The 57,671-nt window shown below is 45.0% G+C and carries 51 protein-coding genes and 1 riboswitch (2 of these 52 cut by a window edge); of the genes, 29 read left to right on the top strand and 22 right to left on the bottom strand.

What is annotated here, in order from left to right; all coding sequences use genetic code 11:
• Both nadC and nadA read left to right on the top strand, forming a co-directional pair.
• Positions 1-371, top strand: the 3' end of a protein-coding gene (gene nadC, locus BM095_RS06050) for a carboxylating nicotinate-nucleotide diphosphorylase (protein ID WP_091658912.1). It extends 490 nt beyond the left edge of the window; only the last 371 of its 861 coding nucleotides appear in the window; its start codon lies off the left edge, out of view; it ends in the stop codon at positions 369-371.
• 15 nt (positions 372-386) lie between these two features.
• Positions 387-1,484 (top strand): quinolinate synthase NadA, encoded by a 1,098-nt coding sequence (nadA, locus tag BM095_RS06045; RefSeq protein ID WP_091658910.1) that lies wholly within the window; start codon positions 387-389, stop codon positions 1,482-1,484.
• A gap of 149 nt (positions 1,485-1,633) precedes the next feature.
• Here nadA and gvpU read toward each other — a convergent pair whose 3' ends face one another.
• Entirely contained in the window at positions 1,634-2,059 is a 426-nt protein-coding gene (gvpU, locus tag BM095_RS06040; RefSeq protein ID WP_091658908.1) for a gas vesicle accessory protein GvpU, read from the bottom strand.
• A gap of 175 nt (positions 2,060-2,234) precedes the next feature.
• Between gvpU and BM095_RS06035 the strand changes: the two genes are divergently transcribed.
• On the top strand, positions 2,235-2,615 hold the full coding sequence (locus BM095_RS06035; protein ID WP_245757828.1) for an ArsR/SmtB family transcription factor: 381 nt from the start codon (positions 2,235-2,237) through the stop codon (positions 2,613-2,615).
• A gap of 18 nt (positions 2,616-2,633) precedes the next feature.
• Positions 2,634-3,512, top strand: coding sequence for a cation diffusion facilitator family transporter (locus BM095_RS06030; RefSeq protein ID WP_091658903.1), 879 nt, complete (start codon positions 2,634-2,636; stop codon positions 3,510-3,512).
• Between the two features lie 144 nt (positions 3,513-3,656).
• Here the strand turns inward: BM095_RS06030 and BM095_RS16335 are convergent, their stop codons facing one another.
• Positions 3,657-3,911, bottom strand: coding sequence for a hypothetical protein (locus tag BM095_RS16335; protein WP_143083188.1), 255 nt, complete (start codon positions 3,909-3,911; stop codon positions 3,657-3,659).
• Between the two features lie 315 nt (positions 3,912-4,226).
• Between BM095_RS16335 and BM095_RS06025 the strand changes: the two genes are divergently transcribed.
• The 6 genes from BM095_RS06025 to BM095_RS06005 all read left to right on the top strand — a co-directional run bounded on the left by BM095_RS06025 (position 4,227) and on the right by BM095_RS06005 (position 9,149).
• Positions 4,227-4,415 carry a hypothetical protein gene (locus tag BM095_RS06025; protein ID WP_091658900.1) on the top strand — a complete coding sequence of 63 codons (189 nt, stop codon included), beginning with the start codon at positions 4,227-4,229 and terminating at the stop codon, positions 4,413-4,415.
• A gap of 245 nt (positions 4,416-4,660) precedes the next feature.
• Positions 4,661-4,807, top strand: coding sequence for a hypothetical protein (locus tag BM095_RS16510; protein WP_177194715.1), 147 nt, complete (start codon positions 4,661-4,663; stop codon positions 4,805-4,807).
• Positions 4,808-6,373, top strand: coding sequence for a sodium/proline symporter (locus BM095_RS06020; protein ID WP_091658897.1), 1,566 nt, complete (start codon positions 4,808-4,810; stop codon positions 6,371-6,373).
• A 5-nt stretch (positions 6,374-6,378) separates the two neighbouring features.
• Positions 6,379-6,879 carry a hypothetical protein gene (locus BM095_RS06015; protein WP_091658894.1) on the top strand — a complete coding sequence of 167 codons (501 nt, stop codon included), beginning with the start codon at positions 6,379-6,381 and terminating at the stop codon, positions 6,877-6,879.
• 739 nt (positions 6,880-7,618) lie between these two features.
• Positions 7,619-8,572, top strand: coding sequence for a 2-hydroxyacid dehydrogenase (locus BM095_RS06010; protein ID WP_091658892.1), 954 nt, complete (start codon positions 7,619-7,621; stop codon positions 8,570-8,572).
• A gap of 130 nt (positions 8,573-8,702) precedes the next feature.
• Positions 8,703-9,149 carry a MarR family winged helix-turn-helix transcriptional regulator gene (locus BM095_RS06005; RefSeq protein ID WP_091658889.1) on the top strand — a complete coding sequence of 149 codons (447 nt, stop codon included), beginning with the start codon at positions 8,703-8,705 and terminating at the stop codon, positions 9,147-9,149.
• 129 nt (positions 9,150-9,278) lie between these two features.
• Here BM095_RS06005 and BM095_RS06000 read toward each other — a convergent pair whose 3' ends face one another.
• The 4 genes from BM095_RS06000 to tenA all read right to left on the bottom strand — a co-directional run bounded on the left by BM095_RS06000 (position 9,279) and on the right by tenA (position 13,297).
• On the bottom strand, positions 9,279-10,049 hold the full coding sequence (locus tag BM095_RS06000; RefSeq protein ID WP_091658886.1) for an energy-coupling factor transporter transmembrane component T family protein: 771 nt from the start codon (positions 10,047-10,049) through the stop codon (positions 9,279-9,281).
• 283 nt (positions 10,050-10,332) lie between these two features.
• The gene (locus tag BM095_RS05995; protein ID WP_091658883.1) at positions 10,333-12,021 is read right to left on the bottom strand and encodes an ABC transporter ATP-binding protein; all 1,689 of its coding nucleotides are present in this window, start codon (positions 12,019-12,021) and stop codon (positions 10,333-10,335) included.
• Positions 12,018-12,608 carry an ECF transporter S component gene (locus BM095_RS05990; RefSeq protein WP_091658881.1) on the bottom strand — a complete coding sequence of 197 codons (591 nt, stop codon included), beginning with the start codon at positions 12,606-12,608 and terminating at the stop codon, positions 12,018-12,020. Before BM095_RS05990 ends, BM095_RS05995 begins: the two co-directional genes overlap by 4 nt.
• Positions 12,605-13,297 carry a thiaminase II gene (gene tenA, locus BM095_RS05985; protein ID WP_091658878.1) on the bottom strand — a complete coding sequence of 231 codons (693 nt, stop codon included), beginning with the start codon at positions 13,295-13,297 and terminating at the stop codon, positions 12,605-12,607. The genes BM095_RS05990 and tenA overlap by 4 nt, the downstream gene beginning before the upstream one ends.
• A 140-nt stretch (positions 13,298-13,437) precedes the next feature.
• Here tenA and BM095_RS16705 point away from each other — a divergent pair, with 140 nt between their 5' ends.
• Both BM095_RS16705 and BM095_RS05980 read left to right on the top strand, forming a co-directional pair.
• Complete coding sequence (locus BM095_RS16705) at positions 13,438-13,629, top strand: hypothetical protein (RefSeq protein ID WP_218151611.1); 192 nt, start codon at positions 13,438-13,440, stop codon at positions 13,627-13,629.
• A riboswitch (TPP riboswitch) is annotated at positions 13,595-13,704 on the bottom strand. Its footprint overlaps the gene before it by 35 nt.
• Before the next feature lie 638 nt (positions 13,705-14,342).
• Positions 14,343-16,295 (top strand): sigma-54-dependent Fis family transcriptional regulator, encoded by a 1,953-nt coding sequence (locus BM095_RS05980; protein ID WP_091658875.1) that lies wholly within the window; start codon positions 14,343-14,345, stop codon positions 16,293-16,295.
• 70 nt (positions 16,296-16,365) lie between these two features.
• On the opposite strand, the gene BM095_RS05975 is transcribed toward BM095_RS05980, so the two are convergent.
• The 6 genes from BM095_RS05975 to BM095_RS05950 form a co-directional block, all read right to left on the bottom strand.
• Positions 16,366-16,560 carry a hypothetical protein gene (locus tag BM095_RS05975; RefSeq protein WP_091658872.1) on the bottom strand — a complete coding sequence of 65 codons (195 nt, stop codon included), beginning with the start codon at positions 16,558-16,560 and terminating at the stop codon, positions 16,366-16,368.
• 113 nt (positions 16,561-16,673) lie between these two features.
• Positions 16,674-17,186: an acetone carboxylase subunit gamma gene (locus BM095_RS05970; RefSeq protein ID WP_091658870.1), complete on the bottom strand. Its 513-nt coding sequence runs from the start codon at positions 17,184-17,186 to the stop codon at positions 16,674-16,676.
• A 12-nt stretch (positions 17,187-17,198) separates the two neighbouring features.
• A complete protein-coding gene (locus BM095_RS05965; RefSeq protein ID WP_245757827.1) occupies positions 17,199-19,475 on the bottom strand; it encodes a hydantoinase B/oxoprolinase family protein in 2,277 nt (758 codons plus the stop codon).
• 17 nt (positions 19,476-19,492) lie between these two features.
• Positions 19,493-21,631 (bottom strand): hydantoinase/oxoprolinase family protein, encoded by a 2,139-nt coding sequence (locus BM095_RS05960; protein WP_281243869.1) that lies wholly within the window; start codon positions 21,629-21,631, stop codon positions 19,493-19,495.
• 347 nt (positions 21,632-21,978) lie between these two features.
• Entirely contained in the window at positions 21,979-22,311 is a 333-nt protein-coding gene (locus BM095_RS16330; protein ID WP_143083187.1) for a hypothetical protein, read from the bottom strand.
• Positions 22,312-22,753: 442 nt separating this feature from the next.
• A complete protein-coding gene (locus BM095_RS05950; RefSeq protein ID WP_091659794.1) occupies positions 22,754-23,836 on the bottom strand; it encodes a YecA family protein in 1,083 nt (360 codons plus the stop codon).
• A 123-nt stretch (positions 23,837-23,959) separates the two neighbouring features.
• On the opposite strand from BM095_RS05950, the gene BM095_RS05945 reads away from it, so the two are divergent.
• The 6 genes from BM095_RS05945 to BM095_RS05920 all read left to right on the top strand — a co-directional run bounded on the left by BM095_RS05945 (position 23,960) and on the right by BM095_RS05920 (position 29,267).
• Entirely contained in the window at positions 23,960-24,469 is a 510-nt protein-coding gene (locus BM095_RS05945; protein ID WP_091658865.1) for a shikimate kinase, read from the top strand.
• A 67-nt stretch (positions 24,470-24,536) separates the two neighbouring features.
• The gene (nagB, locus tag BM095_RS05940) at positions 24,537-25,286 is read left to right on the top strand and encodes a glucosamine-6-phosphate deaminase (RefSeq protein ID WP_091658862.1); all 750 of its coding nucleotides are present in this window, start codon (positions 24,537-24,539) and stop codon (positions 25,284-25,286) included.
• A 209-nt stretch (positions 25,287-25,495) separates the two neighbouring features.
• On the top strand, positions 25,496-26,107 hold the full coding sequence (locus BM095_RS05935) for a hypothetical protein (protein ID WP_091658860.1): 612 nt from the start codon (positions 25,496-25,498) through the stop codon (positions 26,105-26,107).
• Positions 26,108-26,329: 222 nt separating this feature from the next.
• On the top strand, positions 26,330-27,088 hold the full coding sequence (locus tag BM095_RS05930; protein ID WP_091658857.1) for a YveK family protein: 759 nt from the start codon (positions 26,330-26,332) through the stop codon (positions 27,086-27,088).
• On the top strand, positions 27,078-27,779 hold the full coding sequence (locus tag BM095_RS05925) for a CpsD/CapB family tyrosine-protein kinase (RefSeq protein ID WP_245757826.1): 702 nt from the start codon (positions 27,078-27,080) through the stop codon (positions 27,777-27,779). Before BM095_RS05930 ends, BM095_RS05925 begins: the two co-directional genes overlap by 11 nt.
• Before the next feature lie 315 nt (positions 27,780-28,094).
• Complete coding sequence (locus tag BM095_RS05920; protein WP_091659791.1) at positions 28,095-29,267, top strand: pyridoxal phosphate-dependent aminotransferase; 1,173 nt, start codon at positions 28,095-28,097, stop codon at positions 29,265-29,267.
• A gap of 1,084 nt (positions 29,268-30,351) precedes the next feature.
• Here the strand turns inward: BM095_RS05920 and BM095_RS05905 are convergent.
• From BM095_RS05905 to BM095_RS05865, 7 genes are all read right to left on the bottom strand, one after another.
• Complete coding sequence (locus BM095_RS05905) at positions 30,352-32,352, bottom strand: acyltransferase family protein (RefSeq protein WP_091658847.1); 2,001 nt, start codon at positions 32,350-32,352, stop codon at positions 30,352-30,354.
• A 744-nt stretch (positions 32,353-33,096) separates the two neighbouring features.
• Positions 33,097-34,377, bottom strand: a complete 1,281-nt coding sequence (locus BM095_RS05890; protein WP_091658839.1) for a TRAP transporter large permease — start codon at positions 34,375-34,377, stop codon at positions 33,097-33,099.
• Positions 34,378-34,863 carry a TRAP transporter small permease gene (locus tag BM095_RS05885; protein WP_091658836.1) on the bottom strand — a complete coding sequence of 162 codons (486 nt, stop codon included), beginning with the start codon at positions 34,861-34,863 and terminating at the stop codon, positions 34,378-34,380.
• 238 nt (positions 34,864-35,101) lie between these two features.
• Positions 35,102-36,151, bottom strand: coding sequence for a DctP family TRAP transporter solute-binding subunit (locus BM095_RS05880; protein WP_091658834.1), 1,050 nt, complete (start codon positions 36,149-36,151; stop codon positions 35,102-35,104).
• Between the two features lie 628 nt (positions 36,152-36,779).
• Positions 36,780-38,213 (bottom strand): NAD-dependent succinate-semialdehyde dehydrogenase, encoded by a 1,434-nt coding sequence (locus BM095_RS05875; RefSeq protein ID WP_091658831.1) that lies wholly within the window; start codon positions 38,211-38,213, stop codon positions 36,780-36,782.
• A gap of 36 nt (positions 38,214-38,249) precedes the next feature.
• Positions 38,250-39,515, bottom strand: coding sequence for a peptidase (locus tag BM095_RS05870; protein WP_091658828.1), 1,266 nt, complete (start codon positions 39,513-39,515; stop codon positions 38,250-38,252).
• An 80-nt stretch (positions 39,516-39,595) separates the two neighbouring features.
• The gene (locus BM095_RS05865) at positions 39,596-40,276 is read right to left on the bottom strand and encodes a GntR family transcriptional regulator (RefSeq protein ID WP_091658825.1); all 681 of its coding nucleotides are present in this window, start codon (positions 40,274-40,276) and stop codon (positions 39,596-39,598) included.
• A gap of 340 nt (positions 40,277-40,616) precedes the next feature.
• On the opposite strand from BM095_RS05865, the gene BM095_RS05860 reads away from it, so the two are divergent.
• The 3 genes from BM095_RS05860 to BM095_RS05850 all read left to right on the top strand — a co-directional run bounded on the left by BM095_RS05860 (position 40,617) and on the right by BM095_RS05850 (position 44,470).
• Complete coding sequence (locus BM095_RS05860; protein WP_245757825.1) at positions 40,617-41,633, top strand: 2-hydroxyacid dehydrogenase; 1,017 nt, start codon at positions 40,617-40,619, stop codon at positions 41,631-41,633.
• Between the two features lie 160 nt (positions 41,634-41,793).
• Positions 41,794-43,161 (top strand): aspartate aminotransferase family protein, encoded by a 1,368-nt coding sequence (locus tag BM095_RS05855; RefSeq protein ID WP_407639136.1) that lies wholly within the window; start codon positions 41,794-41,796, stop codon positions 43,159-43,161.
• Between the two features lie 241 nt (positions 43,162-43,402).
• Positions 43,403-44,470: a tartrate dehydrogenase gene (locus BM095_RS05850; protein ID WP_091658818.1), complete on the top strand. Its 1,068-nt coding sequence runs from the start codon at positions 43,403-43,405 to the stop codon at positions 44,468-44,470.
• Between the two features lie 743 nt (positions 44,471-45,213).
• Here BM095_RS05850 and BM095_RS05840 read toward each other — a convergent pair.
• Positions 45,214-46,122: an NERD domain-containing protein gene (locus BM095_RS05840; RefSeq protein ID WP_091658813.1), complete on the bottom strand. Its 909-nt coding sequence runs from the start codon at positions 46,120-46,122 to the stop codon at positions 45,214-45,216.
• Positions 46,123-47,063: 941 nt separating this feature from the next.
• On the opposite strand from BM095_RS05840, the gene BM095_RS05835 reads away from it, so the two are divergent.
• The 7 genes from BM095_RS05835 (at position 47,064) to BM095_RS05805 (ending at position 53,262) form a co-directional block, all read left to right on the top strand.
• A complete protein-coding gene (locus BM095_RS05835) occupies positions 47,064-47,273 on the top strand; it encodes a helix-turn-helix transcriptional regulator (protein ID WP_091658812.1) in 210 nt (69 codons plus the stop codon).
• A complete protein-coding gene (locus tag BM095_RS05830; protein WP_091658809.1) occupies positions 47,273-47,701 on the top strand; it encodes a hypothetical protein in 429 nt (142 codons plus the stop codon). Before BM095_RS05835 ends, BM095_RS05830 begins: the two co-directional genes overlap by 1 nt.
• 17 nt (positions 47,702-47,718) lie before the next feature.
• The gene (locus BM095_RS05825) at positions 47,719-48,252 is read left to right on the top strand and encodes a small multi-drug export protein (protein ID WP_091658807.1); all 534 of its coding nucleotides are present in this window, start codon (positions 47,719-47,721) and stop codon (positions 48,250-48,252) included.
• A gap of 334 nt (positions 48,253-48,586) precedes the next feature.
• Complete coding sequence (locus BM095_RS05820; RefSeq protein ID WP_218151610.1) at positions 48,587-49,258, top strand: aspartate/glutamate racemase family protein; 672 nt, start codon at positions 48,587-48,589, stop codon at positions 49,256-49,258.
• Positions 49,259-49,348: 90 nt separating this feature from the next.
• Positions 49,349-50,701: a hypothetical protein gene (locus tag BM095_RS05815; RefSeq protein ID WP_091658804.1), complete on the top strand. Its 1,353-nt coding sequence runs from the start codon at positions 49,349-49,351 to the stop codon at positions 50,699-50,701.
• Positions 50,702-51,410: 709 nt separating this feature from the next.
• Positions 51,411-52,751 carry a hypothetical protein gene (locus BM095_RS05810; protein WP_091658802.1) on the top strand — a complete coding sequence of 447 codons (1,341 nt, stop codon included), beginning with the start codon at positions 51,411-51,413 and terminating at the stop codon, positions 52,749-52,751.
• Positions 52,752-52,998: 247 nt separating this feature from the next.
• Positions 52,999-53,262 (top strand): hypothetical protein, encoded by a 264-nt coding sequence (locus BM095_RS05805; RefSeq protein WP_091658800.1) that lies wholly within the window; start codon positions 52,999-53,001, stop codon positions 53,260-53,262.
• Between the two features lie 277 nt (positions 53,263-53,539).
• Here the strand turns inward: BM095_RS05805 and BM095_RS05800 are convergent, their stop codons facing one another.
• On the bottom strand, positions 53,540-55,252 hold the full coding sequence (locus BM095_RS05800; RefSeq protein ID WP_091658798.1) for a GMC family oxidoreductase: 1,713 nt from the start codon (positions 55,250-55,252) through the stop codon (positions 53,540-53,542).
• Positions 55,253-55,339: 87 nt separating this feature from the next.
• Positions 55,340-56,092: a gluconate 2-dehydrogenase subunit 3 family protein gene (locus BM095_RS05795; protein WP_091658795.1), complete on the bottom strand. Its 753-nt coding sequence runs from the start codon at positions 56,090-56,092 to the stop codon at positions 55,340-55,342.
• Positions 56,093-56,587: 495 nt separating this feature from the next.
• Here BM095_RS05795 and BM095_RS05790 point away from each other — a divergent pair, with 495 nt between their 5' ends.
• Positions 56,588-57,671, top strand: the 5' portion of a protein-coding gene (locus BM095_RS05790) for an NAD(P)/FAD-dependent oxidoreductase (RefSeq protein ID WP_091658791.1). The gene runs 131 nt beyond the window's last position; only the first 1,084 of its 1,215 coding nucleotides appear in the window; it begins with the start codon at positions 56,588-56,590; its stop codon lies beyond the right edge, outside the window.

The raw sequence follows: 57,671 nt of genomic DNA, 5'->3' as shown, positions 1-57,671 counted from the left end.
AAGATAATCATATTGCGGCCGCAGGGGGAATTAAGAAAGCGGTGGAGAAAGTCCGGGAAAAGGCAGGACACATGGTGAAAGTAGAGGTTGAAACGACGAAGGAACAAGAAGTGAGAGAAGCAGTCGCTGCCGGAGCGGATGTCATCATGCTCGACAATCAAGGACCAGAGGCAGTCCAGTCACTGACGGCGCTCATCCCTTCCGTCATTCAAACCGAAATATCGGGAAATGTCACGTTAGATAATATCGCCGATTACCAAGGCTGCGGGGTGGATTTTATTTCGCTCGGTGCATTAACCCATTCTGTGACAGCTTGCGATATTAGCTTTCTGTTAGAAACAAAAACAACAGCAGTACCACACTTTTCATAGAAAGGAAGAAAGGCAATGACAGTGCTAGATCAATTTCAACGGAACACGATACCGGCATCCATCCGTCGTCTCCGTCAAGACGAAATGGAGCAGCGGGTGTGGGACATCAAAGAACAACTGGGCTCCCGTTTATTTATCCCTGGCCATTATTATCAAAAAGATGAAGTCATTCAGTTTGCGGATGCTACAGGGGATTCGTTACAGCTTGCAAAAGTAGCTGCAGAAAATAAAGAAGCAGAGTATATCGTATTTTGCGGGGTTCATTTTATGGCAGAAACAGCGGATATATTATCCGAACCGGAACAAACGGTTCTTCTCCCTGACAGAAGAGCCGGCTGTTCCATGGCGGATATGGCAGACATCAAGCAAGTACGAACAGCTTGGAATATCCTTCAAGACCTATTCGGAGACACGATGATCCCATTGACATATGTAAACAGCACCGCAGCCATTAAGTCGTTTTGCGGGGAACAGGAAGGAGCTACGTTAACGTCCTCCAATGCTCATCGCATGCTCACATGGGCTTTTTCGAAAAAAGAAAGAATTTTATTTTTGCCGGACCAGCATTTAGGCCGTAACACAGCTTATGATCTGGGCGTACCGCTCGAAAACATGGCAGTCTGGGATCCGATTCAAGAAAAGCTCGAATGGGACGGCGACTTGGAGCAAGTGCAAATGATTCTTTGGAAAGGACATTGTTCCGTTCATGAAAAATTTACGATCGACAACGTAGAAGAAGTGCGTGCTCAGCACCCGGATGCCCACATTATCGTTCATCCAGAATGCAGCTTTGACGTTGTTCAGGCAGCCGATGAGAATGGATCGACGAATAAAATTATCGAAACGATTCGACAGGCTCCGGCTGGAAGTAAATGGGCAGTCGGTACAGAAATGAACCTCGTCAACCGACTAACGAAGGAAGAAACCGAGAAGGCCGTCTTTTCCTTAAATCCAAATATGTGCCCGTGCCTTACGATGAATCGAATTGACTTACCTCATCTTTTATGGTCGCTCGAAAGCATCTTAGAAGGCGAGCCTCACCATATCATACAAGTGGATGAAGAGACGAAACAATGGTCTCTCACAGCATTGGATCGAATGCTAACCCGGTAATCAGGAAGGGGCATCCTAGCGTCCTTTGACACATTTTTGTTTTTGTAGAGAATCCTGTAAACACAAAGAAAAAAACGCCGGCTTCTTCTTAACGAGGGCCGGCGTCTTTGCATAAGAAAAAGGATATGAATGGACATGTCCGGTGCATTCTATTTAAATCGATCTTGTTCTTCTTGTTTGACTTCAATGGAGCCGAAGCTGAAGCCATTTACATCCGATGCTTTTCCTCTCCATAGATTTCCACGGATCGGAACTACTCGTTTGGAGTCCACAATCTTGGCGTTACGAAGATGAATATAGCCAGTTTCATACTCATCCGCATCGGTGTGCTTCGCAAACTTATGCATCATTTTATCCAAGAAATTCTCCATTTTTTCCTCAAGCGCACTATCTTCACTTTTCAACCGGCGTTTTACTTCTTCCATGTATGTGACATTTCCGATGAGACGGCCGGATATCGTGGTGCCGCTCACATTCAGCGTCACATCCATTTCCGCTCCGTTGTCCGCAAGACGAATTAAATACCTCAGCATAAAGTCGGTGTAGTGGTTTTCATGAAAATCTTCTTCAGGCATCCTTTTCCCTCCTCTTCTGCTTCTATTTTACCCCCAAGTCCCGCCAACTTAATCATCTTTCTTTTAAGTCAAATTAGAGAGTATATTAATTATGCTGTAAATTGATATTCAAATATTCACTTGAATGTATTATACTAGAAGTAACAAAAGGAATGATGAGACGGGGGAATGCGGCGTGGCCAATGAACGACCAGATGACGTTTGTGAAATTACCTGTGTGGAACAGGAGAAAGTAGATCGCGTTCGGGGAAAATTAGTCGAAGAAGAAACAGAACGTATGGTGAATATGTTCAAAGGGCTTGCTGATAAAAGCCGGATGAAAATCGTGCAAGCTCTGGCGATGGAAGGAGAGCTGTGCGTGTGCGATGCCGCCAATATTTTAGGAGCATCGATTGCATCCACTTCCCATCATTTGCGCTATCTTCGTAAGCTGGGACTTGCGAAGTATAGAAAAGAAGGGAAGCTCGTATACTACTCTCTCGATGACGAGCACGTCCAGCAAATTGTGGAGCTGGCTTCTGATCACCAGCACGAAATTGGAGCCCGGGAAGAATAGAGAAACGGGGGCAGAGCCATGGGGCACCATCATCATCACAGTCATCAAAATATAAAAACAGCATTTTTTCTCAACCTTGGATTTACGATTATCGAATTAATTGGCGGGATTTTAACTAACAGTGTAGCTATTATTTCGGATGCCATTCATGACCTCGGAGATTCCATATCTCTCGGGATGTCCTGGTTTCTTCAAAAAAAGTCCAACCAGGGAAGCGATGAACAATTTACGTACGGTTACCGGCGTTTTTCTCTGCTCGGAGCGCTGATAAACAGTATTATTTTGATCGTTGGTTCTCTTTTTGTCTTGTCCGAAGCGATTCCGAGGCTGTGGGATCCAGAAGTTCCACATGCGGGCGGGATGTTTTTCTTAGCACTTCTCGGAATGGCAGTCAACGGGGCAGCTGTTCTAAAATTAAAATCAGGCACCTCCATGAATGAAAAAGTGGTTTCCTGGCATTTAATGGAGGATGTGCTAGGTTGGGCGGCTGTGTTTGTTGTCAGTATTGTTATGTTTTTCTGGGAGTTTCCTATTTTAGATCCGTTGCTTGCCACATTGATTACGCTCTATATTTTATATAATGTGATCAAAAACGTGAAAAAAACATTGTTTATATTTCTCGACGGGGTCCCGGAGGAAATCAACCCGACTGAAGTAGAAAAGCTCATTAAGGCCATTCCTCACGTGAAAAATACCCATCATACCCATATATGGTCACTAGACGGAGAATCCCACGTCTTAACTGTTCACGTCGTACTTGAAGGGAATTGTTCTCTTTCCGAAGCGAAAGCAGTAAAACGAAAAGTGAAACAAGCACTGCAAAGGTACCACTTCAGCCACATGACAGTGGAGGTTGAATTTTCACCGGATGATTGCAGTCAGGAAACGTTAGAATGAGAAAAGGAGCTGGGGACGTAATGATCCCGAGCTCCTTTTTTATAGGTTGGAGAATACATGATTTGGATATTTGCGAGATCTAGCTTCAGGGCCATTGGTTCACGATCGCTTCAACACTCGAGACGAGGGCAAGATGGTTTTTCCTTAGGGCACAAAAACAAAGCGAACCTGCTCCTCACTGGCAGCGGGGACAGGAGTGAACGTGACACTCTCATCTGGAGGTGCCGAAAAAATGTGGTTCAATTGCATAATCGGACAAGTAGCACATGTATCTTCAATCCCCGTACAGGTGGTCGAACATTCTAATGTCCCATTTGTATAATGCAAGGAAACTTCATAATTCACGTGGCGATCAACGTGATTACAGTACGTGGAGATCCTTGACATGAACTGACTCATTAGGCATGCTCCTTTTACATCTTCATGATGAAATATATTTCACGAAACTGTAATCTAACTGTAACATGATATTAATAGATACCCCGAGGGAAGAAGTTTTAAACTACAAAATTGTTGGAAGTAGAGATAGATAAAATGATGTTTTGACCTTGAGAAAAACAGGTATACAACCACTGCACACGCCGTTATACCAAAAACAAGCCATATTTATACGAATCCGGGCTGTCTTTACGGGAAAGGCACACGCTTCGTTCGGATGACACTGGAAATGATAAAAGGAACACATATGAAAAAAGAGAGAAAGAAGGGGATAATATGAAAAAGAAATATATGATCATTGCAGTGGACCAAGAGGGAAATGAAGTCGGACTCGAACCATACATGGAAGATGAACACCGAACAGGCGTCTACTTCGAATCAAAAGAGCAAGCATGTGCTTTTTATGACGTCATGAAAACAGACTTATCGCCATGCTCTGTAAAAATGCTTACCGTGAATCCTTAAAATACCAAGGGACACCTCCCTTGATAAAATAGAAAAAAGATACTGTAAAAGAAAGCAGCGTTCCAGGGAAAGGGACGCTGTTTTTTTACTGGGTGGCATACCTATGTATGAGAAACGGAGTAAAAGACTACTAGCATCCCATTCGATATTTTTTGTATAGAATCCTTCTGGCAAAATTTTTAGAATACAGATATAATTTATTCAATGGCTAATATTAAAATTATCAAAAGGAGGAGGTGGAAATTATGTTTCAACTGCCGGTAGAAACGTTTTGGCTGATTGTGCCTTGGCCGTTTATTTGGCTCGCGTTTGGAATCGTGATGTATGTAGTCAATAAGCGTGACGACAAGCGGGAAGAAGCATATGAAAATAACGCAAAGAAGGTGAATTAGATGAATCAGGATGCTATTATTTTTATCATTTACTTGCTCATTTTGTTAACGATAGGTTTATATTTTTCAAGAAAAGCTTCCAAGTCGGCAGATAGTTATTTATTAGGAGATCGAAATGTCGGTCCTGCCGTAACTGCATTTACAATGCAAAGTACATCGATGAGTGGTTTCATGTTTATGGGTGGTCCTGCGATGGCTTTCCAGCAAGGGTGGTACGCCATTTGGTATGCGATCGGGGATGCCGGGGGCGGGATTGTCAACTTGTCCGTCCTCGGAAAACGAATGAGAAGGATGTCTGAAATTCTTCAAGCTCTTTCTCCCATTGAATACTTAGAAAAGCGTTATGAAAGTCCAGCGGTTCGTATTGTTGGCGGTATTATTTCCATCATTTTTTTATTTGCCTATGTATTTGCTCAATTTATTGCTTCCGGAAAAGCGCTCGAGTCGCTCACAGGGCTTCCGTTTAGCTGGGCGCTCATTATTGGCGTTAGCGTAATCATCGCTTATACCGTAGTCGGCGGGTATCTTGCCGTTGTCTGGACGGACTTCTTTCAAGCAATTGTCATGCTTCTCGGCGTCGGCGGCATTCTCATTATGGGACTCATTCATGTCGGCGGTTTGTCTGGGTTAAACGCGGCTCTCGCCGATATCGATCCGACCTATCTAAGCATTTGGGGACAGGGTCTTGAGTTTTATGGTCAATGGGGAGTCGTTCTCGGAGCAGTTCTCATTTACTCGATCGGTTATATGGGGCTGCCTCACGTGGTCGTACGCCATATGTCCATTCGGAGTACGAAAAGTGTAAAAAGCGCGATTTTGTGGACGTCGATTTACAATCAATTGTTTGCCTATTCTCCGTATCTCGTCGGGTTTATCGGCATTATTATGCTGCCGACGCTCGGAGATCCAGAAATGGTCATCCCGACTTTGGCATACACGTTTTTCCCTGGTTTGTTTGCAGCGATTTTGCTGTCCGCGATTATGGCAGCGATTATGTCTACCTCGGACTCTATTTTAATGCAAGCCGGCACCATCCTGTCTCGGGATGTGTATCACCGCTTTATTAACAAGAAAGCCGGCCACGGTCAACTCGTCTTAGTGTCGCGTCTCTGTATTTTACTCGCGGGAACCATTGGTGTCATCGTTGCAATTAACGAGCCGCCAAGTGTCTTCACGCTCGTTGTATTTGCGTTCGGGACCCTCGGAAACAGCTTTCTCGTTCCTTACGTGTGTTCCGTGTATTGGAAAAATGCTAATAAGATCGGTGTCCTGTCCGCCATGATCGCAGGTGGAGCTTCACACATACTATGGACCGCGCTCGATTGGCAGTCGGCCACCGCCATCCATCCGTTTTTAGGTGGTTTGATTGTATCCATCGCAGCCATGATTCTCGGAAACTTTTTTGGCAGCCCGCCTTCGGATGAAATTCAAGAAGCTTTCTACAAAGCAAGAGGAACACATAAGTTGCCGAAGAACATTGATAAAAATGTAGCCCGCGATCTCGCGCCAGAAGCAAGCTCTATCGCAGACTTCACAGGCTACAACCGTCATCCGGTGAAAGGATGAAGTCGATGACAACAACAACGCTTGTTAAAACAGAAACGATTCACTACGATCAAGATGAAGTGAAAAAAGTATTGGAGACACTCGATGAATCACAGCTTTTTGAAGTCAACCAGCTCGTCTTTTATCCCTACTACTTTTTTGAATGCCAGCTGGAACGAAAAAGCTTGCTGCAGCCCAAAGGAGGAGGCAAGGCAGGGTGCGCGGTAGACGGAGTAAATAAAGTCGGCTCCCTCGTCGATCAATCACCCGTCTTTTTAGAAAAAGAATTACCAGCGAGTGACATGATCCCAGTCACCTATGATTGGGAAGAAGCAAAAAAAGCGGCGATTGATTTCGTTCGTCACTCTATCACGTACCGGATGAAAGTGCTCGCCCCTCCTAAAATGACGATCACGCGGGCAGAACTCTTTTATCGCCCGTATTGGATCGCAGAAGGCCAGTCTGTTCCTCCTGACCGCTACACTCTCACGGTCGATGCGGTGTCAGGAAAATATCATCCATTATAAAAAAGAAATCACCACCCCGCAGCTTTGAATGAGAGTTGCGGGGTGTGTGTTTGCCGGTTCACGGACGGGCTGAAAGATGCTTGGAATTCGAGATGTCTCTAGGATAGGCACGAAACTTCAAGAAACGAGAGTAACGAAGGCAGAAGCTGATACAGAAAAGTAGAAAGGTTACCATAGAGGAAAGAAAGGGAATTTGAGGCCACGGAAGCAAGGGGAAGTTGCCCTGAGAAGTAGAATGGAAGCTTGGGAGGTCATGCAAAGCATCGAAACGTACCCAAAATAGGAGAAGGGGAAGCAGAGAGGGAACGCAAGGGGTGGAAAGGTTACCGTAGAGAATAGAAAAAGAAGCCTAAGGTCACGGAAGCAAGGGGATGTTACCCTTAAAAGTTGAACGAAAACCTGTGAGGTAACGCAAAACGGAGAAAGGTTACCTGACAGTTGATCGAAAACTTGTCAGGTCAGGCAAACCAATGAAACTTGCCCGAAATGTAGAGCGTAATCCTACAAGGTGACGCAAGCTATCGGAACTTATTTAAATTAAACAGAATTACTAAAGCAGTGGAACGTAAAGGGGAGGAAGACACCGAGAACCCGGAATGATAGGCGGCGCAGCAAACACGAGACATCGACCTCCAATGCGTGAACGAAAGCAAGGCGCAACCTTCCGCATTCTCTGCTTCCGTGGTCACCTATGTTAAAATAAAACCAGACATTTCAAGGAGAAGGAGAGGAACAAGGGATGGCAATGATTTTGTCCTATGTAGAACCGCCGGAGGACGTCCTTGCATACATGAAAGAGCATTGTGACGTTCGTCTCGCGCGGCCACGAAAAGAAAAAGAATTGTTTTACAATTATTTAAAGGAAGCGGATGGATTATATGGCGCGATGCTGAAAATAGATGATGATTTGCTTGACCATGCGCCACATTTAAAAGTAGTAAGTAACGTATCGGTCGGTTACGACAACTTTGATATGGAAGCAATCACGAATCGCGGGATTATGGCGACACATACGCCGACTGTTCTAATCGATGCGATGGCAGATTCAATGATCGGTATGATGATCGCGACGGCTAAACGGATGTCTGAACTCGATCGGTATGTAAAAGAAGGACATTGGAAAAAGCCGCTCACCTCTGACATGTTCGGAATGGATGTGACCGGAAAAACACTTGGTATCATTGGAATGGGACGGATTGGAGAGGAAGTTGCTCGACGGGCATCCGTTGGTTTTCGTATGAATGTGCTTTATCATAACCGGCATCGAAAGCCGGAAGCTGAGAAAACGACAGGTGCTGTATATGCGGACCGGGACGAGCTCTTAGAGACATCTGATGTGGTCATGGTGTTAACCCCTCTTACTGAATCAACCCGAGGCATGATTGGAGCCGAGGAGTTTAAACAAATGAAAGAACGTGCTATTTTTATCAATGGTGGCCGCGGCCCAGTGGTAGTAGAAGAAGATCTCGTACAAGCGCTGGAAAAAGGACAGATTCAAGCCGCTGCCGTTGACGTGTATGACAAAGAACCAGTTGATTCGGATCATCCGTTATTAAAAATGGACAATGTCTTAACGCTTCCTCATTCGGGTACCGCTACGGTAGAAACGCGTCATGCGATGTACCAGGATGCCGCAGAACAGTGTGTGGCGGGTGTCCTCGGTCAAGAACCGAAACATGTGATAAAACGATAGAAACATGGTTGGTCCCAGGGAGAAAAAAGGATGCGGTCGATAGAGACTGGATCCTTTTTCTCATTCCCAAAAAATTGACATTTCAATAGTTTACCAGGTAAACTATTATGTAGTTGAGGGAGTGAACGTCATGGATACAAAACTTCAAGAAGCGATTCAACTGTTCACCGATGTGATGATTTACGGGCAAAATGAAGTGTTCCGGAAAGTAGAAAATGAGTTGCACCGGGAATTTTCACTTGAGCAAATTAAAATGCTGGACTGGCTGCACCGATTGGGACCGCTTACCTCGAAGGAGCTTACCGAATTGCAGGGTACCCATAAGAGCGCGACCTCCAGCCGCCTCAAGAAGCTGCTCGATAAAGGGTATGTCGAAGTGGCTCACCATGAACAAGATAGACGAGTGAAGTACATAGACCTGACCGATCAAGGAAAGAAAGCCTATAAAAAAACACAAGAACAAGTAAATGACTATTTAAGAGAAGTGTTGTCAGGAATTAAAGATGAAGAGATTGATCAATTCATTTTTATTTTTCAGAAAGTGAAAGAATTACTTAAAGAACAACACGACAGATAAAAGAGGGAGAGCTTTTCAGCCGATTTTACATTTCAAAGTTGATCACACTCACTATCACGGATGTGACCACTATGCTTTCCGATCTTATAATAAAGTCATGCCAAAAGGGGCGTCCTTCGGCATGACATTTCATTTTCTTATCATCAGGTCGGGAAGCAGAAAAGTGATAACTAAGAGAGCGGTAACAAAAATCAGAAACTGCATGTCCCGTTTATTCCAAGTGAGGCGGCGGTAATAGCTGCGGTCGCGGCTCCCGTCAAATCCTTTCGATTCCATTGCAACCGCTGTCCGTTCTGCTTTGCGGATCGCGCTTGCCATCAATGGGATAAAGTAGCGTTTCCACTGCTTCCATTTTCTCTCTTTCCCAAAGCCGCGGATCATGTGAGCGGTTCTTACTTGTGCCAATTCATCGCGAAAAGCGGGGAGAAAGCGATAAGCCGCCATCATTCCGTAACCGAAGCGGGGCGGCAGCTTGCATTGTTGAATCAGACTGAGCATGAATTTGGTCGGTTCCGTCGTGAGAACGAATAGTAGCGACCAGGAAGCGAAAACAAGCGCCCGCAGTCCGAGGGAAGCACCGATGATTACGTTTTCGAGAGCAACAGGAAGCGGCCCAATTTCAAATAAAACAGTCGCTCCCTGTTCATCGGGAAAGACGACTTGCATCCATAGAAAACTAAAAGCAAATAAGAGAAATGGCAATAGCAACAGCAATAGAAATCGGGGTGAAATGCCACCCAGTCCAATGATGGACGCGATCGTCAACACAAAAAGAAATAACGGCGTCCAAAGATCAAACACGGGAATCATGACAGCAATCATGATTAGAACAGCAACCAGTTTCAATGAAGGGTTCACTTGCTGTAAAAAACGTGGCTGTTGCTGATATTCTTCTATCATGGAACCATCGCTCCTTTCTTATAAGATACGAAAGTATAGCGTTCCTGGAGTCACGTTCAGCTTCAGCGCCTGCTCGTTCGAGGTCAGTGCTTGTCGCATAGCGGTTCTTCTGCTAAGAACGCAAACGTCAGGTAGGGAACTTTTGCTAAGTACACGAACGTCAGCAATTGATCTTCTGCTAAGAACGCAAACGTCCTGTTTGCAACGCAGAAGTCAGTACATCGTGTACTAGCTAACGCAAAAGTCAACGCATCCTGCGTAAGCCAACGCAGAAGTCAGCACGTCATGTGCAAGTCAAGGTGCTTGCGTTTTTCTTATTCATTGCTCTCTCCCAGCGTTCGAGTTCCCAGGAGAGAGGTGCTTTCAATGCTGCTTTCTCTAATCGATCGCGATCGTTAAAAAAGGGGGCGATGGGTCCTTCGTAAGTGATTGTCCCTTCTTCCACGAGCAACACCTTTTCGGCATAGCGGGCGACGAGTTCCATATCGTGTGTGATCATCACAATCGTTTGTCCTTCGTCATGCAATTGTTTCACTTGTTTCATCAGCGCTACTGTACTTGCTTCATCTTGTCCGAATGTTGGTTCATCAAGAATCAATACATCTTGCTGCGGAGAAAGCATGGAAGCAACAGACAAGCGCCGCTTTTGCCCTTGGCTGAGGGAGAAAGGATTTTCCATCCGCTTTTCCTGGAGGCGAAATTCGTCCAGCTTGTTCTCGACGTCTTGCTGCCATTCTGCTGCCGGTGTGTCTGTTATTTTCCAACCATAGGACAGCTCTTCTTCCACAGTATCGGTCACAAATTGGTGTTCCGGTTGTTGAAAGACATATCCGGTACGCTGAAATAATTCGGCTCGTGACATTCGTTGTTGGTCTTCTCCGTTTCTTCGCAGCACCCCATGTGTCGGGGAGTGGATACCCGCAATCACTTTCGCTAATGTACTTTTGCCAGCCCCGTTCGCGCCAACCAGCACCGTGAATTCACCAGAAGCGATAGAAAAATAAACATCCTCGAGAACGGTTTGATTTTTATAGGAAAAACATACCGACTCTGCTTCCATGATAGGGGCATCCGTACGAACAGAAGGCACCGTTTCCGTTTCCGTTGAAGGAGATAGAACAATGGCTTGCTTTTCACAGGCAGCTTGCCATTCTTTTAGTGATAAAGGAAGTGTCGGCCACGTGATTTTTCCTGCTTTTTCTAGCTCCAATGCTTTCATGCACACTTGAGGGAGCCAAATTCCTTCTTGCTGTAACGACACAGCATCATTCGTGAATATTTCACGAGGCGAGCCTTCTGCCAATATCCCTTCTTTTTCACTTAGCGCGATTACCCTGTCAATAACAGGAAGGACTGGATCAAGCTGATGTTCAATAAAAATAACAGTTTTGGAAGGATCACGGGCGATGTCAGCGAACAATCGAAGAATGTCATCACTACTTTTCGGGTCTAAATTAGCGGTTGGCTCATCGAGGACAAATATATCCGGATCTAAGGCAAGCAAACAAGCTATCGCTGCCTTTTGTTTTAACCCGCCGGACAGCTTATTCAACGCCTCATGACGACGGTCCACTAACCCTGTGTACGCGAGACTTCGTTCTAGTCGCTCTTCCATTTCTTCTCGAGACAGCCCGAGATTTTCGAGACCGAATAAAATTTCATCCTCCACGGTCAGCATACAGAACTGTGTTTCCGGATCTTGAAAAAGAATACCAACGTGCTGAATCGCTTCTCGCGGCGTCCATGTGGCAGGGTGTTCTCCTTTCACGGACAACGTCCCAGTAACGTCCGCTTCTACCGATCTTGGAATTAAGCCTTGAAGAGCGTGGGCGAGTGTACTTTTTCCACACCCGCTGGGACCAAGGAGGAGGACGGTTTCCCCTTTAGTAATGAAAAAAGTAACGTGTCGTAAGGACGGTCGTTTCTGAAGGCCGAACGTAATCGATACATCTGTTGCTTCGATGATACTCATGATGCTGATTTCTCCATTTTTTTCTTCTGATACTCTTTACCGAGTGCAAAGTTATGGAGCACTCCTGTCCGCACGAGCGTATAAGCGAGTGAACGGCTCGCCCAGCCACCGAAAATCGCACCGCTGAGAAGAGCGGTAATGACCATGAACGCAAAAACGGGTGGAGCATATTGGCTGTAGCCGTAAATGAAATACAGGGTAATGACATTTGCCATCGTACCGGCCATTCCCGCGAGCATGAGAACGGGGAGGGTGAAGATTCGATATCGGAACATCGCAAACATCATTTCAGCTCCGAGACCTTGCGTGAATCCAAGCAGCAACACAGTTCCGGCATTCACCGAACCGACCATAATCTCCGTGAAAGCAGCAATCATTTCCGCAGCCAGAGCAACCCCGGGTTTCTGAATAATCACCATACAAATAATCGGTGCCATCAACCATAACCCTTTCATCAAACCAGCGCCCGCAGGACCCGTGATCCCAGTGAGAATTTGATTGACGAAAATCCAAACTAAATAAAGCACTCCAAACACGGCAGAGAGAAACGCTATCACTACGATTTCACGCAAATTCAACGTGCTCATCGGCTTGTACTCTCCTCCGTAAAGGCAAGTGGCCAATCTGCGGCTTGATACGCCATGTCAAAGAACATATACTCCAGCTGGCAGCCTTCCAAAAAATGATCTTCCCAGCGCTGTTTTTCTTCAGCGGTTGCTTTTTCCGCAAGTTGATCCAGTTTGTCTAAGTACACATTCATTCGCGGTTCTTCTTGACTGCCATAAAAGGAAATCCAGTCATAATACGGGTGAGACGGCTCTGGATTGTAGTCTTTGATGAGACGCTCGCCGCAGTCTAAATAGACCCACGGGCAAGGAAGAGTCGCCGCAATGATGTCTCCAAGCGTTCCTTCATACGCCGCATGAAGCATGTGCTTCGCGTAATGCTGGGCGATCGGAGCGAGACGGTAGCCTTGTAGTTCCTCGTAAGTTACCCCGGCCTGTTCGCACATATTGTGATGGGGGTGAATTTCACTGTTTAAAATAAATCCAATGCTCGTATGGAACATTTCCATATCTTCCCGTGTTTGGCATTTTGCCAAGCCGAGAGCGCGCGCTTGAATCATCGCATTCAAATATTCATAGTCTTGCTTCACATAATGAATAAGCTGATCTTTCTCCAATTGTCCTTTGCCGATACCTTGAACGAATGGATGCTCATAGCACGCATCAAATAAATGGTCTGCCTTTCTACGTAACTCCTGGGAAAAACTCATTCACATAACTCCTCCTTTTTATGATTGCAGTTAGTCAGTTGCAGCTTTTTGAAGACCGCTCCGACCTATCATTGAAAAAGAGGAAGCCGCCGGGATGGGGCAGAACAAACCATGTCAACGCTGCCCCGGATTTTTGTGTAGTGAAAAAGGTACCTGCTTACTTGAAAGGATTCACACTGCTGTCGTCTTACGCACACAAAAAAGCCGCCCCCGGAAATGGAGCGGCTGGTATGTCCAATATCATGGTAATACAAGAGTACACCTCTGTTAAAAGAGATGGTACACTTGGAGTTCATTCAGACACCGTCTCCACTTCCCTACGCTGGTATTAACCAGATCAGGTTCTAAGGGACCAAGGCTATTCACCTTATCTCAGCTTTTCGAAAAAAGCGCCCCTAGCGGACTTCCTATTCAATTGAAATCAATGTAACAAAGGTTCTTATAAATGTCAAACAGTTTTGAAATTACGGTTACTTTTAATCTTGAGGAAAACATGACTTTAAAGGTTATGATGAGTACAATTTGTCGCTTACTATATTTTTCATTCGAATTATAGTTTGACAAATCACTATATTTAGAATATTATTATATCAGAGTACCTTTACATTATTTTCCTATCATTTCCATTTCTTTATCATTCAACTTATGTGAAGTGTCGTACTTCTACGTGCGAATGGTTCTACTGGATGCGGAACGGTGATCCCAAGAACGACTTGCCGTGGAAGGGAACATAGAGAGATAGATCCCTGTTCAATAATCAGTGGTTTACGCAGACAAAAGAGACAAGCGCCATTCCTGGAAGAGGAATCAGGCGCTTCGCGTGTGTAGCGGAGAGGAAAATAGCACTTCACGTATCGATCGTTCCCTTCAACTGGAAGGAAAGATCGACATGTAGGAATATGATAAAAAGCTAGGAGGGAGTCATGAAAAGGATCTCAAGTTAGCTTCAATTCAGCCGTGTAGGAAAGGAATTAGCGGGACCAATAGCTTGCGCCTCAACATGTAACGGAAAACCGAGATTATTGATAATAAGGGGGACTTTGGGTTGGTTCGGTCGAGCTTAGCGTTCTATTCCATTAACGAGCTTCCACGTAAATTAAAGGAACTGGAGAGTAATTGGGAATATTTTATGAGTGAACAAGAAGTGCCTCATTCGAACAATGTACGCTTAGAAGTTCTAGAATCATGGAAACGTTGCCAACAATATGGAGTCGACCCGCTTCAAAAACAATCACCCATCAAAATGAGTGAAGCAAAATTAAAGGAACAAATTAATCAGTCCACCTTGTACAACATCTCCCTGCCCATCATTGATGCATTTTCCAAACAAATTGCTGGTACCAATCATCTCATCACGTTAGGTGATCATGACGGTAGAATTATTTATTTACAAGGGGAAACCCCCATACTAGATAAAGCCGAACAAATGAATTTTGTCATTGGCGCGGATTGGAGTGAAGAGTCTGCCGGATCAAATGCCATCGGAACATCTCTCGCGGCGAGAAAGCCGATCCAGATTCTTTCCTCTGAACATTATTGCCAAGGTGTCCATCCTTGGGTTTGTTCCTCTGCGCCAATCCGTGATCCGAGGACAAATAAAATATTAGGCATCATCGATGTAACAGGTCCTAGTCATCATGCACAATCGCATTCTTTAAGCGTCGTCCAAAACGTTTCTCATTTAATCGAACAACAGTTGTTTATCCATTCCTATGATGTGTTTAAACATTTACAAGACACGTATCAAGAAATGAAAACCAATACCTCCGCCCATGTTGTAATAGTGGACGAGATGTTAAATGTAGTACATGGAGATCGTGCGTGTTTAGATCTTTTTTCGCTCTCCCATTGGAATCAGTTATGGGCAAAAGAAGAGCTATCCTCCTTAAAAAAAGTATTACAAGAGAAAAAACCATACGAAGTGGAATGGGACGTAGCTTCGTGCCCATCAAAAATATGGGTGCGACGGATTACCTTCAACGCGGAGCACATCGGTTTTGCTCTTTTCATTGAAAAACCGAGACTGTCTACGCCACCGAATACGGAGCTAAAAGGAGTAATTGGGCAATCGGTGGCTCTTCAACAAGCGATTCAAAAAATCGGTGTCATTTCGGACAAGAATATACCTGTTCTTCTTACAGGGGAAAGCGGGACCGGGAAAGAAGTATTTGCGCATAACATTCATTTGAAAAGCCAGCGTAAACATAACCCGTTTATTGCTATTAACTGCGGGGCCATTCCTGAGAACTTAATTACGAGTGAATTATTTGGCTATGCCCGTGGAGCATTTACAGGTGGAGACCCCCAAGGAAAAAAAGGAAAGTTCGAAGAAGCCAATGGCGGGACGTTATTTCTTGATGAAATAGGGGAGATGCCTTTAGATTTGCAAGTTCACCTGTTGCGAGTGTTACAAGAAAAAGAAGTCGTTCCTATCGGTTCCTCGAAACCCGTTCCGGTCGATGTTCGTATTATTGCGGCAACGAACCAAGATTTGGCGTCCTTAATACAGAAAGGTACGTTTCGCTCGGATCTTTACTATCGTTTGAATGTGGTGGAAGTACATTTGCCCCCGTTGAAACATCGAAAAGGAGACATTCCTCTTTTGTGCCAGCACTTCGCAACAGAATTAGCGAAAAGCCATGGAAGAGAAGTACCTGCTATTGACAACGAAGTGCTTGCTTTTTTTGAAGAGCATTCTTGGCCTGGGAATATCCGAGAAATGAAGAATGTCATGGAGTACGCGGTTCTCTTTCACGGGGGGCAGCATATTACGATGGAATCTTTGCCGAAATCTATCTTAGAAAAACAGAAAGAAGTTGATAGTCCCCCGGTTGATCGGTTCACTCCGTTAGAACGAGCGGAAAGAGAAGAGATCATCGAGTTAATCCATGAAACGAATGGCAACTTATCAGAAGTGGCAAGACGCTGCCAAATTGCGCGGACCACCTTATATCGACGAATGAAAAAGTATCACATAGACCTCATGAAGAAGGTATGACAGTCATTTCTATCTCTCGTAACAAATATTTATAAAAATAAGAGACTGTATGGGAGGATGTTACCCCCATTTACAGTCTCTTTTCATGTGTATCGTGTAATGCGGGAAAGGATAACACGTTGGCAAGAAAAGCGGAGGCGTCCCGATCAGCCACGACAGGTTCTGGAGGGCAAGCGAAGAAAGCCGCCTTTTGCTTTCTTTGACTGGACCAGGTGGATGATCGGCTAAACCCGTCTTGTCCTGAGACAACGCCGATCTGACCCACATCGTGTGGGCCTCCCGAGTGGCTGGACACCGCAGTTAGACAGATAGAAAAGCGAAAGGCGCCCGTGCCCGCGTTCTTTACACCGAGCGGGCGCCCTCACCAGTTCTTAGAATCTACTTTGATTTCACTTCAGGGAGAGGAAGCTTGACCCAATCTTTGTAAAACGTATCGATATCCGGTTCAAAGTCGTGGATCACAGGATACCAAGGAGTGACGGCTTCTACTTCTAACTGTGCGGCACAACTTGGGCAGTAATATTCACGGATCACTTGCCATTCTGGATCAGGTGCCATTAATACGGGATAAATCTCATTCATTTTTTCTTCGTCATCCCGGATAAATATATTCGCGTGAACTTTCCAGTTTTCTTGATAATCGCAGAATTCGTGACCGCAATCGCATTTCACGATCCGATCTCCATTTTCTTTTAATACGATATATAAGTGGAGTCCGAGTGGTAATAGGATAGGGTCATCCCAGGAGACTCTCTCTTGCATGACTTCCCGGTAGACTTTAAAACGTTCGGCATCTTTATGACTAGACATCATGTTTTTAATTTGATACCACTCTAATGTCCCTTCGACCAGTTCATTAATTACTTTATGATCGTATTTGTAGTCGGCCATAACCATCCTCCTTTATTGATTGTCTTTAAAACGATTAATGTGTCTTCCCAGTTTCGTCACGTTTAAGTCATCTTCATAAACCATCCAGTCTTCGCCGATATCCCAAAATTCTTTAAAATCATCGGTGAATTTTTTACTTAAGGCGAAGCTTTCTGCGAACATGAGTTGGACTTGCTTGGAAGCATCTTTGTTCAAAATGCGTTTCTTTTCCTCTTTCATCCATTCTTTCGTTGGGACACTTTTTTCTAAGCGTTGTTTGCGCATTTCTTTCCGCTTTTCTTTGGTTGCTTTAAGATCAACGACAAATTCACCGTCTTTCTCTTCGTACACGCAACCGAACGTGCTTTCAGCAAAGCGAGGTAAAATAAACCGTTCATTTAAATCGTTTTCTACCTCTTTCGGATCTCTATCTAATGGATCGCCGAACCCTGGACCCCCGCGCAGGTAATTCAACATGAGATCATAATCGCCGAACTCTTCTTGTGTCGTCACGGCCTGTCTGTCACGATTGATTGTTTCTGCCTTTAAGTTCTTCTCGTAGCCTGGATCGTCTGGATCGGTATCTCCGCCGAGTGGAAGAGGTAATCTCTTTTCAATCCGTTCTTTCAAGTCGGTGTTGTACGCACTGAAGCGGTAACCAGCAGCACCTGGGTAACCCCCCATTAAACCGCAGTCTGTGGCCATGGCTCCTGAACCTGCAACCAACATGGTCCATTCTTTCGCACCCCAGCCAAGACGCAAGGATTGCCAGCCATTCCCACCGCGATATTTACCGGGGCCTCCGGAACCAGGTAATATTTCTCTTCCCATGAAGATGAGAGGTTCAAGAACTTCCCAAATTTCCATATCGCCCATATCGCCTTCTGGATTCCATAAAGCAGCGGAGTGGCTAATTCCATCTTTTACAGCGCTTGCGCCTACCCCGCAGGCTGCGGATTCAAAACTGTTTAAAGCGGACAATTCGCCGTGATGGTCGTACCCGCCACCTTGCAGCCAGTTCGACGTGTGAGCGTTCCCGGCATTGATTTCTTCTAAAAATCCTCGGCCCCAATATCCGCGGCTCAGTCCGCGCCAGAGCGGTGTCCACCCTGCAACGAGACCGTGCCATGTGTTTGAGTGGGCAGATCGAATATCATCCGGGCTAAACCATGACCCTAACGGAATACCGAAGCTGCTAGCGTAATAGGCACCGTCATTGATTCGATCATTTGGAACGAGAGTTTGTGCAAGCATTACCCAAATACCGCTCGTTATCGATACAGGTGTGGCGTTGAACGGGTGCCATCCCCAACGGCTGGACCCCTCAAAGTCAATTTCTAAATGGGCATCTTTATGAATCTTTATTTCGGATGGGGTATGAATGATAGAGTCTTGTTGGGCAAACTTAGGCAAATCGAGTCCTTCAAATGGCACATCGATAAATGAAGCGGCACGATACGTACCAGGAATCGTCATCGTTTTTACTTGGTTGACGAAGCCACGGCGGCCATCTTCAATAATTTCGCGCATGAATTGTTTATAATTATCTGCGCCTTCTTCTTCAATGACGTCGAGAACTAAGTCACGAATCATATGACAACCGGCGACGCGTGTCTTCTCGTCCAATGTCCAATACTTAGAACCACGTACAGAACGAGTACTCTCTAGCAGCCAGTCTTTGGACAATTCGTCATTTTCTCCAACTTTCCGGCAAGTGATCTGGTAGCCGTCATCATAACGTTGAACAGGTCCCATCGGCATGCTTCCCGGTCCAGAAGCTCCCGTATCAATAACGTGAGTTACTCCTCCGACCCATCCGAGCAGTTCTCCTTCCCAGAAAATCGGAACGAGGGTATGAACGTCACACGTATGCACGTTACCGACGTGGTTATCATTGTTACAGAAGATGTCACCGTCATTAATACCAGGATTGTCTTCATAATCTTTATCAATCATGAATTTGATGGCGGCACCCATGGTTCCCACGTGGATGATAATACCGGTGGACGTAACGATGGAATCGGCTTCTGGTGTATATAAGCTAAAGCATAGTTCCCCTTCTTGTTCAACAATAGGAGAAGCCGCAACTTTTTTCGCTGTTTCTCTCGCATGAACGACCCCGCCGCGAAGTTTAGAGAATATTTTTTCAAATCGGATCGGATCCGCCTCTTTAAACGTTAACTCTTCAAGACCGGCGTAATATCCTGTTTCTTTACTTACTCTATCAATCTCGGCTCTCATTTCCTTTAACGTTTTTCCATCCCAACCAATCGGTACTTTCTTATTTTGAATCTCTTCGATTGTTTTCAAAAAGATAACCTCCTATCTTATTTGTTTAATTCTTTCAAATGGAAAATGCGGTTCTCATCCAAGTACGTCTCAAATCCAGGTGGAATAACGAGGGTCGTGGCCGTTGATTCAATGATCGATAACGATCCGATTTTGTTTCCAGGTAACAATTTTTCCATTTCATAAATGTCTGCCTGGATCCACTCTCCATCCCAATATACAGGGCGATTCCCCAGGAATGCTTCATCGGGTGGTATGGGACTAGATAGAGGTTCTTGTGGTATTTTTGGAAGTGGAACGTCAACGACACCGCGAACGATAGCTCCCGTGATGGAGTAACCTAATTCAGGAGATAAGGCAGATTTGGCGTAGACACGCGTATACATGTCTTCAAACGCTTTTACGAGTGCGTAGTAGTCACTCACATCTTTGAATGCACTAATCGGCGCTTCAATCTCTAAGTCGTTTAGCTGGCCTTGGTATTGCATGCGGAAAAACAGGCGGTAATCCACATCATCTTCGGTATATTCATTTTTCTTAAATTCATCACCAACGTGTCCTTTTAGTTCATCCCAAGCTGCTTGCAGTTCTTTCCCTACGGCTAAAATTTCTTTTTCCGTTGCTTTTTCAGGGAGGTTAAGGTCTAGTGTTTTATCGTAACGGTACTCAAAGTCAGCAGCGCCGCACCCAAAGGCAGAAAAACCAGCAGCCCAAGCAGGGATAAGAATATCTTCAAATCCAAGCCCTTTTGTATATCCTGCTGTATGAAGAGGGCCACCTCCGCCGTAAGAGAAGCATGCATATTGAGAAGGGGAGAAGCCTTTTCCTAAAATCATGGATTCCAAATAGTTTTTCAATTGAGATTCTAGTAGTTCAGTAACACCGAAGGCAGCATCTTCTACTGACAATCCAAGCGGGTCCGCCACTTGTTCTTTTACCGCTTGATACGCTTTTTCACGTGACAGTTTAATCGTTCCGCCAATAAAATTGTCCGGGTTGATGAGTCCTAACACGACGTGACAATCAGAGACTGTTACTGTTTCAATGCCGCTGTCTGGATTACATACACCGACGAGCGAGCCTGCGCTGTCCGGACCTAACGTTAAGTTTCCGTAGTTTGGATCGATGCGGACATAACTGCCTGTTCCCGCTCCGGTAGTGTCCATGGAAACGAGTGGTAACGACAACACAAGACGTGCCATATCCGGGCTTGATTCAATATCCAAATCTCCTTGGGTAATGAGACCAATATCAAAACTAGTGCCTCCAATATCGGAGCAGGCTACATTTTTAATCCCTAAATTGTCACTTAAATATTTCGCGCCCACCATGCCGCCGATCGGACCCGAAACGCACGTGCGGGCCAGTTCATTCGCTTCAATACTGATCGTTCCACCGTGGCTTGCCATAATGCGTAAATTAAAATCAGTGCCGTTTTCACGCAACGCTTTATCAAGGTTTGCTAACGTTTCTCGAGATGGTTCGGCCGCATACGCTTCAACGATCGTTGTATTCGTCCGGTGAGATTCTTTCCGAACCGGATAGTAATCAGCCGTAGCAAATATTTTGATATTTTTATTTTGTTCCGTGATCATACGTGTTGCGATATCGCGAATTTTTCGTTCATGATCAGGATATGTGTAGGAATGCAATAAACTAATAACGATCGCTTCGACATCTTCATCAATTAACTTTTGGATGGCGCCTTCCACTTCATGTTCATAGAGAGGGATCACCACATTACCAAACATATCGACTCGTTCGGTTACTCCGACTGTCCATTTACGAGGGACGAGGGGTTCATCAAAGTGGTGAGTGTTAATATGGACGCGGTCGGAATAGGAGTACCCGAGAAAAGACTGGAGTCCCCGTCCCATCCGGTGCATATCTTCGGTTCCTTTATTCAGGACGAGTCCCACCCGTAAACCAACCCGGGATACAAGGCGGTTAAGCATGGCCGTACCAGAGTAGACACCTGCTAATAAGTTAGGAAACTCATCTTCTACCGTGGCCCCCCATTGATCCAACGCATCTTTAGAAGAATTCATGAGACCAATATGCTCATCCTTAGGTGTCGTTTGAGCTTTCCCAACGACAAATTCTCCTTTTTCATCAATAATGAACGTGTCTGTCATTGTGCCGCCAGCATCAATTGCAAGAATTTGTGATTTTGCCAAATACCTTCTCCTCCTTTTTTTGGATGTGCCCATGTAAATTGCAAATAGCGTGCCAAAACAGAAAAGCGGAGGCGTGTAAGGAAGTTCGACTAAGAACGTCACGTCCTGTGACAACGTCGAACTGACCCACGTCGTGTGGGCCCGCGACAGGTTCCGACGTACAGGATGTACTAGCACCGCCGTTTCCACAGGACGTGGAGTATTTAGGCGGTGATCCTTCGAATACAGGCCATCCCGATGGCCGGAGGGGAAGACGATTATAGATGATCGGCTAAAACCGTCTCGTCCTGAGACAACGCCGATCTGACCCACATCGTGTGGGCCTCCCGAGCAGCTGGACGCCGCAACTAGACAGATAGAAAAGCGTAAGTGCCCTGCTTAGCCGCGACAGGTTCTGGAGGGGCAGCAAAGAAAGGTGCTCTTCCTTTCATTGACTGCACCGAAGAAACCCCGAGCGGCTGGGCACTGAAGCTAGACAACAAGAAAAGCGGAGGCGTGTAAGGAAGTTCGACTAAAGAAAAAGGAACTTCTACTAAAACCGCCCACATCGTGTGGTCAACGTAGAAGCCACCGCCTCCTGCGGAAGTTCCTGAGACAACGTCGAACTGGCTTGCACAGGATGTGCTGACTTTTGCGTTGCAAACAGGACCGTTTGCGCTTTTAGCAAAAGAAACATTCATCTGTGGGCCCGCGACAAGCTCATGAGACGTGCAGAGGAGACTTGCCACAAGAAATCTCACAAGAATACAAAAATTATTTTTTAATGAAGTAAAACAGACAGTATATTCAAAATTTTTGCGCCGACTGACAGCAACAATGTTTGTTTTCGCTACACGTGTAGCGATGCAGGTGTAGCTAGCTGTGTCGGGGTAGAAAGGTATTGATACATGTACAAAGGACATTCGATCACTGAATACGATAGAGAATAAGGGAATGGAAATAGAGGAAAAGACGAAGACTTAGTTTCTCGCCAAGTCTAGAGGGAAACAGGTTAGGTTTTACGTGAACATCAAAAAAGAGCTGCTGGCATATAGCCCGCAGCCCAATTTCTACCAGTTGGAGAAGTTCCATGTTTACAACACTGTCTTCAACGGTTATGTGTACTGGTAGAAGAAACTAAGGTTATTTCCCAACGGTGTCTAGCGCATCAGATAACACTGCATCTATGTCTCTCACCCGTTTGGAAATCGTTGTCGGGGAGACGTCATATTTCTCCGCAAGCTTTTTCTGTGTCACGTTCTCGAGGGCGAGACTATGTTTCCCTACATAGTATTCTAAGGCCGCCGCAAACACTTCTTTCTTTCGAATAACAGGAGAGGTCTGAGAGCAAAACGTGACCCATGTCTTCTCAGCTTCAGCTATGCCATTGTTTTCTCGAAGCTCTGGCTCTGCTTTTTCAGTGAACAGACGAAAGACATCTTGTTCGTCTTCGCTCCATGAATGGTCTGCCGTTATGTTTTGGTTTACGGAAGTATCTTCTTCGCTTGCTAAACGCTCTTCTCTCAAATGCGAGAAGTAATCATTCAACAATGCAGGGAACAATTTCTCTTTTTCCTCTTTCTCTAATCGTTGATATGCATCACGAGCGGATAGCTGAAATGCTTCCACAAATACATCATACTTTTCCATTTCCGCCGTTTCTCGTTCGGGGCGGGTCACGATCATATAAGGGACGCCGAATGCAAACCATTTTCCTTGGACAGGGACAAGGCCGAGAAAACCAAGTCCAGCCGGGCCAGGCGGATAATCAGACGGGAGCTCCACCTGATACGATTTACCGCTCGCCAAATCTGTTGCCTGCATGGACGACCCAGACCATTCCTCCAACTGAAACAACGAAAACACCGCTTGATGCTGCCAAGATTTTAATAAATGCCGTTGTTTCACATTCCAGATTGGGGCATCAGCCAGCAGCTTCATTTCTTCATCGCCGCGTTCCAAAAGGTAATGGCCAAAATAAAGAAGCGTAAACAACTGCGTTTCCGACTCATCATTCAGATGAATAAACGCTTCTTCTTCCAACGAATCTGCCATATAATGCTGGAACGAGGCTGGAGAATGATTCATAATATATTGGAAAGATTGGCCTTGAATCCATGTAATGTCTTTCCCTGTATACGTAATAGACGTCACTTTATTCATACAACACTTTTTATATTTTTTACCGCTGCCACAGGGGCACGGTTCATTTCTTCCCACTGCCATACATACACCACCATCATTTAAGTATAGTTTTACTTTACCACAGATCCTGGCGTGGAAGAAATTTTCATCTTGACCGTGCAATCTCCCTACCGCTACGATAAAAGAAAAAAAGGAGACATCCTCATGGATGATAACAACCTCGTATTGATTGGATTTATGGGTGTCGGTAAAACGACAGTAGGGGAGTTGCTTGCCGATCGACTGCAGCGAGAATTTTTAGATATGGACCGTGTCATTGAGAAGGAAACGGGCCGGACCATACCAGATATTTTTGCGGCGGAAGGGGAAGTGGCTTTTCGAGAAATAGAGAAGCGAATAACCATTGATTATTGCCGTAACACGAAGAAAAACATTCTCTCTCTCGGGGGAGGAGCGTATATGCAGCCAGAGATTCGAGAGGCTTGCCTCAAAGAATGTACCGTCATCTTTCTCGATATTTCCTGGGAGCAGTGGCTTGAACGTATGGAGGAGCTGAAGGAGGGACGTCCTCTGTTGCAGGAGAAAAGCCTAGAGGAGATTCAAAAGCTTTTCGACTCTCGTCACGATACGTATCGTCACTGTACGCATCACGTGTTGACCGACCGTACGACGCCAGAAGAAGTGACTGAAATCATCATGGAAAAGATGTCATGAGGGACAATAAGCTTCCTGACTACTGCTGACCAGGAAGCTCTCTTCATGCGAGAAAGGATGAACGACAATGAATATCATTCAAGTAAACGATACTGAGGAAATGAGCAGCATAGCAGCTGAGAAAATGATAGATTGCTTAAAAGAAAAACCACACGCAGTTTTCGGGCTTGCGACAGGGAGCACACCAGAAGGAACGTACCGAACGTTTATTGAACAGGTACATGAAAGAAAGCTTGATATTACCAAGTTGACGACGATTAATTTAGACGAATACGTAGGGCTTGCCCCGAGTCATCCAATGAGCTATCACGCTTACATGAAACAGCATTTCTTCACCCCTTTAGGGCTGGAACCGTCGCAGACTAATTTACCGAGAGGGGATGCCCCTGATCCTGAAGAAGAAGCCCAACGGTATGAAGCGCTCATACAACAGGTAGGAGGCATCGACTTTCAACTTCTTGGCATTGGGGAAAACGGACACATCGCGTTCAACGAGCCAGGAACCCCGTTTCAGTCTAGAACGCAAGTCGTCCGTTTAACAGCGAACACGCGGGAAGTCAATTCGCGTTTCTTTGACAAAAAAGAAGACGTCCCGACCCATGCTTTAACGATGGGATTGGCTACGATTATGGAAGCCCGGTCCATTGTCCTGCTTGCAAATGGGGAGCGGAAACGAGAGGCGATCACCCGGTGTATCGAAGGAGAAATAAACGAAGAAGCTCCTGCTTCCATTTTAAGAAATCATGCTCACGTGACGGTTATTGCTGATAAGGAAGCATTGAGGGACATATCAGAAGAAAAAATACAGAAAGTATAAGTTGCGCTCCATACTCTAATAAAGGGGAAGGAAAAAAAAGGAAGTAAGCGAATGTGATCCGTAGAGCTTTTGGCCTAGTTACTTCCTGATTTCTCCTCTTTTTGTAAAAAATAGGCGTTTTGTCCTTGGAAAAATGGCATATGATATGGTTTTCTTATCGATTCTTGTGTAAAATGAAAAGATAAAGAGGAAAGGAGCACGTCACTTCTATGTCTTCTTCATTAGAGCAAAGATTATACGTCATACTGCAAGAAGCGATTCATTCCAAGCAATTTGATCAGGCAGAACAAGCCATCGCCTATTTAAAAGCATTAAAGGAAATGGAACTCTTTGTATCCGAGGAAATGCAGGAAACGGCAGCCGCATTAACGGATCCCCCCGAACGGAAGGAGATCGCGCGCCCTATCGAGATAGCAGCTTCTCGTCACTCTCTGGCTCCGGAAACGAAAAGACAATCTTTATTGCTGCTTTTTTACATGAAGGACGAAAACGTTCTGAAATTTAAAAAAAGTCCGCAAACGTACACGGTGAGTGTTGAATTTTTCAAAGCATTTCTAACGCACTTAAAGAGTTGGGAAGAGAGGGCTCCTTTTTCATCGAAAGATTTTTACGGCGAGTTCGCAGACGAACTTCGTACCTATACAACTTATCAGAATTCCACGTTACGACAGTTCATCACACTTTTGTTTCGTTTTATCCATAAAATGGAAATAATAAAAAAGCCCAACCCACCCCAAAGGAATCTCTTTTACGTCGATCCAACCTTTGAGCCGGACGAAGTTATCGATGAAATAAAGAGTAAAAAAATGTTGCAATTATAAGGGGGGAAGCCCTGGTAGGACGCTGGTTCAAGGATTTTTCGAATCAGCGAAAAAGGGCTTCTTTTTTTATTTACAAAAAAGTGAGAATCACCGCCATTTTATAAAAAAGGTGTGCTATAATTTCAAATAGTTCATGGGAAAATTGGCAAGATTAGACAACTATCCGGGACAAAATGCGCGAAATGCAGACAACCTGGAATGACATAGGTGTGGGGGTTGAACATGGAAGAAGAAACAATAAGCTTGCAAGAAGTCTTTCAAACGCTGAAAAAACGCCTTGCGATGATTGTCATTATTACGTTTTTGGTCACAGCAGCAGCAGGAGTAGTCAGTTTTTTTCTTTTAACACCAATCTACCAAAGCAGTACCCAGCTCCTTGTCAGTCAGCAAGCGACCGGAGCACAGTCGGCTTTGGAAGCGGTCGGGTTTGACACGGATGCGGAATACATAGAGACGTACAATGTCATTATGAAAAGTCCTTACATATTGGATCAAGTAGTGGAAGAATTGGGCACGGATGAAAAAGCATCCCAGCTCAACCAAAAGCTGAATATTTCGAGAGAAGGGGAATCACAGGTCATTACATTAACGGTGGAAGATCCCGACCCGGCTAGGGCGGTAGAGATTGCGAATACAACGGCCTCCGTGTTTGAACGGGAGATCTCTGATTTGCTGCGTATTGATAACATTGTTGTTCTGGCGCCAGCTGAATTAAGTGAGAATCCAGCGCCCGTGAAGCCGCAGCCACTGTTAAACATGGCTATTGCTTTTGTCGTTGGTCTCATGGCAGCAATTGGTCTTTCCTTCTTATTAGAGTACTTGGATAATACGTACCGAAACGAAGAGGACATTGAAAGAGAACTCGGCCTGTCTGTATTAGGCAGCGTCCCGCTCATAGATGAAACCAATTATAGAAGCACCGCTGGCAAAGGTTCAGCATCCAGCAGGACAAGGAAAGGGCGTGAAAAAGTTGGCTCGTAAATCGAGAAAGAATAAGTCATCCAGCAGCCGTAATCTCGTTACTTGGGAAGACCCGAAATCCACAGTCTCAGAGCAATACCGGACAATACGGACGAATATTCAATACGCCTCGGTACAAAGGGAAATGAAAACCATCGTGGTAACCTCAGCCGGTCCGGAAGAAGGAAAATCCACGACCGTCGCCAACCTTGCAGTGACGATGGCGCAACAAGGGAAGAAGACGCTCATCGTGGATGCCGATTTGCGTAAGCCGACCGTTCACTACACGTTTCGAACGATGAACACTCACGGGTTGACGAACGTGCTTATTCATCAATCTCGATTTTCAGAAGTGATACAGGAGACAACGGTTGAGAATTTATTTATTTTACCGAGCGGTCCGATTCCGCCCAATCCAGCAGAGTTATTGAGTGCGAAGAAAATGGAGCAGCTTCTGCTCGAAGCAAAGCAAGAATTCGACGTCATTTTGTTTGATACTCCTCCTGTCCTGCCAGTAACGGATGCACAAATTCTCGCTGGTCAAAGCGACGGGTGCATACTTGTCATTAGAAACGGAAAAACGGACAAACAAGCTGGAATGAAAGCAAAAGAATTACTAGAAAAAGCAGACGCAACAATGATCGGAGCCATTTTAAACGAGAGAAAAATCTCTCAAAAACAGGAATATTACTATTATTACGGCAAGTCATAAGAAAAAGCTGAGCTGTATCACGTACCTGTTCCCGTGGTGAAAGCTTTTTAACTGATTTTTTATCCTTCGAGAGGCTGGACGCTGAAGAAGACAAACCCTATAAACGTTCACATTTAAATTTCATAAAAAAGAAAGGGGGATATCCAGAAGATGGATAGCTCCTTTCTTATTTTTATGTGATAATAGGGGAGGATAAGTACAGGAGATGGGGAAATTTCCCGGGAAATATATCATATTGTCGAAAAGGAACGTGTAAACTGTAAAATATCGCCATCATGACAAGGGTGCGATACATCTAGAAGGGAAGAGATGAACGTGAAACAGTTTGAACATTCCGAGGTATTAAAACGATTGCCAAAACAGTTTTTCGCTGATTTGGTGCAGAAAGTGCAGCGCTTGAAAGCGGAGGGGCATGACGTTATTAACTTAGGCCAAGGAAATCCTGATTTGCCTACGCCTCCGTCCATTGTAAAAAGCTTACAAGAAGCAGCGGAAGATCCGCAAAATCATAAGTATTCTCCATTCAGCGGGAAGAAGGAACTGAAAGAAGCAACAGCCGAATTTTATAAGCGCGAGTACCAAGTAGAGCTAGACCCGGAAACAGAAGTAGCCATATTATTTGGCGCTAAAACGGGGCTCGTTGAAATTACACCGAGTTTAACAAATCCAGGAGACACTGTCTTACTTCCAGATCCTGGATACCCTGACTATTTATCTGGAACGGCAATGGCGGACGTACGGGTCGAAACGATGCCCTTGCTGGAGAAAAACAGCTTTTTGCCGGATTATGGGGAGATTCCGGACGATGTGCTATCCGACGCGAAGCTGCTTTTCCTCAATTACCCGAACAATCCAACATCCGCCACAGCGGACAAAGCATTCTTTGACAAAACGATCGACCTTGCGAAAGAGCATGACCTTTGCGTCGTTCATGATTTCGCATACGGTGCCATCGGCTATGATGGGAAAAAGCCCCAAAGCTACTTGCAATCAGAAGGAGCCAAAGACGTCGGGGTAGAAATGTACACGTTGTCCAAAACATACAACATGGCTGGTTGGCGTGTCGGCATGGCAGTCGGTAACCGCTCTGTCATCGAGGCCATTAATTTGATTCAAGACCACATGTACGTTAGCTTGTTTGGAGCCATCCAAGACGCATCGATCCACGCGTTAACAGCCGATCAGGAAATGGTCAGGCAGCTTGTAGAGACCTATGAGTCCCGCCGAAATGCCTTTATCGGAAAGATGCATGACATCGGTTGGCACGTCGAAGCACCGACGGGCACATTTTTCGTGTGGCTCCCCGTACCAGATGGATATTCTTCCGAAGAATTCGCGGATATCCTTCTTGAACAAGCACATGTCGCCACAGCACCTGGTAATGGGTTCGGGGAATACGGGGAAGGATATGTCCGCGTCGGACTCCTGGACTCCGAAGACCGGTTGCGTGAAGCCGGCGACCGCATCGCCAAACTGAATCTATTTTAAGATGAATGACAGACGGACACCAGACCTATGGCAGCAGCCGAGGCTGGTGTCTTTTTAGGTGTTAGGAAAGCATAGAGCGTACGGACTTGGGTCATGTGCAATAGCTGGTAGAAGCCCAGTCGGACAAAAAGCAGCCACTCATCCGCAGCGAACGGTAATTCTGAATGCACGTTCTATGAAGGGAGGAGCATAATCCGAGGAGGTCATGCAAGAAGGAGAAAGATGTCCAAAAGCCGTGGCAATATTTCAGGTGGGAACGGAGGCGGTGGGAAGTTACCCGGAAGGAACGGCAACCCCATCTGGAGGTGACGCAAGGAAGAGGAAGATGCCCAAAAGCCATGGCAATATTTCAGGAGGGAACGGAGGCGGTGGGAAGTTACCCGGAAGGAACGGCAACCCCATCTGGAGGTGACGCAAGGAAGAGGAAGATGCCCAAAAGCCATGGCAATATTTCAGGAGGGAACGGAGGCGGTGGGAAGTTACCCGGAAGGAACGGTAAATCCTCAGGGAGGTCATGCAAGGGAAAGTAAGATGCCCAAAAGCCGTGGCAAAATCTCAGGAGGGAACGCAGACGTTGGAAAGTTGCCTTGGAGGAGCGTCCAATCCCTCGGGGGGTGACGCAAGGAAGAGGAAGATGCCCAAAAGCCGTGGCAATATTTCAGGTGGGAACGGAGGCGTTAGGAAGTTACCCGAAAGGACCGGCAATCCCAACTGGAGGTGACACAAGGAAGAGAAAGATGCCCAAAAGCCGTGGCAATATTTCAGGAGGGAACGCAGGCGTTGGGAAGCTACCCGGAAGGATCGGTAAATCCTCAGGGAGGTCATGCAAGGGAAAGTAAGATGCCCAAAGTCAAGTCGGCAGTAAGCATCCTACCCCATAGGAACATATGGAATTCATCGATAGAGACAAGTGTCTTTGTCTTCACGAAAGGGAGCAGTCCCGAGAAACGTACATACTTAAAAAGCGCCATGTCCCGTGAGATTAGGAACAATGGCGCTTTAGTTATTGGAAAGGATAAAAGCTATTCGGCTTGTGTGAAAGGGCCAGCTACGTCCAGTTCCAGGCGCCTTGCACTTTTCCCTATTACTCTTTTGAATGCTTCACAGCTTCCAATATAGGTTCTTTTAACGCGAAAGCTAACGTACGAGAGTACATCGTCGTGATATGATTGTAATCGCGATAAACAAGAACATTTCCAATGACAGGACGGCAGTACTCATCATCGCAGAAATACTCCGTTAAATCGGCGAACGTGACATTGTCAGGAATACCGTCTGTGTTTTCCCATGGTGGGATATCAGAGAGGAAATCGTCCGTTGGAATCGCGCACTCCTCTAAGTTATCTGGATTTTCATCCACACAGATCGGAATGTCTTCTTCCATTCTTGGAGTATCACGAAGTGCTAACACTTCCGTACTCTCCTCGAGCTTTTCCCATTGACTCATGTATCCCTCGGGTACTGTCTTACCGTCATTGACATTGGCTGTCGTAAAGACGACGTCCGGCGGGTTTTCAGTCAGTGGATCAATCACTTTTTCGTTCCATTCCATACACGATTCCGTCAATTGACCATCGAAATCTTCATCAGAGAAACGGCATCCATCTTTATTGTACACATCAATTTGCATATTCAGCTCTTCGGTTAACTCCATAAGAGCCGGGAACCAGTGGCCCGAATGGGAGCCTCCGACGAGAGCCAGTGTGAAGGCTGGTGTATCGGTCTCACCATAGGAGCAGATAGTGACATCAGAGTTCTCGAGACCGGAGTAACAGTTGTCACCGTAAAACTCAGGTAAATCTTCTTTCGCCTGTAGCGTCGTAGGAATCATCTCCGCCTCCGGATCTGGTTTAATGTTTTCAGACACGGCGCGTGCCCCTGGGTTCTCTTCCACTTCATAATTCTCTTCTTCTACCTCTTGCATATCGGCGACATAAGAGCCCCAAGACGTACTAACAATGAGGATAGGAAGCAGCAAAGAAGTAAAGATTGCTGTCAATTTTACTTTTGATTGTTTCACGCTTAGCTTTCTCACCGGCGTCTCAATGAAATGGCTCGTCAGTACAGAGAGGCCGAATGCTGCCGCGATAATAGCAATGCCGCCTAACAAGGAAGCCGATTCTACCCCGAAGAAAGCGAAATAGAAGATGAGAAGCGGCCAATGCCATAAATAAAATCCATACGAAATACTGCCAAAAAACATAAAAGGTTTTGATCCTAATAATCGTTCCACTCCGAATCGGCTGCCATTTTCCGCCGCGATAATGACGAGAATCACACCACCGGTTGGCAACAAAGCAGCAATCCCTGGAAATACAGTGGACACAGGTAAAAGCATACCGGTAAACGCGATAATGGCTAGGCCGAGCCAGCCAAGAATGATGCTGGCCGTTTTTGGAAACGACACATACGAAATCAGTAAAGCCAGCATACCGCCTAAGCTGAATTCCCATACACGGGCGAACGTATCAAAATAAGCCCATGGTTGGTTTACCGCCGTGATGTACACCGAATACGAAAGAGAAGCAAGGAATAATGTAATAAGTACGCCTAATAGTGTTTTTCGTACCGGTGTTTTGAACAATTTCGTAGCAATAAAGTAGGCGAGCAAAATAACCAATGGCCATGTGACATAAAATTGACCTTGCAGCGAGAGCGCCCAGAAATGCTGGTATGGGCTCGCTTGATTGTTTTGTGCTAAATAATCCACGGCGCTAAACGCAAGCTCCCAGTTTTGAAAATAAAAAGCCGACGCGTAAATTTCAGAAATGGTTTGTTCCCACTGCGCTTGAGGAAGCAGCAGTAGCGACAACACTGCTGTCGTTAAAATGACGGTAAACGCCAATGGGAATAACCTTCTCATGATTCCCATTAAATAGTCGAGTATATGTAGCCGGCCTTCCCGTTGTATCCTGGATAACAACGATGTCGTAATTAAGTAACCCGAAACAATAAAAAAGACATCGACTCCCCCAGATACAGAGCCAAGCCATATGTGATAGATTGCAACGAGAAACGCTGCAACCGCTCGTACCCCTTCTAGTTCAGGGCGGAACTTTTTCTCAGGTGACCTTAAATCCCCCATCATACCCATCTCCATTTGCAATGATCTGTAACTTGATCGACAGACGCAAGCCGGCACGGAGTAAGTGTAGGCAAGTTGTCATGACGTTCTCCTAGCTCCCAGGATCGACATGGTTTCCTTTCATTTTCCGAGCTGTTCGTGATGTCAGGCATTCGAAAAAGGGTTGCGACACCTAGAGAAGCTAGAGAATAGACAAGTTTTTCTAACATTTATAGTCGCATTTCTCCTCCAGAATTTCAAGAGTGGAAGAGAGATAACACGGATGTTGTCGTTTCCTAAGAATAATTTCAATGAGGAGAAAATAGAGGCTTTACATAAATTTTTATTGGCCTTATGAAGAGTATATCTGTACACGGAAGTCATGCAAAGAGGGGGAAGCTACCCAAAAATGATGTCAATCTTTCAGGAGGGAACGGAGGCGTTGGGAAGTTATCCGAAAGGAACGTCAACTCCTTCTAGAGGTTACGCAAGGAGGAGGAAGCTGCCCAAAAGCCGTGGCACTATCTTAGGAGGGAACGCAAACGGTGGAAAGCTGCCCTCAAGGGATGGCAAAATCTCCAGGAGGTCATGCAAGGAGGGGGGAAGATACCCCAAAATCAGTGTTATTTTCACATTAGGTCACGCGAACACAGGAAAGCTGCCTAACATCGAGCCAATATGTTCAAAGAGATCACACGGAAAGAGCCGGCGTGAAGTAGTATCCTCCCGATCCGGCTCTTTGGCATGATTCGTTTCTCCATTCCCTTACTCGGCGAGACCAGGGATAAAGGTTGATAACGTTGGGACATAGGTGATCACTAACAAGGCAATAAGCATCATGATTAAAATTGGAATAATCGCTTTGGCTATGTGTTCAAATGGTACTTTTCCTGTCCCGGAAGCGACGAATAAGTTGATACCAAGTGGCGGTGTGACGAAACCAATGGCCAAGTTGGTAACGAGAATAACCCCGAAATGGACAGGATCCATTCCAAACCCGGTAACAATCGGCAAGAGAATAGGCGTTAAAATGACGATGGCTGAGATGGTATCAATAAACATCCCGACAATTAATAAGAACACATTAATGATTAATAAAATGATAATTGGATTCTCGGAAATTCCTGTAATGAAGCTCGCGATCGTGTTAGGAATGCGTTCGAGCGTCATTAAGTATGCAAACGAGATAGAAAAACCGATAATGATAACAGTCGTCGAATTCGTTAACGCAGCGTTCGCGAAGCTGTTATATAATGCTTTTAAATCTAGCTCTCTGTAGACAAATACACCGATCAGCAAGGCGTAGACGGCTGCAATAGCTGCAGACTCGGTAGGGGAGTAAAGTCCCGCATAAATACCTCCCAAGATAATGACAGGGATTAAAAGGGCCCACTTTGCTTCATTAAAGGCTTTCCACACGTCTTTAAATGTAGGTGGCTTCCCGGAGCCGACATAATCATTTTTCTTCGCAATCGCGTAGGACACAATTAATAAGCATAAGCCGAGCACGATGCCTGGCAAGATACCGGCTAAAAACATGGATCCGATCGACACCGTCCCGACGACCCCGTACATGACGAAAGGAATACTCGGAGGAATTAATACCCCGATAGAACCCGCAGCTGCCGTAATTGCTGCCGCAAAGCCGCCTTGATAGTTGTTGGCTCTCATCGATGGAATCATGAAAGAACCAATCGCCGCTACAGTCGCTGGCCCAGAACCGGAAATCGCCGCAAAGAACATACTGGCAACTACGGTAACCATCGCCAGTCCCCCGACGACATAGCCGATTAATACGTTCGCCAAATCAAGCAAACGCCGTGAGATTCCTCCGAAACCCATCAGAGACCCGGCTAAAACGAAAAAGGGAATAGCCAGCAAAGAAAAGTTATCGAGAGATGTGAATGCATTTTGTACGATTGTATTAATCGGGACAGACGTAGATAGCATGATCGTCACTAACGATGAAATACCGAGCGACAGTGCAATCGGTAATCCGATCAGCATTAATACAAAAAATGTCCCGAATAAAAGAGCAACTGTCATTTAATTCACCTCTTTGATGTCCGGTCCGTTTTTGACGATTCCGTACATTTGCTGAATGAGCCGAATGGCCATGAGAACACCGGCCAATGGGATAGCGATGTAGGGAATCCACATAGCGATGTCTAACGTAGGCGATGTTTGGCCGCTGCCTGAAATGCTGTTAATGAAAATGGTACCTTGAATAGCTAAAAATAAGGCAAAACCAAACCAGACGAGTAATGCAATCAAATCCAGCACCATTTTAATTTTAGGCGGAAACAATTTGACGAATACGTCCACCCGGATATGTTCTTGTTTCTTTATTCCAAGGCTTGCTCCCAACCATATTTGCCAGATATGAAGATAAATTGCCAGCTCGGTCCCCCAGGCTAACGAGTTTCCAAGCAGGTATCGAGAAACGGATTGAAAGGCGATCAATGCCACCATCGCCGCCATCGTAAGGACAAGGAAAACCTCTTCTCCTCGTTCGTCTATCGTTTTTAACATGCAATTGCCTCCTCTGTTGAAGAAAAGCGTACATCCCCAAGTTGTACAGATTGAATAGGGTTGGAATAGAACGGCAGTAAGTCATGAGCTTGCCCATTACCGACTACTGCGAGCTCTATTCCAACCATATGATAAAAGGTGTACCTGTTTTTCAAGCCCCGATGCACCAATGGGTCAAACGATACATGAAACTTACATACAGGAGGGCCAGGAGAGGTCTTCTCCTGGCAGGTTATTGTTATTCTGTTTCATTAAAGGAGCGGGCTTCATTCACGAGATCTTCACCGATTTCTTGTGCGAGGCTTTCATAGACAGGCTCCGCTGCATCAATGAAGGCTTGTTTTTGTTCAGGTGTCAGCTCATTAATTTCCATGTGGTCTTGCACCACTTCAAGTCCTTCTTCGTCCTGTTGTTGAGCTACTTCACGCTGGTGATCTTGCGCTTCTTTTGCTGCGTCACTAACTACTTCCTGAAGCTCTTCTGGCATAGACGTGTAGAAATCATCGTTCATAAAAGCAACGGTAGCTGTGTACGCATGGTTACTAATGGTCAAGTAGTCTTGGACTTCAAAGAAATTCATTTGGTGAATTAAGTTAATCGGGTTCTCCATGGCGTCATAGACGTTTTGTTGAAGAGCACTGTACAATTCACCGAACGCAAACGGAGAGGCGTCTGCTCCGTACGTGTTAAATGTATTAATATGAACATCATTTTCCATTGTTCTTATTTTTAGTCCTTCTAGGTCTTCTGGTGATTCAATCGGATGGCTGCTGTTTGTCATTTGGCGCATGCCTGTTTCCCCATAAGCGAGACCGCGAAGGCCGCTTTCTGGAAGCTCATCAAGCAAGCTTTGACCGAATTCTCCATCCAATGCTTCATACGCAGTTTCATGGTCCGGGAACAAGAAAGGCAAGTCTAGAACAGCAAAGTTCTTATTGAAACCGGCAACTGGTGCGGATGCAGTGACGGTCATTTCAATATTACCTGCTTGCACGGCTTCAATGGCGCCGCGTTCGGAAGCATAGAGCTGACCGTTTGGATACAGTTCTACTGTGACTTGGCCGTCAGAATTTTCCTCGGCGAGTTCTTTAAAACGCTCCATTCCGATATGAGTCGCACCGCTTTCTGGAGTCGTGTACGTCACACCGATTGTAAATTCCTCACCAGAACCACCGCCATCTGCATCGGCGCCGCCTCCGTTTTCGCCGCCATTGTCACCGCCTCCGCCGCACCCGGCTAGAAGTAAAGCTGACAATGTACCAGTAAGTAAAGTAGTTCTCCATTTCATCGTAATGTTCCCCCTCAGAGTAGTTGGAACGGGGCCTTCTAAAGCTGGAAACACCCATGACCCCTGTTCCTATATTTGAATTTTTTTGTCTTTCAAAGCGTGCTTGCTGGTCTGTTCTGACCTAGCAGGACACTGTACGTTTCTGTTTTTATCGGAACCACTGACTGGAATAGTGACTTTACACAGAAATATCAGGATGTCAGAGTAATGAAAGAGTCCTGATCGTGACCAATAAGAATTGAAAAGTGATTCCATGGTCACCATTTCAGTTGGATAATGCCCTGGGTGACAGGTCCAAGGGTTGTAAGGGAACGCTAGGTGGGAGATTAGTTACGGTGTACGCGAAATTCTTCTATTTCAGTCACTAACCTCTCCTTATGGTGCCACAGAACGTGTGAAACATGATGTCAAGGTCACTAGAAGATGTAATGAATGCCCCCCCACAACCCTTCTGTTCCTTCCAAGGGAACCATTCCAGTGTTAAGCGGAAGCTAGTTGCCCTTGGGTGAATAACCTTAGAATCTGAGTCACTAACCTCTCGAATGAATTGCCGGCAGCTTGGAACCTGCGTACTCAAGGTCACTATCCCAACATGCTGTTACATCCCAAGTCTGCTGTCGTTCTTTTCTTAAAGTCCAATCGATACGTATTGTTTTTCTAAGAAGTCTTCAATGCCTTGCTGTCCGCCTTCGCGTCCCATGCCGGATTCTTTCATCCCTCCAAATGGAGCTTGAGCTGCCGATGGAGCACCGTCGTTCCAGCCGACGATTCCGTAATTCAGCTTTTCAATGAGCTGGATGCCGCGGGAATTGCTTTCCGTAAAGACGTAAGCAGCAAGACCGAATGGTGTATCATTCGCAAGTTTCACAGCTTCTTCGTCGGATGTGATCTTCTGAATAGGAGCGACCGGGCCAAACGTTTCCTCGCTCATGACAATCATGTCGTGATTTACGTCTTTAATGACAGTCGGCTTGTAGTAGTTCGGACCAATATCTTCCGCCTTGGAGCCGCCTGTTGTTACTTCTGCGCCTTTTTCCACAGCGTCTTGTACGTGGTTTTGTACTTTTTCTACACCGTCTAAATTGATAAGCGGTCCGACATTTACACCTTGATCCATTCCGTTTCCAAGCTTTAAGTCTTCGACGGCAGCCGTGAAGCGGGTGACAAATTCATCATAAATGCGGGCGTGAACATAAATACGGTTTCCGCAGATGCACGTTTGGCCGCTGTTTCTAAATTTAGAAGCAAGTGTGCCTTGAACGGCTTTATCAATGTCCGCATCATCCAAAACGATAATCGGGGCATGTCCACCGAGTTCAAGAGAAAGGCGTTTTACTGTATCAGCACCTTGTCTCATCAACTGCTTCCCAATTTCAGTAGAGCCAGTGAAAGTGATCTTGCGTACTTTTTCATTCGACATCATTTCGCCGCCGATTTGGGAAGAGGAGCCGGTTACAATATTTACAACGCCTGGCGGGAAGCCGACTTCTTCGCACAGTTCAACAAGACGAATGGCAGAGAGCGGTGTTTCCCGGGATGGCTTGATGACCACGGTACATCCGGCAGCAAGAGCCGGGCCCATTTTCCGTGTGAGCATCGCAAGCGGGAAGTTCCAAGGTGTGATGGCAGCGACGACTCCAACTGGCTGCTTCCATACTTGCATGCGTTTCCCTGGAAGATGAGCAGGAATCGTTTGTCCATACACACGCTTTCCTTCCGCAGCAAACCAGTCAATGAAGGAAGCGGCATATGCAACTTCACCTTTCGCTTCGGCAAATGGTTTTCCCATCTCCATCGTCATGATTTGAGCGAGCTCTTCTGTATTCTCCAGAATAGCGTCATTGAACTTGTCCAATAGGGCAGCACGTTCATACGCCGTAGTTTGGCTCCACGTTTGGAATGCATCGTGAGCGGCGTCAATCGCTGTCCGTGTTTCCTCCGTTCCTCCACGCGGAACCTCTCCTACAAGTTCCTGTGTGGCAGGATTATGAACTTCCATCATGTCTAGATCTCCGCCACTCCATTTTCCATTAATATAATGCAACTTTTTCACGTAATTCATCCTTCCTTTCCTAAAATAATTGCAGGGGTTTGCCTGTTACTCTGCTAATCCACAGTAATCTATAATGGCTAAAGCCATAATTTCTGCTGTTTCAAACATGCTGTCTATTTCAACATATTCATTCGCAAAATGGGCCATAGCTGTCGTTCCAGGTCCGAAAATAACAGCAGGGATGTCGGCCGCTTGAGTGAATAAACCACCGTCCGTTCCCCACGTGGAACCAGCGACATCAGGTTTTTCCCCTTTCATTGCTTCATAGTGCGTGCTTAAATGTTTGATCAAATCATGGTCGAGCGGACAGTTACCAGGTGGCAGACGAAGGCCGAACCATTCCACTTCCACTGGTTTATCATTAAAATAGGAATCTTCTTTCGCCAAGTCTTTCATCACGTTTTCAAATTCTTGCTGCGCTTCTTCAATGGTTTCCCCAGGGGCGATGCCCATCCGGCCTTCAATCACGACTTTGTCGGGGACGGCAGAAGGGAAGTAACCGCCTTCGAATTTGCCGATATTAATAGGAATCGGAATAGGATTTGAATCATAAAGCGGATCCGTAATGCGGTCGTTGCGACGCTTCTCCAAGCTCTGGATTTCTCGGAACACATGCCAGCCTTTTTCGATAGCACTTACGCCTTCGTAACGTGTTCCACCATGCGCCGACACTCCTTGCACCTTCACCCGAAACCAGCAAGACCCTTGTTGTTTTGGGAAAATACGCATTTGACTCGGTTCCGGAATAAGTGCGACATCTGCCTTATAGCCGCGTTGAATACAAGAGAGCGTACCGGAGCCGCCGCTTTCTTCTTCGACGACACTTTGAAAAATGACATCACCTTTCAAGCGGATGCCGAGTTTCATTAAGGTTTCGAGGGCGATGAGAGAAGATAAGTTTCCTCCTTTCATATCAGTAGTGCCTCGGCCATATACTTTACCGTCTTCGATTTTTCCGGAGAACGGATCAGCGTTCCAATCAGATAAGTCGCCTTCCGGTACGACATCCACGTGCCCGTTTAATATGAGAGACGGCCCATCGCCTGTTCCTTTCCAAACCGCAGCGACATTGGGGCTGCCTTCAAAGCTCGTCCGGGTGGAGTTGAAAAAAGAACTCTTGGATAATTCTTCATAAGAAAGATCCCACATATCCACATCGAGCCCCGCTTCTTGTAAACGGCCGGCAATGAGTTCTTGTACCCCTTGCTCTTTACCAACCGTGCTCGCTTCCTGAATCGTTTTTTGAAAAAAGGTTAAATAGTCTTCTTTTGAGGAGTGAATGTAGTCGCGAATCTGAGTTTTGTAATCCATGTCTGTACTCCTTTCTAGTGGACGGGAACGTTTGAATATTGAGAAAAATAATAGAAAGTGAAGGTATCTCTGTTTCCTATCTAGAAAGATTCTAGAAAGTCTAAGGAAACAGCAACCTGTTTAATATGTGCTTTGGCAAGACGTTCCACCGCTTCTTCATCTCTTGCTTTAAAAGCATCTAATAGCATCGAATGTTCTTGGGTAAACATTGTCTTATTTTGTGCATAAAATGGTTCCAGTTGGGACAAAAATGTACGGATTTGGGTTTGAATGACTTTGTATGTTTTAATGATACGGCTGTTTCCGCATAAATTGACGAGCGTTAAGTGAAAGGTCATATCAAGATTAAAGAGCTTATACCAATTTTCTTCTTCAAGCAGACGAGTCATATCGTCGAGCAGTTGTTTCAAGTACTCGATGTCATGATCGGTGATGTGAGATACCGTTTTTATAAGTGCGGGAATTTCAATTAAGTAGCGCAATTCATTGATTTCTTTCATATCGTGTTTCGTGAAGTTATAGACAAATGTGCCTTTCCGAGCTTTGTTAACAACCAATCCTTCATATTCAAGCGTTTGCATAGCTTCACGAAGGGAACTGCGACTAATATCCAGTTCACTGGAAAGATCAGCTTCTAATAGACGTTCGCCAAAAGTAAGCTCGCCAGTCCAGATCCGTTTACGAAGTTCATCCGCCACGATCTGACTCAATGACTTTCTTTTAATAGCACGGGAGTTGTTATTGACTGTATGTGAGTGCATAATCCAACTTCCTTCACAATGTAAAAGTACAATCGTTGGAGATGGGGAAGGCAATGTTTTTTGTCTTCCCACGATTGTCGACAAGGTTACGTGTGGTTTTTATCTTAACGGCGGTTTCGTCAATTGTCAATGGTTTTAGAAAATTTTAAACATATTTTTGTAAGCGTTTAACTTATTGATGCTAGTGGGTATAGCCATTTTGTGAATTTCCTGTGAAAACTTATTAAACTGAAAATTTTTAAAAGGATTGACAAAAGAAAAGGGCGTTGTAGAATGAAGGTGGAGATGGGGATCGTCGTATGCCGTTTGTCGACAATTGAACATAATAAGGAAAGGGCGAATGGCGATGGAGTTCCTATTAAATGAGAAACAAAAGATAGTCGCATATAATCGCGTCAGTCCTGTAGTTTTAGAAGAGCTGTCCGATCGTTTTGATGTTTCGTATTTCACAGAGGGAGAATACATTTTCGATCCGGACTTCCGAAACGCTCTTCAGGAGGCTGTTGGAATCATTGGTGTGGATATGAAAGTGTCAGACGATCTCTTGAAATTAGCACCACATCTAAAAGTAGTTAGCAATGTTTCCGTAGGATATGATAATCTTGATATAGACGCTCTTACGAAGTATCGGGTTGCGGCTTGTCACACTCCAGGTGTATTAACAGATACGACCGCAGATGCTATATTTTCCTTATTAATGGCAACGGCACGAAGAATACCAGAACTAGACCGTTATGTCAAAGAAGGACAGTGGAAATCCGTCCTTCCGATGGAAAAGTTCGGTACCGACATTCACCATAAAACATTAGGGATTATCGGAATGGGCCGCATTGGCGAAGCGATTGCTAAACGAGCCTACGCCGGTTTCGATATGAATATTATGTATCACAGCCGGACTCGGAAGATCCAGGTGGAGGAGAAGTATGAAGCGAGCTACGCCAGTCTCGAAGAACTGCTAGAAACTGCGGATTTCGTCTGCCTGATAACACCGCTCACTCTAGAAACCCGGAATCTTATGGGACCGAAAGAGTTTAAAAAAATGAAAGCGAGCGCCATTTTCATTAATGGCTCCCGCGGCGGGACGGTGGATGAAGAAGCACTGGTAAAAGCGTTGGAAGCAAACGAAATCCGCGCTGCCGGGCTCGACGTGTTTCAAAATGAACCAATATCCGGAGATCATCCACTCTTTACCTTACCAAACCTCGTTACCACTCCACATATAGGAGCGGCAACGATAGAGAACGAGTACCGCATGGCTTCTCTTGCTGCAAAGAACTTAGTAGATGCACTGGACGGAAAACGTCCGGAAGGGGTACTGAACCCGGAAATATATGATGATTATATAAAAGAAGCGTAAGATCTGTTCAGTCAAGGTCATAAACGCCCCACCGATGGGTTTTTTCGCTTCCTCCACCGACCAAATATTGGCCAGCGGAGGAAGCGGATGAACCTGTCGGAGCTGACGAGGGCGTTTCCGCTTTTCTATTTTATAAATAGTATTTTCCAAGAAAGAAAGGATGATAGAGATGGCAAAAGTTTCAACGTCTCAATTGCACGAGAAAGATCGCGCAAACATTTGGCATGCGATGCGTGCGGACAGCAATGCAAAATCCGTCATTGCCAAAAAAGCGGAAGGCGCTTGGATCACAGATAGCGATGGCAACAAGTATTTAGATGGTATGGCTGGACTGTGGTGCGTAAACGCTGGATACGGAAGAAAGGAATTAGCAGACGTTGCGTATGAGCAGCTGATGGAAATGCCATATTTCCCACTTACACAGAGTCACGAGCCTGCGATCGAACTAGCAGAAAAGTTAAATGAATGGCTCGGAGACGACTATGTCTACTTCTTCTCCAACAGTGGTTCGGAAGCAAATGAAACGGCTTTCAAGATTGCTCGTCAGTACCACCACCAAACAGGGAACCCACGTAAATATAAGTTCATCGCGCGCTACCGTGCATACCACGGCAACACCATGGCAACGATGGCAGCCGGCGGACAAAATGAGCGTGCTTATAAGTATGAACCATTCCCAGCAGGATTCCTTCATGTGACTCCTCCGGATTCTTACCGCGTACCGGAAGGGGAAACCGTAGAATCTTGGAGCATCAAGTGTGCGAATGAAATTGAACAAATGATCAAGTGGGAAGTAAAAGATACAGTAGCTGCCGTTATCATGGAACCAATGATCACTGGCGGAGGTATCCTCATCCCGCATGATAGCTATATGCGCCGCGTTCGCGAAATTTGTGATGAGTACAATGTGCTCCTCATTTCTGATGAAGTCATCAACGGATTCGGACGTACTGGGAAGCGTTTCGGTTTCCAACATTCCGGCGTGAAACCAGACATCATCTCGATGGCAAAAGGAATCACAAGTGCTTACTTGCCGCTTTCCGCTACAGCAGTGCGTAAAGAAATCTTTGAAGCATTCCAAGGCTCCGACGACTACAATCACCTCCGTCATGTGAACACATTTGGAGGAAACCCGGCAGCTTGTAAGCTTGCGATCAAGAACTTGGAAATCATGGAAGAAGAGAAATTGGTAGAACGTTCTGCTGAACTCGGAGAACGCCTCTTAGAAGAAATGGCGGAATTAAAAGAACTTCCTTACGTAGGCGATGTGCGTGGCCGCGGCCTTCTCTTCGGTATCGAAATGGTTAAAGACAAAGACACGAAAGAGCCGCTCGAAGGGGAAGTGCTCGGAAAAATCGTAGCCGGCTGTAAGCAAGATGGTCTTATCATCGCGAAGACATCCGACACGGCAGCAGGAAACAACAATATCCTAACACTCAGCCCGCCGCTCAGCATCACAGAAGATGATTTCCAATTCATTGTAAAAACAGTGAAAAAGCACGTGAAAGAACAAGTATCCAACGCGTAAGTAAAAAAGCGGAAGCTCCTGACTGATACAGGACGTTTGCGCACTTACGAAAATCAACGAACAACGAGCCCTTGAGGCTGGACAATTCTATACGTTGTGATATGACAAGAAAAGGCGGACCTCTCAAAAATCCGCCTTTTCTTGTTTCCTTAGGATGAAACGATAAGGGACGGAGAACATAACAAGTACCATTATTTTTTGAAATTCTCATTGAATTCTAACAAGAAAGGATCAGATTCATATGGAAACTTTTAAAATAGCGGTTATCCCAGGGGACGGCATCGGGCCGGAAGTCATTGATGAAGGAATCAAAGTGCTCAATAAAGCGGCAGAACTGGACGGCTCTTTCTCATTTGACTATACATATTTCCCATGGGGATGCGAATTTTACAACGAGCACGGCAAAATGATGGACGATGACGGCATGGAAACATTGAAACAATTCGACGCCATTTACCTCGGAGCTGTCGGCTATCCAGGCGTCCCTGATCATATTTCTCTCCGCGAGCTTCTTATTCGCATTCGAAAAGAGTTCGATCAGTACGTCAATTTACGCCCGATTAAATTGTTAAAAGGTGCCCCGCAAACGTTGAAAAAAGACCATACCATCGACATGCTCGTCGTTCGAGAAAACAGCGAAGGCGAATATTCGGGCTCTGGGGAACGACTTTTTCAAGGAAAACCAGAAGAAGTCGTGTTGCAAACCGGTGTATTTTCCCGCAAAGGCACCGAACGCATTATTCGCTACGCGTTTGAAGAAGCGAAAAAAACAGGAAAGTCCGTCACGAGTATCAGTAAAGGGAACGCGCTGAACTACTCCATGGTGTTCTGGGACGAAGTGTTTGAAGAAGTTTCTCGCGACTATCCAGAGGTCGACACCTACTCTTACCTCGTTGATGCCGCCAGCATGTTTTTCGTTCTCGATCCTGGCCGGTTTGAAGTGGTCGTCACCTCGAACTTATTCGGAGATATCGTGACCGACATCGGCGCCGGAATCGCAGGGGGACTCGGACTCGCAGCCGGCGCGAACATCAACCCGACACGCGAATATCCATCCATGTTTGAGCCAGTCCACGGGTCCGCCCCCGACATCGCCGGTAAGAAAATCGCGAATCCCCTCGCTGCCATCTGGTCCGCGAGTCAAATGCTCGATTTCTTTGGCCAAGAGCAATGGGGCGCCCGCGTCCTCACTGCCATGGAGGATGTTCTGCAAGACGGAAGCACGCTAACGCCTGATATGAACGGCAACGCCAGCACCGATCAAGTCGGCCAAGCCGTCACCGACGCTTTGGATAAAAAGATAAAATAAGAGATGAAAGCTGCTGCTAAGGTGCAGCAGTTTTTTCTATGGGTGAAAAGATAAAGATTCATTTGTTAAAAGAACTCCTTGGGGACACAAAAAGCTTTATGACAAGAACCCAGAAATAAAAATTGGGGGTGACTAAGGGGCGTGGATGATGACCGAGAAACAACAATAGCAACATTCAATGTCATCAAACGGAGCGATTACAGCGGAATAGTAACCTACTATAGGGAAAAGAAACAAACAAGGGTTCTAAACGAAGTGGAAGATGCCGTTGAAAATCAAAAAAGAGAATTCAAGGTAACTAATAGGTGCGACTACTACCCTTGAGATTGAAAAAGCAGTGTTCAAGGTCAGTCAAGTAGAACGATTACACCGGAATAGTAACCTACTGTAGGGAAAAGAAACAAACAAGGGTTCTAACCGGAATAGAAGATGCCGTTGAAAAATAAAAATGACAGTTCAAGGTAACTAATAGGTGCGACTACTACCCTTGAAATTGAAAAAGCAGAGTTCAATGTCATCAAGTAGAACGATTACAGCGGAATAGTAACCTACTGTAGGGAAAAGAAACAAACAAGGTTTCTAACCGGAGTAGAAGATGACGTTGAAAATCAAAAAGAGAATTCAAGGTAACTAATAGCTACAGATACTGACCGAGAAACAACAAAAACAACATTCAATGTCACTGAATAGAGCTGTCACAGTGGAATAGCTACCTAGAACATGTAAGCACAACAACTGGTACATTACTTTCTATAGTAAGTACCTCTTCCATGCCCGATCTGTGTATATTCTTTGGTAAGACTGATCCTAACCGCTTTAGTAGAAACAATTTTTCCAATCCAATCATGAATTTGTAACGTGGTGATTTTTCTATCAGGGAATAGCAATTGAAATTCTTTGACGCTTTGCAGTATTCCTATTGCTGTTGGTATACGACTCCGGCAAACGGGGCATGTAAGGAACTTAACTTGCTCGACTTGGAGAAAAGCAGAACAGGTCTCGCAACAAATTCCTTTCTGGAGATCTTCGTACGTATAGGATGGTTGTCGTCGGTAAGGAGATTCCGATAAGTGTTTGCTCATGAGGCGCTCGGCTAATTGGTGCTGCTTGCGGCCAAGTACCACTGAACTTTGTTGCAATCGTTGGAAAAAGCGAGGAAGTTGCCCGGGAAAGACGATCGGTGTTTGTCTGGAGGCTTCGTAAAGTACAAAGGCAGGATGGACAAAAACAAGGTATGCTTCAACGGTAAAGGAGACATGTTCTTTCTTAAGGAAGCGGGTGAGTAAGGATTTGCTTCGGTCGAGCTGATGGAGGGGGTTGCGGAGGCCGGTGCCGGTCATCGAATACCATTGATCACCATCTACATAGTAATCACCTTCGAAACTCTTCACTTCAAACAGCAAGACTTTATCTCCGGCAATCACAAGAGAATCAAACTGAAGCACGCTTTGGTTCGTTTCGATCAACAGATCATTTAACACCAGATAATCAGGCGGCAGTTCACGCAGCCAATCATCAAAACGACGTTCTCCTTCGATTCCTTTTACCAAATTTTTGAAATAAACGCGATCCTCGGCGGTAAGATCCATACGGGCATCCAGGGCTTGCCAAATGCGAAGGTCAGGGGGGTCTGTACGGGGTTTCGTAAACATATCGACATATCTCACATCCTATTTAAAATGTTGGAAAAACTATTACCATCGTACGAAAAAACTGACAAATATACAAGACCAATAGGAACTACTGTGCTGAGCGCAGCAGTTTTTTCTTTGGGAAACGTCCAGCTGCGAAATACTAGTTTCAAATGAATGAAGAGTGATGTGTGAGGTCTATTCATTCCCTTGGATGCCATCAAAGCCAAAGGAGAGTCATTAACCAGAGATGCTAGTGACGTTGAAAATCAGAATAAAGAGTTCAAGGTCACTTTTGAAAGCAGGATTGACTGATTAGCGACCTACAAGGCTGTAGAAAAGTAATCAACGTAACGAACAAGAGCAATTAGTGACATTGAAATCTAAGAAATAGAATCAAAGGTAACTAATGGGTTAGATAAGTGACCTTGAAAGTAGAAAAATAGAAACTAAGGTTATTAAACGCCTATATCTAGCATCGATGGTGACTGTGACAGCGTTAAATCAATATTTAGCGTCACTTATCCAATCGAATGTTTCCCTTGAAACATGAAAAATTCTAACGTATGTCACTAACCGGAGAAAGGCTGAAGTTGGATATCCCAGCTGCTAGCATATTTACATTAACCAAGCGTAATTGCGCTGAAAAATAAGTCGCTACCTAACATAGGGGAGCGAAATACAGTCCAACCTATACTGCCTGTCCTCAGAGTTCAATATCATTCTTGCAACAAGACTTTTCCACAGTTCCAAGTCAAGCGGCTTGGTTCTTTTTTTGTGAAGAATCGACCACTTCCTTTTTTAATGGTTTGAACTCTTCCTTATCATACATCCATTGTGAGAAAGCCAAACGAAATCCAACAAGGAAACTAATTTTAACAAAATGACAATTTTTATTGACTTAATGTTAAGGATCATTTACATTTAAAGAGTAGGAAACGGGTAAGAGGGGTTGCTAAGCTATGCTGAAAAATAGAGTGAAGGAATTACGTGCGAGACACAACTTTACCCAATCGGATTTAGGTGAATTGGTCGGTGCCACCCGCCAGACGGTTGGCATGATTGAAAAAGGTGACTATGCCCCTTCCGTTCTGTTGGCATTGAAAATTGCAAAAGCACTTCGTGTCGACTTGGAAGAAGTGTTTTGGATTGAGGGGGAGGAGGAAAAATGATGGAACGATTTTTGCGTTCACCTTTTACCATGAGTGTGTTTCTAATTGGGCTCGCGTTGATATATTCGACGAGCGCGTTAATGAAGCAGCAGGACGGCTTATTTTTCGTGTTTTCCATTGCTTACGCGATTTTCGTCACGTTCTATTTCGGATTAATGATGTACTACAACCGTAAGTTCCCAGATCGGAGAATCCGAATTTGGACATTTATTCCGTATGAACTGAAAGAAGAAGACGAAGGGCATCAATATATTACGTACCGGGCTTGTCGAAAAGTGTATATTTATTATTATTTTGCGATTCCGGCGGCGATTGTAGTGCTTGCTATATTTAAAGAAGTGGAGTTGCTTCCTATCATTGTGTTGACAGCGCTTGGGATTGGCCAATATTTCATTTTCTGGTCCGAAATAAAACAACTGTATGATTAAAAGAGGAGATGGGGACGATGTTTTTGTCATATGTACTCGTATTTATATTGGCGGCGATTCCATTATTTGAACTCGTCGCGGTCATTCCGTTAGCTGTCATTGGGGGGCTTTCTCCTTTACCAACAGCGCTGCTTGCATTATTAGGAAATGCGTTGACCGTGGTGTTATTAATTGTGTTCATCGATTACATCAAAAAATGGATGTATCGACGAAAGCAAAAACGAAGTGAAGACGTCATACAAGAAGATACGACAGAAGAGAACGATGAAGCGATGGAAGAATCGAAAAAAGGCAAGCGGGCTCGAGCGCTTTTTGATAAATATGGTTTGCCAGGTTTGACGATCATCGGTCCTTTTTTTGTCGGTTCTCATATTTCCGCGTTTATGGGAATGAGTTTCGGTTCAAATAGAAAAGCAGTGATGAGCTGGATGATGATTAGTTTAGTGTTATGGACAGTTATTATGACAGCAGCTGCCGGCTCAGGAGTTTCTTATTTTATGCCTCACGTAGAAGAGGATGGATTTCTCATTCGCCTGTTCAGCCAGACTTAATGGGATAGAATAGAAATTCTTTAGCTTCCACACAAGATGGAGTCATTCCGGACACCTTCCATTCTCACGACGAAGGTGTTCGGCATTTTTTAAAAGATGGAAAGTATAACATTCATGGGGTGATGTCTAGCTCCAGGCGCCATCGACTCGAAGTCGCTTCAACCCTAATCTTGGCGGCAAAGCCTCCTCAGGCCCACACGATGTGGGCGTTTTTAGTAGAAGTTCCTTTTTCTTTAGTCGAACTTCCTTTTCCAACGCTTGTCGCCGATAGGCGGGCTCCTTGAGCTTTTGTTCTATAATGAGAAATATAATAGAAGAAATGAGGTGCTTTCAATTGGAAGAGAAGGCAAAAATCGGCATTTTAATGTTAGATACGACGTTTCATCGACCAAGGGGGGATATTGGAAATCAAGATACATTTTCATTTCCAGTCAGGTATAAGAAAGTGGAGGGAGCTTCGCCTACTCGAGTGGTCGTGGAGAAGGATGCTACATTAATTGAGCCATTTGTTGAGGCTGCACAGGAACTAGAAAAGGAAGGAATACAAGCAATCACGACAAGCTGTGGGTTTTTAGCTATTTTTCAGAAAGAAATCCAGTCGCGGTTGGGTATTCCGTTTTTTTCTTCAAGCTTACTACAAATTCCCTTGGCACACACCATGGCTGGAGGGCCGGTTGGAGTGCTGACGGCTTCAAAAACAAATTTAACCGATGCCCACGTAAATGGCGTAGGTGCGGATCCTCATCAAGTCATTATCAAAGGGATGGATGACAAACCTGCATTTGCCGGGGCGATTATGAAACAAGAAAGAGAGCTGGATCAAGAAGCCGTAAAAAAAGAGATGCAGGAAGTGACAACCGAACTGATTACAGAACATCCTGACATAAAAGCTATTGTTTTGGAATGCACGAACATGCCTCCTTATCAAGAAGCGATGCGAGAGGTAGTGGATGTACCAATATTTGACATTACTACGTTAGTCAAATATATACATTCCTCGCTATAATTCCACATTTTTTCACAGAAAAAGAGAAATAACGTGAAGAAAGGAGGAGATATAACCTAAGAGGCGAAAAAGTAGGGAGGGGGGATGTGTATGCTTGAAATTATTATACCGCTATTATTGTTATTTATTATCGCGTTAGTGAAACCGCTGCCAAAAATCGGGGGGAATATTAAAGTAGCATTAATTGTGGCGGCTGTGTCATCTGCTATTATTTCGGGGCTTGGGATTGGCGAAACGTTACTCGCATTTATCGATGGTATCGATCGTCTTGCTTGGGTTATTATGTTATCTGTTTTTGGCTCTTTGTACGCAGAATCCCAAGTGAAGCTGGGCGCCATGGACACGACACTTAACAGCTTGCGCTCGATATTTGGTAATTCGCCAAAAGGGCTAATTGCAGCAATTTTTGTCACGTTAATTATCGCAGGATCGTTTTTGGGGGATGCCATCGCTGCAGCCACGGTCATTGGTTTTTTAGTGATTCATTCGTTAAATGAGTTGAAAGTGAAACCAGAACAAATTGGTATGATTATACTGGTCGGAGCGTCGGTTGGCTCGATTATGCCTCCGATTACGCAAGGAGTATTTCTTTCCGCGTCCCTTATCGAAACCGATCCGAGCCCGGTTATTAAATTGGCTTATATGACGGTCGGGTTTGGTGGATTAATTGCGATACTTGAGTCTTTCCGTTTTGTACGAGGGAAAGCGATGCCGGAACATTTAAAAACCACCCAGTCGTTATTTCAAATCTTAAAAGAGAGATGGACGACGTTGGTTCCGCTCGCTGTATTGGTTGCAATCGTGATTGCGAACACGTTGTTTGAGTATAATATTTTCGAAGAATGGGTGTTTTTTGCGGCAGTTTTAGGTCCTATGCAAGAAATCCCAATTCTGCAAGGAATCACGTTTCAAGTCGTATCGGCTATTATTTTAGCTATTATCGTTAGTTTTTTCTTTCCTTCGGTTCGCAAGGATACAAAAGGTGTATTCAAAGGCGGCTTATCGAAAGTAAGTCAAACGGTACAAATTCAACTGTGTGCCAGCTTTATGGTTGGTGTATTTTACGCATCAGGTCTCATTGATAAAGTGTCTGAGATGGCGGAAGGGCTGGCCCCATCGATGGTGAAGATAGGCGGTTCCTTAAGTGTAGTGATTGTAGGGATGCTGACCGGTTCACAGACGACCGCCCAGTCCGTAAACATTACATTCATTGGGCCGATACTAGAAAGGATGGGCGTCGATCCAACGTTTATTGCACTCGGTGCTTCCCATATTGCGGCAGCCGGCCAAAATATGCCGCCGGTAGGACTGACTGCCTTTGTCGTATGTGGACTTATTGGCGGGATTCTCAACAAACAAGTAGACCCATTGAAAGTCATGTTTCTCGCCTTGCCAAACGGTTTATACTTTTTCGCTGTCGGATTAATTTTCTGGTTTATATAGGATAGAGGAAAAACTTCATATATGTTTGGGACACCACTTAGGAAAAAGATTTCACTAGGTGGTGTTCCGTATGTCGGAAATTATCTCATTCATGGAGCGTTGTTTAGCTTCAGCGCCCAGCCGTTCGGGAGGCCCTAGGTGATTGATCTTTTGCTAAAAGCATACACGTCAACAGTGGATCTTCTGCTAAGAACGCAAACGTCCTGTTTGCAACGCAGAAGTCAGTACATCGTGTACTAGCTAACGCAAAAGTCAGCACATCCTGTGCAAGCCAGTTCGACGTTGTCTCAGGAACTTCCGCAGGAGGCGGTGGCTTCTACGTTGCCCACACGATGTGGGCGGTTTTAGTAGAAGTTCCTTTTTCTTTAGTCGAACTTCTTTCTCCAGCGCTTGTCGTATTAGTGTTCTTCTGCTAAATTCGCGAACGTCTGATACGGATCTTTTGCTAAAATCACAAACGTCCTGTTTGTGACGCAAAAGTCAACGCGTCCTGCGTAAGCCAACGCAGAAGCCAGCACGTCCTGTGCAAGTTCGGGCGCCTTACGCTTTTCTATCTGTCTAGCTTCAGCACCCAGCCGCTCGGGGTTTCTTCGGTGCAGTCAATGAAAGGAAAGGCACCTTTCTTTGCTGCCCCTGCAGAACCTGTCGCGTCTGAGCAGGGCGCTTGTGCTTTTCTTTATAAATAGAATTACAGTAGGAGTTATCTAATTTGAAACGTATAGCGAATAGCATCATTGTCGTTCTCATTATCACTTTTATCATTGGACAATTTTTCACGAATTCATGGGTGACGGGGCTGTATACCGTCCTAACCGCCTTAACCGCTTTGATTAGTTTGTTTTATAGTCGAGGAATTCCTAAAGTATTTGGGAGTCTTATGATCCTTGTGGGAGGCGCCGTTCTTCTTTATCAGCAGCAGCCGATGGACATGTGGGTAGAAGGCATAACGAGAAACTTGCCGCTTGTCTGTCTTGTTGTGGTCGTACCGATTTTAGGAATACCGATCAACATCGGACAGTATCACAAACACTTAGCTGGAATTACCGCGCGTTTTCACCAAAAGCCCCAAAGGATGTATTTGTTTCTATCCGGGCTGTTTTCGCTCATCGGACCGATCACCAACATAGGCTCGCTTTACATCATCCATGCGATGGTGGAAAAATTAAAATTGCCACATACCTTATTAGGACGAGTGTACGTGAGAGGCTTCACCTCCGTTCATACGTGGTCTCCTTATTTTGCATCCGTGTTTCTCGTCGTATATTCTCTTCAGGTCCCGATTTATCAGTACTTGCCGTATGGCCTGCTGTTAAGTGTGTTTCAAGTACTGACGGCATACGTTCTGTTTCGATTCGTTGAAATGAGAAATATTTCTTTCGACACACCGGAGCGTTCTCTTTCGAGGAGTAAATATAAGTTGTATGAGCTTTTTGCTGTATTGCTGCTGGTGACTGGTTTTATTTTCATTTTTGAACCAAGGATCCCGTTAAATGCTAGTGTGATCATCTCATTAATTGTGTTATTTTTTGCTTTCCTATGGGCGCTGTATTTAAAACATGCGAAACCATTTGTACACAAAGTGAACGATTACTTGAAAGAAGTTTTTCCGAACCGAGCCAATGAAGTGGGGTTATTACTCACGGCTGGATTTTTTGGCGTCGTGTTATCCAACACACCAATTTCTGATCACATACATAGCGTCTGGGTCATGCTGGCTGACACGTCTGTGTTTCTATTAATTATGATGACAACGGTGATTATTTCAGTTCTTTCTTTTATCGGCGTTCACCAGATTGTGACGATCAGCGCGATTGTAGCGACGGTGTCGTATGACGAATTGGGGATTCCTGTTATCATGATGGCGATGATGCTTCTTAGCGCCTGGTCTGTCGCAACGACCGTTTCCCCGGTTTCCCCTGTTGTGATAGGGGTTTCCAGTTTACTCAAAGAGAATGTGTTTCGCATTATTTTGCGGTGGAACTTGCTGTACGCCATCGTCTTGATGCTCGTACACACGACTCTCATTTACTGTTTATATCTTTTTTGGTAAGGACATAGCGTTCTTAGAGAACGGTCAAGCTTCAGACGCCCAGCCACTCTAGAAAAGGCCATGAAAGAAGATTGGGTAACTTTATGAATCCATTTCGGTTATTATCAAGGTTTTTAAAATTATATATAAGATCCAGTGAGTTAGTTTCTGGAGAGGAAAAATGTAAGAAATCCATTGTTTTCGGTATGGCTTCCTACGAATTGGTTAAGCTATGTTGGAGAAATGAACCATAGTAGGAGGAATGTAGATGGCTAACAAAATATTATTTAAAATAGGTTCCCCTCTATTAGCATTATTACTTGTAACGTCTTGTGGGGAAGTCGAAGAAGAAGAAGATTCATTTGAAGAGGAAGAACCATTAAATCAATACGAGGAAAATATGGATAATGGTCCTACTGAAAATGAAATGAATGATGAGTTTGGTGAGGAACTAGATGAAAATAAAGAGGTAGAAAGGGACATCCCTAAAAATCAATTAGAGAGTGACGAAGAAACAGAAAGTGATGAATAGTACAGCCAAATTTTTTCCTTGTGATGATATATCAGTCAGCGACGTAAATGCTTTTTTCTAATCCACTTACATTTATATGTTGTCTCCAGAGACCACCTTCATCGCTTAAGCAGATCAGCTCTGTCACCTATGTCTTACGAACAAAGAGCACACCAACTCTTTTTTTTGAAAGGTCGGTGTGCTTCTATGATACATTCATATAAACGCCGGGAAGTAACCCTGGTAAATCATTCTCGCGTTACCTGATTATTCTCAGTTTTTTCATCCATTACTAATCTTAAACAAGCGATCCGCCATCTTTACTATAGTCGATAATCCCTTCTGATGCTCTATAAGCAAGCGCTCCTAAAGTGGCAGTCGCATTGTAACCACTTTGATGAGGATATGCGGAGCCGCCAACGACAAACACATTATCAGCTTCCCACATTTGCAAATAAGAGTTGACAGCTGACGTTTCAGGGTCCTCCCCCATGATGACACCGCCTGTATTATGTGTCGCTTTATACTCTGTAATGTCATAATGTTCCATGGATTCATTGTCTGAAACATGCGTTGCTCCCATTTCCTGCATGATTTTCTTTGTTTGTTCATTCAGGAAGTGACCTCGCTTTCGATCGGTATCCGAATAATCGAACGTCATGCGAAGAAGGGGATAGCCGTGTATATCTTTATATGTCGGGTCTAAATCCAGATAATTATTCGCATGAGGTAAACATGCACCATACGTATATATATTGATCGAGCGGTTAAAATATTTGATCGATTGTTTTTTGAAATCACTTCCCCATCTTGGTGTGCCAGGAGGAACTTGATTGTTAGCGATTGGTCTTTTTGCGTATTGTCCCATGAGGATGGAGCCACCGTGCAGGAAGTCATGATCTGTGTGGTCAAAGTTATCTGCATTAAAATTATCTAATGTCGCAGCGAGCCCACCTGAGCCCATGGCCACATTGAATTTTTGATCGTCGAAAAACCCGTCCGTCCCTACGATTACTTGGTAACAGTAATTCTTTCCAATCGTACCTCTTTGTGTTTCCGGATTATAGGGAGTACCAAGTTCTGAGGCGAGCAACAAGCGGTTATTATTAAATGTGTAGCTTGTCAATGCCACGACTTCCGCTGGTTGTTCAAATCGCTCTCCTGTACGTGTATCAATGTAAAGAACCCCTGTTGCTTTCTCGCCATCATGCAGTACTTCAATGACTTCAGAATTGGGGCGAAGTTCGAAGTTTCCAGTAGCTTCCGCTGTCGGGATTACCGTAATGTTCGGACTGGCTTTCGCTCCGTATTCACAGCCAAACCGTTCACAAAATCCGTTATATTGACAAGCACCTATACGCTGGCCATCTGGATTTTGATAGTTTTGTGAGTTATTAGCTGCCGGCATGACAAAAGGATCCAGTCCCATGTTTTTCGTTGTTTCTATAAATAGATCCATTGCCGGTGTACTCTTCATAGCCGGGTTCGGAAAGGGTTCCGACCGCTCTCCACGAAGCGGAGTCTCATCAGCAGAAATACCAGCCATCTTTTCAAATTTCACATAGTACGGCTCAATTTCTTCATAGGTGATCCCCCAGTCTTGGAGGTTTAATCCATCCGCAATTTTACTTTCTCCATACTTTTCAATTGTTTTTGATCTTATTTCAAAATCATAGGGAGAATAGCGATCTGTCAGCCCATTCCAATGTGTGCCTGCTCCTCCAACACCTTCACCTAATAGGAAAGATCCAAATTTACGCATAGGTAATGCTCGCTGGCCACTATTATTTCTAAATGTTAGTGTTTGTCTCGATAGATCTTGCCCATTTTCATATCGCAAGGCATAACGGAGTTCATCATGTTTCATCGCAAAATCTTGTGTTTCCCGATTTCTCCCACGTTCTAACCCGACAACTTCTAACCCTGCTTTACTGCACTCAGCAGCAATAATACCACCTGTCCAACCTACACCTACCGTTACAACGTCTGTTTTAGGCAGTTTCGTAACCATAATGGATATACACTCCTTGTCCTGCGATTCATCTGTTATATACAACTCCATGAAAGGACTCATTCTTACTTTGCCGCTTACTTTCCCTTACGTGTTAAAGCGTTTATGTAAGCTCACCGGATCCATTTCAACGAAATCTTCAGATTCTATTTCTTCTGTATAACTCATTTGTACACCAGGATACTCCTTCATCTTCCAGCCTTGCATATCCTTATTACCGCCATAAAGAGGGTCTGCATAAACCCCTTCAAAAGTCATGGTGCGTAAAAGTTCAAAGAAGAGGCTTGAAGAAATAACAGACATGTCCACCTCATCATTATCAAACGCCATTAGCACCTCGTCCTGCTGTTTGCCTTCTAATTCCGCAAACCTTTCATTAAATGTCGATTGACTATACTTTTCGAGCGCTTCAATTCCTAAATCAAAAATCTCGTGATGCTTTAAATGCGTCTGATATCCTTGATTTGGCTCACCCTTATAGAAAGGACCTTGCCTATACTCTCTGTCATTGATTCCCCATCTGCCTGCCAGTTGGTGATCAATATAGTAAGGAACACCTAATTCAATTGCCCCTGGACCAAGTTCATCCGCTGGAAAAATCCGCTCTGTTGCGCTCGATAAGACCTGGAAATCAGCTCTACTCTTAAAATATTGTAAAGCCTGATCATGCTGCTGTAACTCTTCAGGTGCAACCTCAGGGTCAGTGGTAGTATTCCAAACTTCACTACCGAGTAATCCACCTAGAACACCACCACCAACCACCCCGCCAGTTACATAACCGGTTTTTTTAATGAAATCTCTACGAGTGATGGTTTTACTTTCATGCTTTTCATCAGCCATTTTTGAACCCTCCTATAACATTCCATCTGTTGGGTTGGACGAACAAATTTTTTGGGTAGGGCCACTATATACATCAGCGGATAAGCCGGCCTTTCTACCAATGATCAGTACCTAATATATGACCTGCAGACTCCACCTTTTTGAGAGGTACGTCCCGCTTTTCTTTACGTAAATAATCTTAAGAAAAACCTGAATGGAGCTATTTACTGCCCGTTAAGGCGTGAACTTCTGAATATCATCATTAACCACGAAAAGAAATTTATACATAATATGGCAAATTCTGTTTAAAATTGATTTCGATTGAGGAATGAAAAACGATTCCAGCCTGCTGCGAGCCCTTTTCTATCAGGACATGAACACAGAGGTTCTTCAGCTAAGCCCGCTATGGTAAAATGAAAAGTGTTAAATATGTAGATTCATCTCTTTCATAATGATCATGTTTGTCATAATAGATCGAATAGCAATATAACGTTGTTCGGATGGGCTTTTGCATAAATAGGTAAGAAAAGAAGTCATGGGTGGAGGAGGCATCACGTGAGTTATAAGGTAATCGTCGTTGGCGGCGGTTTGATTGGAAGTTCTACGGCCTATTATCTGGCGAAGTTCGGAGCGGAGGTCACCTTGGTGGACGCAAAAGATATTGCATCGGGGACGTCAGGTGCTTGTGACCGTGCCATTATGCTTCAATCGAAAAAGCCGGGGCCGACATTAGATCTCGCTATTCAAAGTGCCAGCGTCTATGAAACGTTGGAAGAAGAATTGGAAGCAGATCTGGAGTACAACAAGGCCGGTGGAATGATCGTCATCGAGACAGAAGAAGAATTAAAAGCAATGGAAGAAATGGTAGAACGACAACAAAAAGCGGGGATCGGCGTAAGACTGATCAGCGGGGAAGAAGCACGAGAACGACAACCCGCGCTATCAAAAAACATTATTGCCTCGACTTGGTGGGATCAAGACGCCGAGTGCAATCCATTACATGTTTCTTTCGCGTATGCGAACGCGGCTCGGAGACTGGGGGCAGAGCTGAAACTGCGCTCACCGGTGACGGGGTTTCTTCGTGAAAAAGACCGAATTGTAGGCGTCCAACTGAACAATGAAAAGGTATATGCGGATGCGGTTGTGCTGGCAATGGGGGTATGGACGCCTTTACTGTTAGAACAACTAGATATCGAGCTGCCCATTACACCGCGGCGCGGTCAGATTTTAGTAACTGAACAACTGGATAAAGTCATGCACGGCAATGTGTTAAGTGCCGCGTACATCGCAAATAAACTAAGAAGAAATCAAGGCAAACAAGCGGAGGACCCATACGGGATCGGGTTAGCGATCGGTCAGACGCACAGCGGCCAGTTATTAATAGGGGGCTCCCGACAATTCGCGGGCTATGAAACGGATACCGACCCGGAAGTGACACGAAAAATAGCGGAAGTGGCCGTCCGTGCATTCCCTATGCTTGCTAATGTACGGATCATTCGAACATTCACGGGGCTGCGTCCGTATACGCCAGATGGCATGCCAGTTCTTGGTCCCGTACCGGGAATGGAAGGCATATTTGTTGCTGCCGGACATGAAGGAG

The sequence above is a fragment of the Alteribacillus iranensis genome (assembly GCF_900113025.1).
Classification (GTDB): Bacteria; Bacillota; Bacilli; order Bacillales; family Marinococcaceae; genus Alteribacillus_A; species Alteribacillus_A iranensis.
Note: the sequence above shows the minus strand (reverse complement) of the source record. Positions and strands in the feature narration are given on the sequence as shown.

Excerpts from the sequence above, each read along its gene's own strand:
- BM095_RS05805 (WP_091658800.1), top strand. The coding sequence starts at position 52,999 with ATGGCTAACAAAATATTATTTAAAATAGGTTCCCCTCTATTAGCATTA.
- BM095_RS05830 (WP_091658809.1), top strand. The coding sequence starts at position 47,273 with ATGGAACGATTTTTGCGTTCACCTTTTACCATGAGTGTGTTTCTAATT.
- BM095_RS05840 (WP_091658813.1), bottom strand. The coding sequence starts at position 46,122 with ATGTTTACGAAACCCCGTACAGACCCCCCTGACCTTCGCATTTGGCAA.
- nadA (WP_091658910.1), top strand. The coding sequence starts at position 387 with ATGACAGTGCTAGATCAATTTCAACGGAACACGATACCGGCATCCATC.
- BM095_RS05850 (WP_091658818.1), top strand. The coding sequence starts at position 43,403 with ATGGAAACTTTTAAAATAGCGGTTATCCCAGGGGACGGCATCGGGCCG.
- BM095_RS05835 (WP_091658812.1), top strand. The coding sequence starts at position 47,064 with ATGCTGAAAAATAGAGTGAAGGAATTACGTGCGAGACACAACTTTACC.
- BM095_RS06010 (WP_091658892.1), top strand. The coding sequence starts at position 7,619 with ATGGCAATGATTTTGTCCTATGTAGAACCGCCGGAGGACGTCCTTGCA.
- BM095_RS05860 (WP_245757825.1), top strand. The coding sequence starts at position 40,617 with ATGGCGATGGAGTTCCTATTAAATGAGAAACAAAAGATAGTCGCATAT.
- gvpU (WP_091658908.1), bottom strand. The coding sequence starts at position 2,059 with ATGCCTGAAGAAGATTTTCATGAAAACCACTACACCGACTTTATGCTG.
- BM095_RS06030 (WP_091658903.1), top strand. The coding sequence starts at position 2,634 with ATGGGGCACCATCATCATCACAGTCATCAAAATATAAAAACAGCATTT.
- BM095_RS05880 (WP_091658834.1), bottom strand. The coding sequence starts at position 36,151 with ATGAAATGGAGAACTACTTTACTTACTGGTACATTGTCAGCTTTACTT.
- BM095_RS05950 (WP_091659794.1), bottom strand. The coding sequence starts at position 23,836 with ATGGCAGTGGGAAGAAATGAACCGTGCCCCTGTGGCAGCGGTAAAAAA.
- BM095_RS06005 (WP_091658889.1), top strand. The coding sequence starts at position 8,703 with ATGGATACAAAACTTCAAGAAGCGATTCAACTGTTCACCGATGTGATG.
- BM095_RS06015 (WP_091658894.1), top strand. The coding sequence starts at position 6,379 with ATGACAACAACAACGCTTGTTAAAACAGAAACGATTCACTACGATCAA.
- BM095_RS05995 (WP_091658883.1), bottom strand. The coding sequence starts at position 12,021 with ATGAGTATCATCGAAGCAACAGATGTATCGATTACGTTCGGCCTTCAG.
- BM095_RS16330 (WP_143083187.1), bottom strand. The coding sequence starts at position 22,311 with ATGAATGTTTCTTTTGCTAAAAGCGCAAACGGTCCTGTTTGCAACGCA.
- BM095_RS05930 (WP_091658857.1), top strand. The coding sequence starts at position 26,330 with ATGGAAGAAGAAACAATAAGCTTGCAAGAAGTCTTTCAAACGCTGAAA.
- BM095_RS05970 (WP_091658870.1), bottom strand. The coding sequence starts at position 17,186 with ATGGCCGACTACAAATACGATCATAAAGTAATTAATGAACTGGTCGAA.
- BM095_RS05800 (WP_091658798.1), bottom strand. The coding sequence starts at position 55,252 with ATGGTTACGAAACTGCCTAAAACAGACGTTGTAACGGTAGGTGTAGGT.
- BM095_RS06025 (WP_091658900.1), top strand. The coding sequence starts at position 4,227 with ATGAAAAAGAAATATATGATCATTGCAGTGGACCAAGAGGGAAATGAA.
- BM095_RS05865 (WP_091658825.1), bottom strand. The coding sequence starts at position 40,276 with ATGCACTCACATACAGTCAATAACAACTCCCGTGCTATTAAAAGAAAG.
- BM095_RS06020 (WP_091658897.1), top strand. The coding sequence starts at position 4,808 with ATGAATCAGGATGCTATTATTTTTATCATTTACTTGCTCATTTTGTTA.
- BM095_RS05815 (WP_091658804.1), top strand. The coding sequence starts at position 49,349 with ATGCTTGAAATTATTATACCGCTATTATTGTTATTTATTATCGCGTTA.
- BM095_RS05885 (WP_091658836.1), bottom strand. The coding sequence starts at position 34,863 with ATGTTAAAAACGATAGACGAACGAGGAGAAGAGGTTTTCCTTGTCCTT.
- BM095_RS05890 (WP_091658839.1), bottom strand. The coding sequence starts at position 34,377 with ATGACAGTTGCTCTTTTATTCGGGACATTTTTTGTATTAATGCTGATC.
- BM095_RS05935 (WP_091658860.1), top strand. The coding sequence starts at position 25,496 with ATGTCTTCTTCATTAGAGCAAAGATTATACGTCATACTGCAAGAAGCG.
- BM095_RS05795 (WP_091658795.1), bottom strand. The coding sequence starts at position 56,092 with ATGGCTGATGAAAAGCATGAAAGTAAAACCATCACTCGTAGAGATTTC.
- BM095_RS06000 (WP_091658886.1), bottom strand. The coding sequence starts at position 10,049 with ATGATAGAAGAATATCAGCAACAGCCACGTTTTTTACAGCAAGTGAAC.
- BM095_RS05875 (WP_091658831.1), bottom strand. The coding sequence starts at position 38,213 with ATGAATTACGTGAAAAAGTTGCATTATATTAATGGAAAATGGAGTGGC.
- BM095_RS16335 (WP_143083188.1), bottom strand. The coding sequence starts at position 3,911 with ATGAGTCAGTTCATGTCAAGGATCTCCACGTACTGTAATCACGTTGAT.
- tenA (WP_091658878.1), bottom strand. The coding sequence starts at position 13,297 with ATGAGTTTTTCCCAGGAGTTACGTAGAAAGGCAGACCATTTATTTGAT.
- nagB (WP_091658862.1), top strand. The coding sequence starts at position 24,537 with ATGAATATCATTCAAGTAAACGATACTGAGGAAATGAGCAGCATAGCA.
- BM095_RS05825 (WP_091658807.1), top strand. The coding sequence starts at position 47,719 with ATGTTTTTGTCATATGTACTCGTATTTATATTGGCGGCGATTCCATTA.
- BM095_RS05990 (WP_091658881.1), bottom strand. The coding sequence starts at position 12,608 with ATGAGCACGTTGAATTTGCGTGAAATCGTAGTGATAGCGTTTCTCTCT.
- BM095_RS05945 (WP_091658865.1), top strand. The coding sequence starts at position 23,960 with ATGGATGATAACAACCTCGTATTGATTGGATTTATGGGTGTCGGTAAA.
- BM095_RS16510 (WP_177194715.1), top strand. The coding sequence starts at position 4,661 with ATGTTTCAACTGCCGGTAGAAACGTTTTGGCTGATTGTGCCTTGGCCG.
- BM095_RS05905 (WP_091658847.1), bottom strand. The coding sequence starts at position 32,352 with ATGGGGGATTTAAGGTCACCTGAGAAAAAGTTCCGCCCTGAACTAGAA.
- BM095_RS05870 (WP_091658828.1), bottom strand. The coding sequence starts at position 39,515 with ATGGATTACAAAACTCAGATTCGCGACTACATTCACTCCTCAAAAGAA.
- BM095_RS05855 (WP_407639136.1), top strand. The coding sequence starts at position 41,794 with ATGATAGAGATGGCAAAAGTTTCAACGTCTCAATTGCACGAGAAAGAT.